At 63.9% G+C, this 57,413-nt stretch carries 50 protein-coding genes and 1 pseudogene (2 of these 51 running past the window's edge); 25 read left to right on the plus strand and 26 right to left on the minus strand.

The window, feature by feature from the left end; translation table 11 throughout:
- Together AC56QQ_RS00515 and AC56QQ_RS00520 are read right to left on the minus strand one after the other, a co-directional pair.
- Nucleotides 1-490 carry the 5' portion of a DMT family transporter gene (locus AC56QQ_RS00515; protein ID WP_497129253.1) on the minus strand. Its footprint begins 395 nt before the window's first position, so only the first 490 of its 885 coding nucleotides appear in the window; its start codon is at nt 488-490; its stop codon lies beyond the left edge, outside the window.
- A gap of 198 nt (nt 491-688) precedes the next feature.
- A complete protein-coding gene (locus AC56QQ_RS00520; RefSeq protein ID WP_497125129.1) occupies nt 689-1,096 on the minus strand; it encodes a DUF2000 family protein in 408 nt (135 codons plus the stop codon).
- 51 nt (nt 1,097-1,147) lie between these two features.
- Between AC56QQ_RS00520 and AC56QQ_RS00525 the strand changes: the two genes are divergently transcribed.
- Nucleotides 1,148-2,020 (plus strand): AraC family transcriptional regulator, encoded by an 873-nt coding sequence (locus AC56QQ_RS00525; RefSeq protein ID WP_497125131.1) that lies wholly within the window; start codon nt 1,148-1,150, stop codon nt 2,018-2,020.
- A gap of 24 nt (nt 2,021-2,044) precedes the next feature.
- Here the strand turns inward: AC56QQ_RS00525 and AC56QQ_RS00530 are convergent, their stop codons facing one another.
- Together AC56QQ_RS00530 and AC56QQ_RS00535 are read right to left on the minus strand one after the other, a co-directional pair.
- The gene (locus AC56QQ_RS00530; RefSeq protein WP_032921461.1) at nt 2,045-2,515 is read right to left on the minus strand and encodes a MarR family winged helix-turn-helix transcriptional regulator; all 471 of its coding nucleotides are present in this window, start codon (nt 2,513-2,515) and stop codon (nt 2,045-2,047) included.
- Nucleotides 2,516-2,728: 213 nt separating this feature from the next.
- Entirely contained in the window at nt 2,729-3,460 is a 732-nt protein-coding gene (locus AC56QQ_RS00535; protein ID WP_497125132.1) for an intradiol ring-cleavage dioxygenase, read from the minus strand.
- A 210-nt stretch (nt 3,461-3,670) separates the two neighbouring features.
- On the opposite strand from AC56QQ_RS00535, the gene AC56QQ_RS00540 reads away from it, so the two are divergent.
- The 4 genes from AC56QQ_RS00540 to AC56QQ_RS00555 all read left to right on the plus strand — a co-directional run bounded on the left by AC56QQ_RS00540 (nt 3,671) and on the right by AC56QQ_RS00555 (nt 6,966).
- Entirely contained in the window at nt 3,671-4,720 is a 1,050-nt protein-coding gene (locus AC56QQ_RS00540; RefSeq protein WP_497125133.1) for a CobW family GTP-binding protein, read from the plus strand.
- A gap of 9 nt (nt 4,721-4,729) precedes the next feature.
- Complete coding sequence (imm45, locus tag AC56QQ_RS00545) at nt 4,730-5,104, plus strand: Imm45 family immunity protein (protein WP_489859031.1); 375 nt, start codon at nt 4,730-4,732, stop codon at nt 5,102-5,104.
- Nucleotides 5,082-6,056, plus strand: a complete 975-nt coding sequence (locus AC56QQ_RS00550) for a WD40 repeat domain-containing protein (RefSeq protein WP_497125134.1) — start codon at nt 5,082-5,084, stop codon at nt 6,054-6,056. The genes imm45 and AC56QQ_RS00550 overlap by 23 nt, the downstream gene beginning before the upstream one ends.
- 100 nt (nt 6,057-6,156) lie before the next feature.
- The gene (locus AC56QQ_RS00555; RefSeq protein WP_497125135.1) at nt 6,157-6,966 is read left to right on the plus strand and encodes a hypothetical protein; all 810 of its coding nucleotides are present in this window, start codon (nt 6,157-6,159) and stop codon (nt 6,964-6,966) included.
- A 25-nt stretch (nt 6,967-6,991) separates the two neighbouring features.
- Here the strand turns inward: AC56QQ_RS00555 and AC56QQ_RS00560 are convergent, their stop codons facing one another.
- The gene (locus AC56QQ_RS00560; protein WP_497129255.1) at nt 6,992-7,444 is read right to left on the minus strand and encodes a hypothetical protein; all 453 of its coding nucleotides are present in this window, start codon (nt 7,442-7,444) and stop codon (nt 6,992-6,994) included.
- 157 nt (nt 7,445-7,601) lie between these two features.
- On the opposite strand from AC56QQ_RS00560, the gene AC56QQ_RS00565 reads away from it, so the two are divergent.
- The 4 genes from AC56QQ_RS00565 to AC56QQ_RS00580 all read left to right on the plus strand — a co-directional run bounded on the left by AC56QQ_RS00565 (nt 7,602) and on the right by AC56QQ_RS00580 (nt 13,197).
- Nucleotides 7,602-8,984 carry an aspartate aminotransferase family protein gene (locus AC56QQ_RS00565; RefSeq protein ID WP_497125136.1) on the plus strand — a complete coding sequence of 461 codons (1,383 nt, stop codon included), beginning with the start codon at nt 7,602-7,604 and terminating at the stop codon, nt 8,982-8,984.
- A gap of 11 nt (nt 8,985-8,995) precedes the next feature.
- Nucleotides 8,996-10,402: a glutamine synthetase family protein gene (locus tag AC56QQ_RS00570; protein ID WP_497125137.1), complete on the plus strand. Its 1,407-nt coding sequence runs from the start codon at nt 8,996-8,998 to the stop codon at nt 10,400-10,402.
- An 87-nt stretch (nt 10,403-10,489) separates the two neighbouring features.
- A complete protein-coding gene (locus AC56QQ_RS00575; protein WP_497125138.1) occupies nt 10,490-11,725 on the plus strand; it encodes a putative DNA modification/repair radical SAM protein in 1,236 nt (411 codons plus the stop codon).
- Between the two features lie 2 nt (nt 11,726-11,727).
- Complete coding sequence (locus AC56QQ_RS00580; protein ID WP_497129257.1) at nt 11,728-13,197, plus strand: UdgX family uracil-DNA binding protein; 1,470 nt, start codon at nt 11,728-11,730, stop codon at nt 13,195-13,197.
- A gap of 13 nt (nt 13,198-13,210) precedes the next feature.
- Here the strand turns inward: AC56QQ_RS00580 and AC56QQ_RS00585 are convergent, their stop codons facing one another.
- From AC56QQ_RS00585 to AC56QQ_RS00610, 6 genes are all read right to left on the minus strand, one after another.
- Nucleotides 13,211-13,840 (minus strand): hypothetical protein, encoded by a 630-nt coding sequence (locus tag AC56QQ_RS00585; protein ID WP_497125139.1) that lies wholly within the window; start codon nt 13,838-13,840, stop codon nt 13,211-13,213.
- Complete coding sequence (locus AC56QQ_RS00590; RefSeq protein ID WP_489859024.1) at nt 13,837-14,451, minus strand: hypothetical protein; 615 nt, start codon at nt 14,449-14,451, stop codon at nt 13,837-13,839. The genes AC56QQ_RS00585 and AC56QQ_RS00590 overlap by 4 nt, the downstream gene beginning before the upstream one ends.
- Nucleotides 14,452-14,573: 122 nt before the next feature.
- On the minus strand, nt 14,574-15,839 hold the full coding sequence (locus tag AC56QQ_RS00595; RefSeq protein ID WP_497125141.1) for a glycerate kinase type-2 family protein: 1,266 nt from the start codon (nt 15,837-15,839) through the stop codon (nt 14,574-14,576).
- Nucleotides 15,836-16,339: a heme-degrading domain-containing protein gene (locus AC56QQ_RS00600; RefSeq protein ID WP_497125142.1), complete on the minus strand. Its 504-nt coding sequence runs from the start codon at nt 16,337-16,339 to the stop codon at nt 15,836-15,838. The genes AC56QQ_RS00595 and AC56QQ_RS00600 overlap by 4 nt, the downstream gene beginning before the upstream one ends.
- A 78-nt stretch (nt 16,340-16,417) precedes the next feature.
- A complete protein-coding gene (gene guaD / locus AC56QQ_RS00605) occupies nt 16,418-17,731 on the minus strand; it encodes a guanine deaminase (RefSeq protein WP_497125143.1) in 1,314 nt (437 codons plus the stop codon).
- Nucleotides 17,732-17,733: 2 nt separating this feature from the next.
- Nucleotides 17,734-18,951 carry a urate hydroxylase PuuD gene (locus AC56QQ_RS00610; protein ID WP_497125144.1) on the minus strand — a complete coding sequence of 406 codons (1,218 nt, stop codon included), beginning with the start codon at nt 18,949-18,951 and terminating at the stop codon, nt 17,734-17,736.
- A gap of 136 nt (nt 18,952-19,087) precedes the next feature.
- On the opposite strand from AC56QQ_RS00610, the gene AC56QQ_RS00615 reads away from it, so the two are divergent.
- The 3 genes from AC56QQ_RS00615 (at nt 19,088) to AC56QQ_RS00625 (ending at nt 22,410) form a co-directional block, all read left to right on the plus strand.
- Complete coding sequence (locus AC56QQ_RS00615; RefSeq protein ID WP_497125145.1) at nt 19,088-20,008, plus strand: LysR family transcriptional regulator; 921 nt, start codon at nt 19,088-19,090, stop codon at nt 20,006-20,008.
- A gap of 120 nt (nt 20,009-20,128) precedes the next feature.
- Nucleotides 20,129-21,142, plus strand: coding sequence for an LLM class flavin-dependent oxidoreductase (locus AC56QQ_RS00620; protein WP_497125147.1), 1,014 nt, complete (start codon nt 20,129-20,131; stop codon nt 21,140-21,142).
- Nucleotides 21,139-22,410, plus strand: coding sequence for an LLM class flavin-dependent oxidoreductase (locus tag AC56QQ_RS00625; protein WP_497125148.1), 1,272 nt, complete (start codon nt 21,139-21,141; stop codon nt 22,408-22,410). The genes AC56QQ_RS00620 and AC56QQ_RS00625 overlap by 4 nt, the downstream gene beginning before the upstream one ends.
- A 12-nt stretch (nt 22,411-22,422) precedes the next feature.
- Here the strand turns inward: AC56QQ_RS00625 and AC56QQ_RS00630 are convergent, their stop codons facing one another.
- The 9 genes from AC56QQ_RS00630 to uraH form a co-directional block, all read right to left on the minus strand.
- Nucleotides 22,423-23,610, minus strand: a complete 1,188-nt coding sequence (locus tag AC56QQ_RS00630) for a class I SAM-dependent methyltransferase (RefSeq protein ID WP_497125149.1) — start codon at nt 23,608-23,610, stop codon at nt 22,423-22,425.
- Complete coding sequence (locus AC56QQ_RS00635) at nt 23,607-24,248, minus strand: DUF3726 domain-containing protein (protein ID WP_497125150.1); 642 nt, start codon at nt 24,246-24,248, stop codon at nt 23,607-23,609. The genes AC56QQ_RS00630 and AC56QQ_RS00635 overlap by 4 nt, the downstream gene beginning before the upstream one ends.
- Complete coding sequence (locus tag AC56QQ_RS00640) at nt 24,245-25,903, minus strand: hypothetical protein (protein WP_497125151.1); 1,659 nt, start codon at nt 25,901-25,903, stop codon at nt 24,245-24,247. Before AC56QQ_RS00640 ends, AC56QQ_RS00635 begins: the two co-directional genes overlap by 4 nt.
- Nucleotides 25,900-26,916, minus strand: coding sequence for a membrane dipeptidase (locus AC56QQ_RS00645; RefSeq protein WP_497125152.1), 1,017 nt, complete (start codon nt 26,914-26,916; stop codon nt 25,900-25,902). The genes AC56QQ_RS00640 and AC56QQ_RS00645 overlap by 4 nt, the downstream gene beginning before the upstream one ends.
- 111 nt (nt 26,917-27,027) lie before the next feature.
- Nucleotides 27,028-27,861 (minus strand): PhzF family phenazine biosynthesis protein, encoded by an 834-nt coding sequence (locus AC56QQ_RS00650; RefSeq protein ID WP_497125153.1) that lies wholly within the window; start codon nt 27,859-27,861, stop codon nt 27,028-27,030.
- Between the two features lie 99 nt (nt 27,862-27,960).
- Entirely contained in the window at nt 27,961-28,857 is an 897-nt protein-coding gene (gene xdhC / locus AC56QQ_RS00655) for a xanthine dehydrogenase accessory protein XdhC (RefSeq protein ID WP_497129259.1), read from the minus strand.
- Between the two features lie 61 nt (nt 28,858-28,918).
- Nucleotides 28,919-31,264, minus strand: a complete 2,346-nt coding sequence (gene xdhB / locus AC56QQ_RS00660; protein ID WP_497125154.1) for a xanthine dehydrogenase molybdopterin binding subunit — start codon at nt 31,262-31,264, stop codon at nt 28,919-28,921.
- Nucleotides 31,264-32,745, minus strand: coding sequence for a xanthine dehydrogenase small subunit (gene xdhA / locus AC56QQ_RS00665; RefSeq protein WP_497125155.1), 1,482 nt, complete (start codon nt 32,743-32,745; stop codon nt 31,264-31,266). The genes xdhB and xdhA overlap by 1 nt, the downstream gene beginning before the upstream one ends.
- Nucleotides 32,746-32,748: 3 nt before the next feature.
- Nucleotides 32,749-33,123 (minus strand): hydroxyisourate hydrolase, encoded by a 375-nt coding sequence (uraH, locus tag AC56QQ_RS00670; protein ID WP_489859010.1) that lies wholly within the window; start codon nt 33,121-33,123, stop codon nt 32,749-32,751.
- A gap of 194 nt (nt 33,124-33,317) precedes the next feature.
- Between uraH and puuE the strand changes: the two genes are divergently transcribed.
- The 11 genes and pseudogenes from puuE (at nt 33,318) to AC56QQ_RS00725 (ending at nt 46,758) form a co-directional block, all read left to right on the plus strand.
- The gene (puuE, locus tag AC56QQ_RS00675; protein WP_497125157.1) at nt 33,318-34,736 is read left to right on the plus strand and encodes an allantoinase PuuE; all 1,419 of its coding nucleotides are present in this window, start codon (nt 33,318-33,320) and stop codon (nt 34,734-34,736) included.
- Nucleotides 34,737-34,746: 10 nt separating this feature from the next.
- Nucleotides 34,747-35,610 (plus strand): bifunctional allantoicase/(S)-ureidoglycine aminohydrolase, encoded by an 864-nt coding sequence (locus AC56QQ_RS00680; protein ID WP_497125158.1) that lies wholly within the window; start codon nt 34,747-34,749, stop codon nt 35,608-35,610.
- Complete coding sequence (locus AC56QQ_RS00685) at nt 35,607-36,098, plus strand: ureidoglycolate lyase (RefSeq protein WP_489859007.1); 492 nt, start codon at nt 35,607-35,609, stop codon at nt 36,096-36,098. The genes AC56QQ_RS00680 and AC56QQ_RS00685 overlap by 4 nt, the downstream gene beginning before the upstream one ends.
- A 64-nt stretch (nt 36,099-36,162) precedes the next feature.
- Entirely contained in the window at nt 36,163-36,756 is a 594-nt protein-coding gene (locus tag AC56QQ_RS00690) for a nucleoside deaminase (RefSeq protein WP_497125159.1), read from the plus strand.
- 84 nt (nt 36,757-36,840) lie between these two features.
- Nucleotides 36,841-38,826 carry a CocE/NonD family hydrolase gene (locus AC56QQ_RS00695; protein WP_497125160.1) on the plus strand — a complete coding sequence of 662 codons (1,986 nt, stop codon included), beginning with the start codon at nt 36,841-36,843 and terminating at the stop codon, nt 38,824-38,826.
- Nucleotides 38,827-38,991: 165 nt separating this feature from the next.
- Nucleotides 38,992-40,578, plus strand: coding sequence for an ABC transporter substrate-binding protein (locus AC56QQ_RS00700; protein ID WP_497125161.1), 1,587 nt, complete (start codon nt 38,992-38,994; stop codon nt 40,576-40,578).
- Nucleotides 40,579-40,594: 16 nt separating this feature from the next.
- Entirely contained in the window at nt 40,595-41,554 is a 960-nt protein-coding gene (locus AC56QQ_RS00705; protein WP_489859003.1) for an ABC transporter permease, read from the plus strand.
- A 10-nt stretch (nt 41,555-41,564) separates the two neighbouring features.
- Entirely contained in the window at nt 41,565-42,389 is an 825-nt protein-coding gene (locus AC56QQ_RS00710) for an ABC transporter permease (RefSeq protein ID WP_497125163.1), read from the plus strand.
- The gene (locus AC56QQ_RS00715; RefSeq protein ID WP_489859001.1) at nt 42,389-44,044 is read left to right on the plus strand and encodes an ABC transporter ATP-binding protein; all 1,656 of its coding nucleotides are present in this window, start codon (nt 42,389-42,391) and stop codon (nt 44,042-44,044) included. The genes AC56QQ_RS00710 and AC56QQ_RS00715 overlap by 1 nt, the downstream gene beginning before the upstream one ends.
- Nucleotides 44,045-44,246: 202 nt before the next feature.
- A pseudogene (locus AC56QQ_RS00720) lies at nt 44,247-45,835 on the plus strand (ABC transporter substrate-binding protein).
- A gap of 83 nt (nt 45,836-45,918) precedes the next feature.
- Nucleotides 45,919-46,758 carry an alkaline phosphatase family protein gene (locus AC56QQ_RS00725; protein WP_497125164.1) on the plus strand — a complete coding sequence of 280 codons (840 nt, stop codon included), beginning with the start codon at nt 45,919-45,921 and terminating at the stop codon, nt 46,756-46,758.
- Between the two features lie 93 nt (nt 46,759-46,851).
- On the opposite strand, the gene AC56QQ_RS00730 is transcribed toward AC56QQ_RS00725, so the two are convergent.
- From AC56QQ_RS00730 to AC56QQ_RS00750, 5 genes are all read right to left on the minus strand, one after another.
- Nucleotides 46,852-47,697: a fumarylacetoacetate hydrolase family protein gene (locus AC56QQ_RS00730; RefSeq protein WP_497125166.1), complete on the minus strand. Its 846-nt coding sequence runs from the start codon at nt 47,695-47,697 to the stop codon at nt 46,852-46,854.
- Nucleotides 47,698-47,723: 26 nt separating this feature from the next.
- Nucleotides 47,724-48,455, minus strand: a complete 732-nt coding sequence (locus AC56QQ_RS00735; protein WP_489858997.1) for an SDR family oxidoreductase — start codon at nt 48,453-48,455, stop codon at nt 47,724-47,726.
- 191 nt (nt 48,456-48,646) lie between these two features.
- Entirely contained in the window at nt 48,647-51,019 is a 2,373-nt protein-coding gene (locus tag AC56QQ_RS00740) for an aldehyde dehydrogenase family protein (protein ID WP_497125168.1), read from the minus strand.
- 67 nt (nt 51,020-51,086) lie between these two features.
- Nucleotides 51,087-52,142, minus strand: a complete 1,056-nt coding sequence (deoC, locus tag AC56QQ_RS00745) for a deoxyribose-phosphate aldolase (RefSeq protein ID WP_497125169.1) — start codon at nt 52,140-52,142, stop codon at nt 51,087-51,089.
- A gap of 153 nt (nt 52,143-52,295) precedes the next feature.
- Nucleotides 52,296-53,123 carry a ferredoxin--NADP reductase gene (locus AC56QQ_RS00750; RefSeq protein WP_497125170.1) on the minus strand — a complete coding sequence of 276 codons (828 nt, stop codon included), beginning with the start codon at nt 53,121-53,123 and terminating at the stop codon, nt 52,296-52,298.
- 220 nt (nt 53,124-53,343) lie between these two features.
- On the opposite strand from AC56QQ_RS00750, the gene AC56QQ_RS00755 reads away from it, so the two are divergent.
- The gene (locus AC56QQ_RS00755; protein WP_497125171.1) at nt 53,344-55,428 is read left to right on the plus strand and encodes a hydantoinase/oxoprolinase family protein; all 2,085 of its coding nucleotides are present in this window, start codon (nt 53,344-53,346) and stop codon (nt 55,426-55,428) included.
- 1 nt (nt 55,429) lies between these two features.
- Nucleotides 55,430-57,133: a hydantoinase B/oxoprolinase family protein gene (locus tag AC56QQ_RS00760; protein ID WP_497125173.1), complete on the plus strand. Its 1,704-nt coding sequence runs from the start codon at nt 55,430-55,432 to the stop codon at nt 57,131-57,133.
- Nucleotides 57,134-57,230: 97 nt separating this feature from the next.
- Here the strand turns inward: AC56QQ_RS00760 and AC56QQ_RS00765 are convergent, their stop codons facing one another.
- Nucleotides 57,231-57,413 carry the 3' end of a methionine ABC transporter permease gene (locus AC56QQ_RS00765; protein WP_497125175.1) on the minus strand. Its footprint extends 474 nt past the window's final position, so only the last 183 of its 657 coding nucleotides appear in the window; its start codon lies off the right edge, out of view; the stop codon is at nt 57,231-57,233.

A 57,413-nucleotide genomic window follows, 5' to 3' on the forward strand; every position in this document is an offset into this window, starting at 1 on the left:
CGGTCGCCGACATGCGGCGCGTCATGATGACGTAGAAGCAGTTCGACAGCATCGAACCGAGCGCGAAGAGGTGCCCGACACCGAAAACACCTACGCCTGGCCGGGTGATGATGAGAACCCCGGCGAAGGCAGCCAGGATCGCCAGCCAACGCCGCCAGCCGGCCCATTCGCCCAGCAGTGGACCGGCAAGTGCCGTGATCACCATCGGCCCGAAGAAATAGATCGACGTCGTCTCCGCCAGTTGCAGGGACCGCAGAGCCAGGACGTTGAAGATGGTCGAGCCGAACAGGAACAGGCCGCGCAGGACATGTGCCGGCAGGCTGCCCGGGCGAAACCGCGCCGGCTCGCGCCAGCCGCGCAGGAGCGCGCCAACCAGCACCACATGCACGGCAAAGCGCACCCAGGCGACGATCAGCACCGACACGCCGGCAAGGACGAGATATTTGCTGCTGGTGTCGAGGAAGGTGAAGCAGACATAGGTGGAAAGCATGCACAGGATCGCCACCGGCGGCGTCGCGCTTTCGACATATCTTTGGGGAGCACTCACTTGCAGGCCGGGGAAAAGCTGGGCTGGAGCCCACCTTTGCGGGAATTGTCGCTTGCCGGCAAGCCAATTGTCGCCCGCTGCCACGCCAAAGCCGGCTGGTACAACAATAGAGGCCGGCAGGCTTAGTCCAAGCTTTCCACGCTAGGCATGCATGCGGGCGCCCTTGGTGATCTTGTCGACCACCTTCTTCTCTGTGCGGAGCGCAATGCCGACCACCTTGGCGTCTTCAGGCGCGAATTCGGCAAAGACGGCGCGGTTGGCCGCGTCAAAGCCGGTCGAGAACATCTCCTCGACATAGAGCGATGTCGTCACACCGCGCTCCAGCGTGCGCCGGTGGATCGTGCCCAGCGTCGCCTGGTCGGCCGACAGCACGATGACCGGCTGGATCGACAGCGGATTGTAGTGGTTGCCGACGCGGTCGCGATAGGGCTCGCCGATGATGTCCGGAAACTGGGCGATGATGCCGCTGGTCAGGAAAGCGGTGACGTTGAGTTTCTGCCAGACCGGCAGATCCTCCCTGAGCACGATTGCAAACTTGGTATCGAACATGTGACATTGACCATTCGAGGTTGCGCCCCGATTTCGAGGCTGAAGGAGACGATGTCGCACGATGTAGGCAGCCAGGCCTTCGAGGGTCTTGGACGTTTGTGCGTTGATGCGGCGGAAAACTGCATCATCTCCGCCCCCGATCCTGCCGGCATGGAGAGGATCGAGGCACGGTTCCATGGCAGCGCCTTCGAGTTGCATCGCCACGACACCTATGCGATCGGGGTGACGTTGCATGGCGTGCAGACATTTCGCTATCTCGGCGCAATACGCCACAGCCTGCCTGGCCAGATCATCGTGCTGCATCCTGACGAGCTACACGATGGCGGCGCCGGCACCGAGGACGGCCTGCGCTACAGGATGCTCTACCTGGAGCCGTCGCTGATGCTCGACTGCCTTAGTGGTGCATCACTGCCGTTCGTCCGGGACGGCGTGGTGACGGACGGCGCCTTCTGCACAACACTGCTTTCGGCGCTGGGGCCGCTGGAACAGGAACTCGATGAGTTGTTCGTTGCCGACTTCCTCGCCCAACTGATGCAAAGCCTGACCCGGCACGCCGGCCAGCCGGCCAAGCCGATCGCGAGGACGGCGTGGCGGGCGGCGACGCTTGCGCGTGACTATCTCGCGGAAAACTTCGCCCGTCCCGTGCATTCCGGCGAATTGGAGGCGATCACCGGGCTCGACCGCTATGCCTTGTCACGGCATTTCCGCGCCGCCTTCTCGACCAGCCCGCATCGCTTCCTGGTGATGCGCCGGCTTCAGCGCGCGCGGCGGATGATCGCCACCGGCGAACCATTGGCGCAGATCGCCATCGAGGCCGGCTTCAGCGACCAGAGCCACTTTATCAGGCAATTCAAGAAGGCGTTCGGCATGACGCCGGGACGCTGGTCGTCGCTGATCCATGGATCCGCCGCGGTGGCGGCCTGATCGTTGCGCCGGGATATCAGCCGATCATTCGTCCGACTCGGCGTCGTCGTCGATCAACACCAGTTCCTCGTTCGAGAGGTTGGCCTCGATGCGGGCAAGCAGCTTGAACAGTGCCTTTTGGTCCTTTTTGTCGAGGCCCTTCAGCGCCTGCTTTTCGGTCTTCTTCACCGATTTCTCGATGGCGTGGATAATGTCGCGGCCGGTGTCGGTGAGGAAGATATGCGCCTGGCGAGCATCGGCCGACGAGGCGCGCTTTTCCAGGAAACCCTGGGCCTGCAGCCGGTTGATGGTCTTGGTGATGGTCGGCGGGCGCACGCCGAGACGGCCAGCGAGATTGCCCGGCGTCTGGCCGTCTTCACGGTCGAGCGCCAGCATGATCTGATCCTGGCCGGCATAAAAACCGTGCGCCAGAAGCCGCGCCGCCAGCGCGGTTCTTGCCAGCCTTGCCGCCGAATGCAGCCGGCTCATTGTCGCAGTCTTGTCCGCCTTGGCCATGGTCATCCCTCTTCGGCCGTACCGGTGCGGGCAGCATAGAAGCTGCCGGCCGGTTGGCAATCGACGATAAAAAGAATCCGGCGTCCCAAACAGCTTTGCCGGCAAGCATTGCGGTGTCCGCCGTGGCTAATGCCAGATGATTATTTCAGTTAGATGACAAACGAGTTTCGTGGCCGGAGTTTTCGCCGCAGGCGAAGTTCCGGAGCGGACCGCTCATCCGGGCTTCACCGCAATGATCATCAGCGCCTGATAGGCATCCGCCACTTCGCGCAGCGCCGCCTGCGACCGCGGTCCGGCCTGCCTGGCGATGCCGTCGCTGGCGTTCGACGTATCACGCTTGCCGGGCCGGTCATTGTAGGGCGCGACGGTGGCGAAGATCTGCTCGCTGAGACTGTCGGGGAAAAACAACTGGCCGGTCATCACCGAACTGTCATCCGGGAAGACCTTGAAGTGGATGTGGGTGGTGCGGCCCCGATACCAGCCGGGATAGATGGTGGCGAAGGAAACGATGCCGCTGGCGTCGGTCCTTTGCCAGCCACGCAGGAAGGCCTGGCCCGACGTGTCGGCATCCCTGCCGTCGCCTTGTCCCGGGTAGCCCGAATAGGCGCCTTGCGCGTCGCAATGCCAGATGTCGACACGGGCGCCGGCAAGCGGGCGGCAGGCCGCGTCGACGACCTGCAGCCTGACGGTGAGGGCGATGCCCTTCTTGCCCTCGGTAACATCGGCACGTTCGAGCTTCGGATCGAAATAGAACGGTCCCTCGGTCACCTCAGGCGTAATGGTGCAGACGCCGGCGCCGGTTTCGAACAGGGCCAATCCGGCATAGGGCGAAGACTGGGCGGCCACTGCGGCGGCCGGCAGGAAGGCACCACCGCCGGCGGTCACCGCGATGAGGCCTAGCGCCTTGCGCCGGCTCAGCAGGAAAGAGGATGGCTTACCGGACATATCGTGCCTCTCGAATTGGCTGCGCATTGCCTCCCGTGTCCTGATCCAGGTTGTGACAGCCGCTGTCGCCAATGAAAATCAGGCAATGGCGGCAAGCCTGTTTGGCCCATCGGTTTGCCTCGTGCAAAAGAGCGGCACACATCCTATATGGAGCCGACAATCCCTTTTCGACGGCCGGATTTTTCGAGGCCCAAATTCTTCGAGGCAGCCATGAGCGACGCACAGACGCAGATTCCCGTAACCGTTCTCACCGGCTATCTCGGCGCCGGCAAGACGACCCTGCTCAACCGCATCCTGTCGGAAAACCACGGCAAGCGCTACGCCGTCATCGTCAATGAATTCGGCGAAATCGGCATCGACAATGACCTGATCGTGGAATCCGACGAGGAAATCTACGAGATGAACAATGGCTGCGTCTGCTGCACGGTGCGCGGCGACCTGATCCGTGTGGTCGAGGGCCTGATGCGCCGGCCGGGCCGCTTCGACGCCATCGTGGTGGAAACGACCGGTCTCGCCGATCCGGTGCCGGTGGCGCAGACCTTCTTCATGGACGACGACGTGCGCTCCAAGACCAGGCTCGACGCGGTGGTGGCGCTGGTCGACGCCAAGCATCTGCCGCTGCGGCTCAAGGATTCCAAGGAAGCCGAGGACCAGATCGCCTTCGCCGACGTCGTCGTGCTCAACAAGACCGACCTCGTCACCCCCGAAGAGCTCGCCAAGGTCGAAGCGACGATCCGCGCCATCAACCCGGCGGCGAAGATCCACCGCACTACCCGAGCCGGCGTCGCCCTGTCGGAAGTGCTAGACCGCGGCGCCTTCGACCTGTCCAGGGCGCTGGAAAACGATCCGCATTTCCTCGAAGCGCATGACGATCATCATGATCATGATCATGATCACGACCACCATCACCATCATGACGGGCATGACCATCACGATCACGCGCATCCTTCCGACATCCATGACGTGACCGTGCAGTCGGTATCGCTGCGCGGCGGCGAGATGGACCCGAAGAAATTCTTCCCGTGGATCGAGAAGATCACCCAGATGGAAGGCCCGAACATCCTGCGGCTGAAGGGTATCATCGCGCTCAAGGGCGACGACGAGCGCTATGTCATCCAAGGCGTGCACATGATCATCGAGGGCGACCACCAGCGTGCCTGGAAGGACGGCGAGAAACATGAGAGCCGGCTGGTATTCATCGGCCGCGAACTCGACGCCGAGCGGCTGAAGAAGAGTTTCGACGCCTGCCAGGTTGGCTGACCGCAACCAATGCCGCGTTTGCTCGATCTCGCCGATGATTTTCTGATCATCGGAGACGTTATCCGGCTTTGCGACAATTACGATCTCGGGCCGGGCTCCGGCCCAGTCGATCTGCTGATCTTCGATCCCCGCGAAGACGATACCGGGCTCGGTCTGATGGTGGCATCCGGTTACAAGGCAGGTCTGGTCTTCGCGGTGCTGCCCGAGGAAAGCCGGTTCGAGAAAAAACCTGGACTTTCGAAAGCCTGGCTGATCGAAAACTGGGACAAATGGTTCGTCTTCACCTATCAAGGCGGCCCGGTTCCGATCGAGGGAACCGTCATCCTGCGCTGGAACGAACGAATGACTGTTGAAACTCGCCATGCCGACCGTCGCCCCGCTTGATCTCGAAGGGCATTGCGTCGCCGCTGTCTTCCTCGGCGACGTGCCGCATTTCGCGCTGGCCGACGGTGCCGTCCATCGGCTCGACCATGGCCACAAGACAATTCAGGCCAATGACGGGCTGCTCGCCGCCTTCCATGACGCGGCCAGTGACCGGCTGATCACCGGCGGCGAGGACGGCAAGGTGTTTGCCGTTACTGCAGGCGGCAATGCCGCCGAGTTGGCAAGCGCCGGCAAGAAATGGGTCACCAGCGTCGCCGCCGGGCCGCAGGGCGCCATCGCCTATGCGACGGGCAAGACGGCCTTCGTGCGCTTCGCCGACGGCAAGACCCGGGAATTCGTCCATCCGCGCTCGGTCGAGGGGCTGGCCTTCTCGCCCAAGGGCATGCGCTTCGGCGTTGCCCGCTACAATGGCGCGACGCTGCATTTCCCCGCCGCCGAGGGCAAGCCGGTCGAACTCGAATGGGCGGGCGCCCACACCGGCATCACCTTCTCGCCCGACGGCGCCTTCCTCGTCACCACGATGCAGGAAAACGCCTTGCATGGCTGGAAGCTCGCCGACGGCAAGCACATGCGCATGACCGGCTATCCCGGCAAGGTCAAGAGCCTGTCGTGGAGCGTGAAAGGCAAGTGGCTGGCGAGTTCCGGTGCACCGGCGGCGATCGTCTGGCCGTTCTCAGGCAAGGACGGGCCAATGGGCAAGGCGCCGCTGGAACTTGGCACGCGCGGCAATGCCATGGTGACCGCGGTCGCCTGCCACCCGAGCCAGGATGTCGTCGCCGTCGGCTATGACGACGGCATGGTGATGGCGGTGCGTTTTGCCGACGCCAAGGAAGTGCTGTTGCGGCGACCGGGCAAGGGCGCCATCACCTCGATGATGTGGGACAAGGAAGAACGCCGCGTCGCCTTCGGCAGTGCCGCCGGCGACTGCGGCGTCATCGACATTTCAGCCTGAAACCCCGCGCCATCGGGGTCAAACGCGACACCATGCTTGCGCGCTGCCCGTCTTGAGCGCATCCTTTTTCCGTTGGACAAGCTTCCGATGGGAGGAGACCTTGCCAAGCACGATTACGCTTCATGCCTGGGCGACGCCGGCATTCGTCGGCGGCTCGCCGGTCGACCATACCTGGGTCACCACCTACGACAACCAGCAGCACCACTACGCCAATGCGGCCGCTGTCGCCGCCGCCGGCAAGGACTATTGGTTCTGTTGGGGCAGCTATCATCCAACCGGTGGAACGCCCGGCAATCCGACGGGAACTCTCGGTAAGCAGTCCGGGCATCTGGCGCTGGCACGATGCCTGGTCCAGTCGAATGCGGATTCGGCGACAGTTCCCGCCGCCCAGGGAACCATACTGATCTACGGCATCGATGGCGTCTGCCACCAGCTTGCCAATCAGGTGCTCTACGCGACCACCGGGACGCGGCTGACGGTGAAGAAAGCGCGTGGTTATGGGGCGAGCAGCTTCCTATATGGAACCTATGGGCTGCGGCACGCGGCATGGGCCAGCAAGATCCAGCATTGCCTGGGAACGAGTGCGCTGGTGGCCGGTGGGGCAGGCGGAGTGACCAAGATGCAAGGATTGCCCGACGATTTCGAGGAGCACGCACGATCGGTGCTCGGCGACGAGGAACCAGAACTGCTGGCCAAGCTTCTGTCGCTGAAGGGCGAGGTGCAGAATTTCACAGCGCAGCGAATTCCGGGCTTTGCGCCGCCAAGCGCGGAAACGATCAATGCGCGCAACCAGCATTTGATCGATCAGGCAGCCTTGCTGCTTGGCCCCAAGCACTTCGAACGCGTGTTCGGCTTTCCGCCCGGCGAAAAGATCAATCTCGTCGATCCGTCGGTGACCTCCCGGAAATAATGCGGCGCTGCCGCATCCGATCGATCTATTCGGCGCCGCAGGATACTGTCCCGCTCAGATTTGCCGGTTTGCCGTCGCCGTCCTTGTCAGCCGTGCTGTCGTAGACGGCAAGCTTGTACTGTCCGTCATAGACGCCTTCGTCGCTGGCCTTGGTCAGGATCGTGAGTTCGACGGAACTGTAGGTGTTTGCGACCTGATGCTCGCGGTAGATGTTCAGCCGCAGTTCCTTGTTGTCGAGCCAGTACTGGGTAAGGTTGGAATTCTCGAACACCGTCCTGCGCAATTCATCGCCGGCGGGCCTTGCCTTGATTTCGAGGTCGCCGCGAAAATTGAAGGTCGGGCCGCCCATACCCGTGGTGACGCCGGCATCGACCTGGAATTTCACCGCCGCATCGTCGACGGAACACCAGATGCCGCCGGTGGCGAAGGCCGTGCCGGCCGACAGGAACAGCCCCAAACCGCAGATGATCGACCGCATTTTCCCCCACGCCGCCCATTGCCCGTCCGCATTGACGCCGACTTCGCCAACCGGGTCAAGCGCCGCCGCTGGCGGCTGAGCCAATGCAGGGCGCACGCGCGGCCAATTGCGGTCGCGGACACGGATTGGCTAAGAGTGACGGACGAGAGGGGTTTCCATGCACAGCAGCGACACTTCAAGCACATCCATCGGCGGCATCGGCCGCGACCGCATTGCCGAGTTGCGCGAGACCGAAGGGGAGGCCTTCCGCAAGGCGCGGCCGCGATCGCAAGCGAAGGTCGGCAACGGCCTGCCGGGTTTCTTCGGCGGCGTACCGATGCACTGGATGAACGACTGGCCGACGCCGTTTCCCATCCTGGTCGACAGCGCCAAAGGCGCAACCATCACCGACATCGACGGTATCAGGCTTGATGATTTCTGCCTTGGCGACACCGGCTCGATGTTCGGCCACTCGCCGCCACCGGTGGCGCGCGCCATCCGCCGCCAGGCCGGACGTGGGCTGACCTATATGCTGCCTTCGGAAGACGCGCTCGCCATCGGACCGCTGCTGCAGCAGCGCTTCGGCCTGCCGTTCTGGCAGATCGCGACGACGGCGACCGATGCCAACCGCTTTGCGCTGCGCGTTGCCCGCGCCGTCACCGGTCGCGAAAAGATCCTCGTCTTCAACGGCTGCTATCACGGCTCGGTCGACGAGACGATGGTGCGGCTGATCGATGGCAAGCCGGTCAACCGGCCGGGACTGGCGGGCGAGTTCCGCGACCTGACCCGGACGGCGAAGGTGATCGAGTTCAACGATGTTGCCGCGCTGGAAACCGCCCTGAGGGACAAGGACGTGGCTTGCGTCATCGCCGAGCCCGTGTTGACCAATTCCTGCATGGTGCTGGCCGATCCGGGCTTCCATGATGCGCTGCGAAGACTGACGCGCGCGGCCGGCACGCTGCTGTTGATCGATGAGACGCATACGATCTCGACCGGCCCCGGCGGCTATACCAGAAAATATGGGCTGGAGCCGGACCTGTTCGTGCTGGGCAAGCCGATCGCCGGCGGTGTGCCGGCGAGCGTCTGGGGCATGAGCGATGACGTCGCCTCGCGTTATGCCGCCTACAACAGGAGCAAGGAACCCGGCTATTCCGGCATGGGCACGACCCTGTCAGCCAACCCGCTGCAGTTCGCGGCGATGCGCGCCACGCTCGAAGAGGTGATGACCGTTGAGAATTATAACCGCATGGATCATCTGGCGCGGCGGCTCGATGCCGGACTGACCGGGGTGATCGACCGCCACCGCCTGCCCTGGCATGTTGCCCGCGTCGGCGCCCGCGTCGAGTTCATCTGCGCGCCTGGGCCCTTGCGGAATGGTGCCGAGGCGGAGGTGGCGCATGCGCCGGAACTGGAGGCGGCCATCCATGTCGCGCTGGTCAATCGCGGCGTGCTGATCGCCCCCTTCCACAACATGATGCTGATCTCGCCGGCGACCACCGGCGCCCAGGTCAACCGGCTGATCACCGCCTTCGGCGCGGTTGCGGCAAAGCTTGCGGCGTGAGACAAACGGCCATGGACAATCCCAATGCCATCGTGAGCTCACCTTCGGGGTCCTCGCCCACCGAGGCGCAAGCCTTTCTCGACACTCATCCCGAGATCGAAGCCTTCGATATCGTGCTGACCGATGCCAATGGCGTCGGCCGCGGCAAGATCGTGCGCCGGCACGAGTTGAAAAGCATCTTCGAGGGCGGCCGCCACATGCCGATCTCCATTCTCGGCCTCGACATCACCGGCGAGGATGTGCACGAGACCGGGCTGATCTGGACGACCGGCGACGGCGATCTCAGGGCATGGCCGATCCCCGGCACGCTGGTCCCGCTCTACGGCACAAACCCGCCGCGCGGCCAGTTGCTGATGGCGATGTACATGCTCGACGGCCGGCCGATGTCGTCGGATCCGCGGCTGGCGCTGGCCCGGCAGGTCGACATATTGGCATCCAAGGGCCTCTATCCGGCCGGCGCCTTCGAGCTCGAATTCTTCCTGTTGGCGAATGAGCGCGATGCCGATGGCAAGGTGCAGCCGGCGCGCGCCGTGCTCGACGGTCGCGTCTCGGGCAAGACCGAGGTCTATTCCGTCGATCATCTGCACGGCATGGAACCGCTGTTTTCCGACATCTATGCCGCGGCCAAGGCACAAGGCATCCCCGCCGAGACCGTCATTTCTGAGTATGCGCCTGGCCAGTACGAATTGACGCTGCACTACCGCAAGGATGTGATGCGGGCGGCCGACGATCTCGTCATGCTGAAGCGGCTGGTGCGGGCGCAGGCGCGCCGCCATGGCGTCACCGCTTGTTTCATGGCCAAGCCGATCGAGAAATATGCCGGCTCGGGCATGCATTTCCACGTCTCGTTGCAGGACAGAGCCGGCCGAAACGTCTTTGCCGAATCCGGCGGCGAGAGCTGGTCGTTGCCGCTGCTACAGGGGCTCGGCGGCCTGATCCAGACGATGGCCGAATCGATGCTGGTGTTTGCCCCGCACGCCAATTCGTGGCGGCGTTTCGTCTCGCAATCCTATGCGCCGGTGGCGCCGACCTGGGGCGTCAACAACCGCTCGGTGGCGCTGCGCGTGCCCGCCGGCGATGCCAAGAACCGGCGCATCGAACACCGGCCGTCGGGCGTCGACGCCAACCCGTATCTGATCGCGGCGACCGTGCTCGCCGGCATTATCAAAGGTCTCGACGAAGGTCTCGATCCCGGCCCGGAAACAACCGGCAATGGCTATGAGGCAGCGGTCACGCGCACGACGATGCCGGTCGACTGGCGCGCCGCGATCGAAGCGGCCAGGGGTTCGGCGTTCCTGAAAGAGGCGCTCGGCGAGGACCTGCACCGCACCTTCGTGGCGATCAAGCAGTCCGAATATCTGCGCGTGGCGCGCACGGTCAGCGAACTGGATTACCATCTCTATCTGCACGAAGTCTGATGGCTGAATGATCCGGTGGCGATCACTTTTTCGCCGCCGCCATCAAATGAGGTAGCGCGCCGGTCGCCTGGAACATATCATGAACACATGTCCGCACTCACTGTTCACGAAAAGCTGGCGATTCTCTCCGATGCCGCCAAATATGATGCATCGTGCGCGTCATCGGGTTCGGCCAAGCGCGATTCGCTGAAGTCCGGCGGCATCGGCTCGACCGAAGGCATGGGCATCTGCCATTCCTACGCGCCGGATGGCCGCTGCATTTCGCTCCTGAAAATCCTGCTCACCAATTTCTGCATCTACGATTGCAGCTATTGCATCAACCGCTCGTCGTCCAATGTACGGCGCGCCCGCTTTGCCGTCGACGAAGTGGTGAAGCTGACCATGGATTTCTATCGGCGCAATTATATCGAAGGGCTGTTCCTGTCCTCGGGCGTCATCCGCTCGCCCGATGAAACCATGGGCGAGATGGTCGAGGTGGCGCGGCGGCTGCGGCTGGACGAGAAGTTCGGCGGCTACATTCATCTGAAAACCATTCCGGAAAGTTCGCAGGAACTGGTCGAGAAGGCAGGCCTCTATGCCGACAGGCTGTCGATCAATGTCGAGCTGCCGACCGACGAAGGCGTGAAGAGGCTGGCGCCGGAAAAGAAGCCGGAAACGATCCGCCTCTCGATGGCCAGGCTGCGCCGGAAGATGGAAGAAAAAGCCGAGCCGACGCTGCGGACCAAAAAACGCGAACGGTTTGCGCCGGGCGGGCAATCGACGCAGATGATCGTCGGTGCCGACAAGACATCCGACGACGGCATCCTGCACACCAGCGCGCGGCTCTATGGCAGCTACCATCTGCGACGCGTCTACTATTCCGCCTTCAGCCCGATCCCGGATTCGTCGTCGTCCCTGCCATTGCAGAAGCCGCCGCTGCTGCGCGAACACCGGCTCTATCAGGCCGACTGGCTGATGCGGTTCTACGGCTTTTCGCAGCCGGAAATCCTGGCCGGCAGCAGCGACGGCATGCTCGACCTCGCCATCGACCCAAAGCTGGCCTGGGCGCTGCGCAACCGGGGACAGTTCCCGGTCGACATCAACCGCGCCGACCGAGAAGTGCTGCTGCGCGTGCCGGGCCTCGGCACCAAGGTGGTGGCGAAAATCCTGGAGACCCGCCGCCATCGGCGCATGCGGCTCGAAGATCTTGGGCGGCTTTGCCAGTCGATCGCCAAATTGCGGCCGTTCATCATCGCCGAAGGGTGGTCTCCGGGCGCGCTCACCGACAAGGCGGGTCTGCGCGGCACGATCGTACGGTCTTGCGAACAACTGTCGCTGTTTTGACCATGCAGCCGGCTGGGTTCGATCTTGCCAGATACAATGTACGGCTCGACAGCGAGACCGATTTCGCCGGCTGGCGCGACGCGGCACGCCGGCTGGCGCTGAACGAAGTCAGTCCCGAGGATATCAGCTGGCATGTGACGGCCGATTCCGACCAGCCGCCGAGCGATTTGCCGGCTGTGCCAGGGGGCAAGCAGCTTGTGGTGCCGCGCGAGTTCATCGGGCATGCGGAGACAGCCTTCTGCCATTCCGACCCCACCCGGTTCGCCTTTCTCTACCGGTTGCTGTGGCGGCTGCGCACCGAGCCGAAGCTGCTGGCGATTGCGTCGGATCCCGACACCAGGCGCCTCGAAACCATGGAAAAGGCGGTACGGCGTGACTGTCATAAGATGCATGCCTTCGTGCGCTTCCGGAAGATCGGTGACGGCGACGAGGAGCGCTATGTTGCCTGGTTCGAACCCGACCATTTCATCGTCGAGCGCAACGCGGATTTCTTCGTCAGGCGTTTCACCGGCATGCGCTGGACGATCCTGACACCGCACGCCTCCGCCGATTGGGATGGCGAAAGGCTGGCGATCGGACCGGGCGCCGCCAGGGGTGATGCCCCGGCGCAGGACGACACCGAGGCGCTGTGGCGGACCTATTTCGAGAACATCTTCAATCCGGCGCGGCTGAAGGTGAAGGCCATGCAGAAGGAGATGCCGAAGAAATATTGGCGGAACCTTCCCGAGGCCTCGCTCATTCCAGAGCTGATAGCAGGAGCGGATAAGGCCGCCATAGCCATGATTGCCAGAATGCCAACGACGCCAGCGCCGCATCACGCCAAGGTGCAGGCACGGCATTGGCCGAAGCGCGAGCCAACGGAGGCGCCGGGAGAGGATGATGCGAGCACCATTCCCGAGTTGCGGGAGGCGGCGAAGGGTTGCCGCCGCTGTCCGCTTTGGCGCGACGCGACTCAGACCGTGTTCGGCGAAGGACCCGTTGACGCCCGGGTGGTCTTCGTCGGCGAACAACCGGGCGATCAGGAGGATCTTGCCGGCAAACCTTTCGTCGGTCCAGCGGGCAAGGTGTTCGACGCCATACTGGATGACGCGGGCGTCGACCGCCAGAAAGTCTACGTCACCAATGCGGTCAAGCACTTCAAGTTCGAGCCGCGCGGCAAGCGCCGCATCCATTCCAAGCCGAATGCCGGCGAGGTTCAGGCCTGCCGCTGGTGGATCGACAGGGAATTCGCGCTGATCAAGCCGGATCTCGCCGTGGCGCTCGGCGCGACGGCCGCACTGTCTCTGCTGGGCAAGGCGATCCCGGTGACAAAGATGCGTGGCCAGGTGATCGAGCGCGAGGACGGCTTGCGCGTGTTCGTCACCATCCATCCCTCCTTCATCCTGCGCATCCATGAGCCCGCGGACAAGGACGCCGAACGGGAGCGGTTCCTGCACGACATGAAGCAGGTGAAGCGGCTGATGGTCGCGTGACTCCAGAGCCTTTTCAGGTTTCGTTGGAGCCTGTTAAAATTTCCATGCGATGGGCCGCTCCGCGAATTCGGGCGCCGGTTTCAATCGAGGACGACTGGCAAAACGCAAGGAAGCTGTCGATCAGGGCCCCGCAGTCGCGCTTTCCTATGCCGGCATATTCGAACTCGATTGCGTTGTATCCGGGAAACGTCCGTAGAAGTCTGCTTGCCGGCAGCGCGGCTGTCTCGCGAATATCGATAGATGCACGCGCAAAAGAACCGTAGTGCCGCCCGCCGAGGCGGGCGCCCAGCCTGTAGGTCCAGTCGTCTCGTTCCTTTCTGACATCGAGTACGGGCTTTTCCGCAGCCACCGTCAGTTCGGGCGTGTCCGGAGCGATCAGATATCGATTGGCGCCGCAGGGGGCGATAATGACCGCCTTCTGCCCATGGCCGGCCAATTCCACGCGCCTGCGCATGAGGACGGGGGTCTTGTCCTCATGCTGCAGTTGAAAATACGCGTCGACAATTTCGTATCGCCGATAATGGTAGCGCTGGAGGCGCTGCTCGAGAAACGCATGGATCGCGGCGGTTGCCGGCTCGGGAAACAGGAACGAGACCTCTATGTTCCGGGCAATGATACAAGCTTCCGGTCTGAAGGAGATCATTTACGGGTCAACAGGATCGTTCCCTTCGACGAGTAGCCGGCACCCTGTTTCGAATTCGCATCCGTGTAGTACCATCCCTCGGCCCTGCCGCGATTCAGGAAGGTCAGAACCGCCGTTCCGTAGTGATCGTTCTTGCCGTCCTTCATGCACCGGTAGAGATACTTGATGCGGCTCTTGCCCGCGCTGTCCTGATCATATGCCATCAGCACAGCGTTGCTGGTGAAGTTACCGCCGGACACCGATTCCATGTCGACCTTGTTGAGCGTCTGGCGGATGTTCATGGTCATCGGGATCGGTTGCGGCAGTTGTTCGGCCGTTATCGTGCCTTCCCAGACGCCGTCGATGATCGGAAGATCGAAAAGATTCAAGCGCGAAAAAAGACGCCAAATATAGGAGCTATACAGAAAATAGATAAGGCCAAAAACCGCGAAATATCCGATTGGGTCTATCGTCTGCGCTATCAGCTCGTAATTTCCTGTCAAATACTTCGAGTATACCTGGGTATCAGTGAAATTTCTGACCACAAGGAATGCAGGTACACTCAGTATTGCGATGCAGACCACTTCCTTGACATTGGTCGCGTCGCGTCTTTCATTAATGAAGGGAACCATGCCTCAGGTCCATTCCAGGGCGAGAAGCTCACCCAAGCCTCTTTGATCCTGCCCCAGAGGACGGCGTAATTCAAGGGGCCAACAAAGGCGGCGAGTTGGTGCCATCCGCATCCGCGGTTTAGCTATCGGATCAGTATCGCCCTGAGGTCATTGACATTCGTCCCGGTCGGGCCGGGGACGAAAAGATCACTGATGGCGTCGAACGCTGTCCACGCATTGTTGCCGGCCAGCATCGCCTTGGCATCGACACCCGCTGCGCGCATGCGCGAAACAGTCGAGCCATCGGCGAAGGCGCCGGCATTGTCTTCCGAACCGTCGATGCCGTCCGTGTCGGCGGCCAGCGCGTGGATGCCTTGTATGCCGTTGATGCCGATGGCGAAGGCGAGCAGGAACTCCGAGTTGCGGCCGCCCTTGCCCTTGGCACGCAAGGTCACGGTTGTTTCGCCGCCGGACAGGATCAGCACCGGCTTTGGGAATGGCCTATTGCGCGTCACCACTTCGCGCGCGATTGCCGCATGCACGCCGCCGACCTCGCGCGCCTCGCCCTCGATGGCATCCGAGAGGATGACAGCTTCAATGCCTTGCCGTTTCGCTTCCATTGCCGCCGCTTCCAGCGACACACCGGCCGAAGCAATCAGGTGCACCTCGTTGCGTGAAAAGCGCTGATCATCCGGACTTGGCGCATCAGCGGCCGGCGAACTGATATGTGCCATCACCGCGGCCGGGAGCTTCATGCCGTAGGTGGCGATCGCGGCGAGCGCGTCCTCGCGGCTGCCGATATCGGGAACGGTCGGGCCGGAGGCGACCAGCGCGGGGTTGTCGCCTGGGATGTCGGATACGACCAATGACACCACCTTGGCCGGCCAGGCGGCCGCGGCGAGCCGGCCGCCCTTGATGGTGGAAACATGCTTGCGGATGGTGTTCATCGCCGCAATCGGCGCGCCGGAGGCGAGCAGCGCCTCGTTGACCGCGATCTCGTCGGCCAGCGTCAGGCTGCCGGCGGGCGACGGCAAGAGCGCCGAGCCGCCGCCGGAAATCAGCGCCACGACCAGATCATCCGCTGTCAGCCCCTGGACTTTTTCGAGCAGGCGTCGCGAGGCCTCAAGCCCGGCGGCATCCGGCACCGGATGCGCCGCTTCGATGATCTCGATGCGCTCGCAAGTCGCGCCATAGCCATAGCGGGTGACGACCAGCCCTTCGATCGGCCCGTCCCAGACCTTCTCGAAAGCCGCCGCCATCTGCGCCGAGCCCTTGCCCGCGCCGATGACGATGGTGCGCCCCTTGGGCTTCGCCGGCAAATGATCGCGGATGGTCCGCTCAGGATCGGCAGCAGCGACGGCAGCGTTGAAAATGGATGTGAGGAAGGCCTTGGGCTCGATATCGGTCATTTTGCTTCCGGCGGCAACGCAAGCTCCTGGCGATCGATGCCCAGATGGGCGCAAAGCGCATCGACCACCACGCCATGATCCTCGCGCTCCGGCAGGCCCGACACCGCGATCACGCCAATGACACCGGCGCCCTTGACCGTGACCGGAAAGCCGCCGCCGGCCAGTACAAAGTCCGATATGTCGAGGCCTTCACCGACCTTGAAGGTGCGGTCAGGGCGCTGCTGCTCAAGCGCCATGCGGTAGGTGCTTCTCAGGAACCGCCTGACGACATTGATCTTGCGCCGCGCCCAGTCCGGGTTGGAGGCGTTCGAGCCCGGCATCGCGGCATAGAACAGCGGCCGGTCGAAGGTCCTGATGTCGACGATAACCGGCAGGTTCCCGGCGAGCGCGCGGTCGCGGATGGCCGAACCGATCTTGAAGGCAACCGCCTCATCGAAGGCTGGAAAGACAAGAACCTCTTCCTGTCTCTTGATCAGAGCGATGTCGTCAGCAACGGCCATGTCGTTCCCCTGTCAACTTCGCCGCACGCTTTGGCCGATGGTTGCCGCCGGGTCAAGCGAGGAACACGTCGCAGTGTTCTAAATCGCCATGTCGGCCTTGGCCGGTCGCCCGGCCACATAGACCTCGCGCACAGCGCGGTCGTCGCCGAGCGTCTGCAAAAGAAACAGTTCCTGCGCCAACGTCTCGACCGTTTCCATCCTGAGCCGCATCGCCGGTGTTGCCCTGGCATCCAGCACGACGATATCGGCATCAGTGCCTTCGTCCAGCGTGCCGATCTTTTCCGCCACCGACAGCGCCTCGGCATTGCCGCGCGTCATCTGCCAGAAGGACTGGAACGGGTTGAGCTTCTCGCCGTTCTGCGCGATCACCTTGTAGCCCTCGTCCATGGTGCGCAGCATGGAATAGTTGGTGCCGCCGCCGACATCGGTGGCGGCGGCGATCCTGATCGGCTTGTCGCGGCGGCGAAAGCGCTGATAGTCGAACAGGCCGGAGCCGAGGAACAGGTTGGAGGTCGGGCAGAACACCGCCACCGAGCCGCTGCGCGAAAGCGCATCCGCCTCACGCTCGGACAGATGGATGCAATGGCCGAACAGGCTCTTCTTCCCCAACAGCCCGTAGTGTTCGTAAACGTCGGTGTAGTCGCGCGACCACGGATAGAGCTCCTGCGTGAAGGCGATTTCGGCATGGTTTTCCGACAGATGCGTCTGCATGTGCAGGTCGGGATGTTCGCGGCACAGCGCGCCGGCCATCTCCATCTGTTGCGGCGATGAGGTGATCGCGAAGCGAGGGGTAATGGCATAAAGCTGCCGTCCCTTGCCGTGCCATTGCGCGATCAGCGCCTTGCTATCCTCATAGCCGGACTGCGGCGTGTCGAGCACGCCGTCGGGCGCATTGCGGTCCATCATCACCTTGCCGGCGATGTTGAGCATGTTGCGATCATGCGACTCGGCGAAGAAGGCTTCGGCCGACGCCTTGTGCACCGAGCAGTAGGCGGCAACCGTCGTGGTGCCGTGGCGCACCATCTCGTCGAGGAACAGCCGCGCGATGCGGCGACCATGCTGCGCGTTGGCGAACTTCGTCTCTTCCGGGAAGGTGTAGGTGTTCAGCCAGTCGAGCAGCTCCGCGCCGTAGGAGGCGATGACCTGCATTTGCGGGAAATGCACATGAGCGTCGATGAAGCCCGGCAGCAGCAGATGCGGCCGGTGGTCGATTCGTTTCGCCGCTTCGCCAGCCTGTTTTTCGACTTGCGTATAGGCGCCGGCGGCGATGATCCTGCCATCTCGGATCAGCAGGCCGCCATCCTCCTCGTAGCGCCAGGCGGAATGGTCATCGATGGTCTCGGGCCAGCGTACAAAGGACAGGGTGCGGCCGCGCAGAAGTGTCGAGATCATGCTTACTTTCCCGCGCCTTCGAACCAGGCCACCAAGAGCGCCCGCTCCTTGTCGGTGATCTGCGAGACGTTGGCGGGCGGCATGGCGTGGCTGCGGCCGGCCTGCAGATAGATTTCGCGGGCGTGGTTGGCGATAGCGGCGTCGGTGTCGAGCACCACGCCTTTGGGGGCATGGTAGATGCCTTCATAGACCGGCTCCGCCGCGTGGCACATGGAGCAGCGGCCGAGCACGGTGTCGCGCACGGCCGGGAAATGCGCAGAGGCAACGTAGATCTGCGCCGCCGCCGATTGCCTAGGTTCGCCCGTCAGCACCTTTGGCGCGGTCGACAGCCAGATGATGATGATGAACAGGACAAGGGCGCCCAGCCAGGTCCAATGCGGGTTGCCGGCACGCTTGTGCACGGTGTTGAAATAGTGCCGGATCAGCACGCCGATGATGAACACCAGCGAGGCGATGACCCAGTTGAACTCAGTGCCGAACGCCAAGGGATAGTGGTTCGACAGCATCAGGAACAGAACGGGCAGCGTCAGATAGTTGTTGTGGAGCGAGCGCTGCTTGGCGATCTTGCCGTATTTCGGGTCGGGTTTGCGGCCGGCGATCAGGTCGGCGACGACGATCTTCTGGTTGGGGATGATGACCATGAAGACATTGGCCGACATGATCGTGGCGGTGATGGCGCCCAGATGCAGGAACGCGGCGCGGCCGGTGAACAGGTGGGTCAGCCCCCAGGCGATGAACACCAGCACGCAGTAGAGCACCAGCATCAGGCCGGTGTCGCTCTTGCCCAACGGCGAGCGGCACAGGAGATCATAGACCACCCAGCCGACACCGATCGTTGCCATCGACAGCAGGATGCCAACCGGTACCGACATCGCAAGTACATTGGGATCGATCAGGAACAGATCGGCCCCGGCATAGTAGACGACGCAGAGCATGGCAAAGCCGGACAGCCAGGTGGCGTAGGATTCCCATTTGAACCAGGTCAGGTGCTCGGGCATCTCGGCCGGCGCCACCAGATATTTCTGGATGTGGTAGAAACCGCCGCCATGCACCTGCCATTCCTCGCCAAAGGCGCCGACGGGCATGCCCGGGCGCTGGCGCAGACCGAGATCGAGCGCGACGAAATAGAAGGACGAGCCAATCCAGGCGATACCGGTGATGACGTGCAGCCAGCGCACGGCGAAGCTCAGCCATTCCCAGAAAATCGCGAAATCCATCATTGAAGTCGTCCCTGCCGATCACGCGACTTTACGGGCTGGAGCGCAAACGGAAAGAGGCGAGGTGCACGATGACTTTCAAAAAAAATGGAAAATACTAGGCTGTTCCCACGCAGCCACATGAGAGCCAGGAAACCGCATGGCCTATCTCGACAACATCGCCGTCTTCGTTCGTGTCGTCGAACTCGGCAATCTGTCGGCGGCCGGGCGCGACATGCGCATTTCGCCTGCGGTCGCCTCCAACCGCATCAAGGAATTGGAGAAGCATCTTGGTGTCAGGCTGTTCAACCGCACGACACGGCAGTTGATGCCGACCGAGCACGGCACGGTTTTCTACTCGGGCGCCAAGCAGGTGCTTGAGGCGATCACCGAGGCGGAAGCGGCGGTCTCGGCGCTGTCCGGCCAGCCGCGCGGCACCATACGCGTTACCGCACCCTTGGGCCTCGGCCGGCGGCTGGTGGCCTCGGGCATTCCGGATTTCCATGACAAATACCCTGACATCGAGGTGCGGCTCAGGCTCTCGGACCACAATGTCGACATCATGAAGGAAGGTATCGACGTCGCCTTCCGGCTCGGCATCATCGAGGACTCCAGCCTCAGGATGCGCGGCATCATGGAATGTGAACGCGTGCTGGTGGCGGCACCGAAATATCTGGAGGCGCGCGGCGAGCCGACGGAACCGCAGGAACTGATCGGCAAGAAGCACGACTGCCTGATGCTGCGCTATTCCGGCGCGCGCGAATATGTGTGGACGCTGCAGACCCCCACCGGCCCGCAGAAATTCGAGGTGCATGGTCCGTATGATACGGACGACGGCGATGTGCTGACCGGCTGGGCGCTGTCCGGACGCGGCATCATCAACAAGCCGCGCTTCGAGGTGGAGCCATTCATCCGCGACCAGCGGCTGAAAGTCATCCTGGGCAGCACGCCGCCGACGCCGGTGCAATTTGCCGCCGTCTATCCGCACAAGAAGCTGCAGGACCCGAAAGTGCGGCTGCTGCTCGACTTCATGGCCGAGCGCTGCCAGCGGCTGATCAACGATCTGCTTGCTGGCAAATAGGGACTGGCCGAAAGTGATAGCTGGCCGGCAAGTGACCGGCAGTTGGCCCAGTGCCGGCGGTTGCCATCCCGGGAAGCGGCGAACATAGTTCCGATCGATTTCGTGTTGCAGGGACCATCGATGGACAACGGCGCCACAATGCATCTTGCCGTTTCGCCGCTTCCGGGAACCGCCGATCCATCACCCGAGCCGGAATTCGATCGTCTGGCGCGGTTCGTACAAAAGGCAGAAGCCGCCGGGCTGGACATGGTGCTGCTTGCCGATGCCGCGCCGGCTTCCGGCGGTGAAACGGCGAACCGGCAGATGCCCTTCGAAGCGACGACCTTACTGGCCGCGCTGGCGACGGTAACAAGCAGGATCGGCCTCGTCGCAATGGCCTCGACGGTCGCCCACCAGCCCTACAATCTGGCGCGCCGTTTCGCCTCGCTCGACATTATCAGCCGCGGCCGCGCCGGCTGGCATGCGACAATGGTGCAGGCGCCACGCGAAGCGGCCAATTTCAGCCGGACTGAGGGGTTTTCATCAGACGATTTCCGCCGCCGCACGGAGGAGTATATCGGCATCGTTCAAGGCTTGTGGAACGGCTGGGACGCGGACGCGCTGCTGTTCGACAAGAGCGGCGGCCGCTTCCATGATCCTGAAAAGATGCATCTGCTCGACCACAAGGGCGAGTTCTTTTCCGTGCGTGGCCCGTTGAACGTCGCGCGATCGCCGCAAGACATGCCGGTGCTGGTGCTGTCCGATCTGTCGATATCAGACATGGATATTGCCGCCCGCGCCGCCGATGTGCTCCTGCTGGACGAACGGTCGGCGGAAGACACCAAGGCACGCCATGACGATCTGAAGCGCCGCGTCGCCGCCCGTGGGCGGGACCCGGATGCCGTGAAGGTGCTGATGAATGTCTCGCCCGTCGCCGATGGTAAGCCGGCCGCCCTCGCCGACAAATTGGAAGAACAGTTCCGCTCGACACGCTGCGACGGTTTCAACATCCTCATGCCACCACAGCTTTCAGCGCTCGACGATTTCGTCGATCTGGTTTTGCCGGAGTTGCGGCGGCGTGGCCTCTTTCGAGCGGGCTATCGCGGAGCGACGCTGCGCTCGCATCTCGGACTTGGCGGCGGAGGTGACCGATGACCGCCGCGTCCCGCCAGATGAAGCTCGGCGCCTTCCTTTGGGCGACGGGTCATCACATCGCAGCCTGGCGTCACCCGAAGGCACATGTGACGGCCGGCATCGACATCGACCATTACATCCAGCTGGCGCGCGCGGCGGAAGCGGCGAAGTTCGACATGATCTTCTGCGAGGATGCCGCCGGCCTGCGCGAGGCCAATGTCGGCCTCGCCAGCCAGACCTCACGCTCAATCGGTTTCGAGCCCATCAGTCTGCTGTCGGCGCTGGCGGTGCAGACCAGCCGCATCGGTCTCGTCTCCACCGCCTCGACAAGCTACAACGAGCCTTACGGGCTGGCGCGGACCTTCCTGTCGCTCGACCATCTGAGCGGCGGCCGTGCCGGCTGGAACCTGGTTACCTCGGCCAGCCCGATCGAGGCCGCCAATTTCGGCTCGACCGGCCTCAAGCCCCATGCCGACCGATACGTGCGGGCGCGTGAATTCGCCGAGGTGGTGACCGGTCTTTGGCACGGCAAGCTCGACGGGGCCTCCGGATCCGGTCACGATGGCCAGAGTTTTTCGGTTCGGGATCCGCTCGACCTACCGCGTTCGCCGCAGGGCGCGCCGGTCATGGTTCAGGCCGGCGCCTCGGATGTGGGCCGCGACCTTGCCGCCCGCACCGCCGACGTGGTGTTCACGGCGGCGCAGACTTTCGAGGAAGCGAAGGCCTTCTATGACGATCTCAAGGGGCGTCTGTCAGCCTATGGGCGTGAGCCGGACGACATCAAGATCATGCCGGGCGTAGCGCCCGTGGTGGCGGAAACGGAAGCGGAAGCCCGGGAAAAATACGAGGAATTGCAGGAACTGATTCCCGACGATGTCGGCGTTGCGCTGCTGTCCAGCTATCTCAGCATCGCCGATCTGTGGCGCTATCCGATCGACGGGCCGCTGCCGGAGTTGCCGCCCAGCGAAGGCATGCAGAGCCGGCAAGCGCTGGTCATCGAGCAGTCGCGCCGCGACAACCTTTCCATTCGTCAGCTTGCCCGCCATTTCGCCGGCGCGCGGGGCCATTGGCGCATCGTCGGAACAGCGGCCCAGGTCGCCGACGCGTTGCAGGCGCGATTCGAGGGAGGTGCCGCCGACGGCTTCAACGTCATGCCTTCTTACTTCCCGGGCGAACTCGATGCCTTTGCCACGCTGGTCGTGCCGGAACTGCAGCGACGCGGCCTGTTCCGCAAGGACTATGAAGGCCGAACACTGCGCGAGCATCTCGGATTGAAGCGACCGATGTAGCGCAACGAGCGCTCACGACGCCTTGCTGATGACCATGACGCAGTGGACGTAATCCATGGCGTGCCCCTGCGGGGCGCGCGCCACCTCGGCCTGATAGGCGCCATAGAAATCATCGACGATGCCGGCCCGCTCGTCCGCCGGCCGCGACGGATCCAGGGCGCCGGCAAACACCGTTTCCGACCATGAGCGCAAGGTCGGCACATAGGCTTCTGCGAAGCGCGCCGCGTCTCCATGGCGGCGAAAATCGGCTGCGTAGGGGCAAGCCGTCACGGTGGTGGAGACATGGTCGAGCCGCAAGCCGGCCCGAGAGACAGCCGAGTTCGCGTCGGCGAAGGGTGCCGCGAATTCGGCCTTGCTCTTGTAGAATTGCTGGAAGGTGGCGTTGCGGTATTCGGCGGCATTGATCCGGCCAGATGCGTGCAGCTCGCGCCAGTGCCTGGCGAAGGTGTCGAACATGTTGACGCCGCCAGTGTTGCCGAGATAGCGGCCTTCCTCGTCGACGCAGAAATTGGCGAGCACCAGCCTGCCACCGGGCCGCAATTCGCGGGCGCGGTGGAGCAGGATGGTTTCCCAATCGGCCATGGCCTGTGCGCGGAACTGCGCCCGCTCCCGCGGCGTCGCGCCGACCGCCTGCACATGATCGGCGATCATTGTCGGCCGGCTGCTCAGCCAGTGCATGGCGGTGGCCGAAAAGCCGAGGGACAGCGTGCCGCTGGCAAGAACCTGACGATAGAAACTGGTGCCGCTGCCGAAGATGTAGACATCAGGCATGCCCGCCAGCGGCGCATCGGTCGACGCCCCGAGCAGGCCCTGGGTCAGCCGGAAGAGAGCGGCGAAATCATTGTGCGGCAGGTCGGTATAGGTGATCGCAATCTCGCGATCCGGTTCCCTGGCGCGGACGAGGCCAACGATGCGGCGCATCAGGTCAAGCGATGTGCCGCCGTCGGCGGCGCCGAAATCGGCCACTGTAAACGGCACTCCTCCGGTGAGCGGCTGCATGGCGGCGATGACCTCGGCGACGAGATCGCCGGCACGGTCGATCACCGCCTTGGCCCCGACCGTGTTGGACGAGTAATAGCCCGCCCCGCGCATCGAGATCACCGGCATCGCGGCCTTGACGTTCATGCCCTTGCCCTTTCCGGTCCGGCCGAACTGGCCATCATTACGGCGCGCGCGCCGCTTATCGTCAAGCCTTGTCATTCGTCATCGGTCCTGCTGCCGCCGGCGCCGGTGGCTCGGGAATTGTCCGAAGCCGGCACGTAGGTTCTCGCCGCTACGGCGCCGAGTGCTTCGAAAACCGTGGGATCGATGCCGGCACGTCGGCGCCGGTCCGGCTCCCGCATGTCGTCCGGGTCCCTGCTTATCGTGAGGTCGGCATCCGGCGCCATCCAACCGGCGTCGCCGGCTTCTGCGGCGATGGCGCCGCCAGCGACATCCGCGCTCGCGCCCTTCCACGACACGCGCACCCGTACATCCCAGAGCGCGGCGAAGCCGACCAGCCACAGGGGATGGGCCACCCGGTCGATCCGCAGCGGATCGCCCGTGAGCATGCCGGGCCTGTCCGCGATCAGCGCCCCGGTACGGATTGGGCAAAGGCAAGAACCGTCGGTGGGCGCCGAAATCGCCGATCCTGCCCCTGCCGGGAATGACAGAGTGGGCGCGGCCAGGGACGGACTATCCCGCGCCAGTGCCAGCAGGGACGGTGCCCAGGGCAGCCCGCCGGCGGCAAGCGCCCTGGCGCATTTGCCGATGTCGTCACAAGATCCCCAATTGAAACCGGCGCCGCGCGCGGCCTTCGCCGCCAGCATCTCGACCTCGTTCAGCGACAGCTCGATCACGATGTCGCCCTGGCTGTCTTCCGCGCGGCAATGTCCTCGGGAAAGGGGGCGCCCGCAAACAACGAGATGCGCAGCCATCGGTCCGAACGCGGATCGAAGCGGCTGGCGCCGAAGAAGGCGAGCTTCGAACGCAGCAGGTCGATCGGCCGCATCGTCGCATCGGTCAGATTCCCGCGGATTTCCGTGTAGGGATTGCCGGCGGCCAGTTGCACCCGGCGCACGACGTGGCGCCATTGCGGCTGCCCCAGCAGCAGGTTCGCGACCGGGCTCTCCGACGGCTCGGCCTCCAGCACTGCGGCCAGACGGCGGATGTCGCGCGCCACCGCCAGCGGCTGCTCGCGTTCGGCACCCGGCTCGCTGTGCCGCTCGCCAAGGCGTGGCTCGAGCTTCTCCTCGGAAACATACCAGAAGCGAGCGTCCGCTTCGGCCACGCCGAAGTCGTAGGCCAGAGCCCAGCCATAGTGCGTTTCAATCAGCCCGCGCAGCGCGCCGCAACTCATGGCGCCATCGATCCGGTAGACCGCCCCCTCGTCACAAGCCATGGTGTCGGCGAGTTCGTCGACCAGCGCGCCGTGCGGCTCCAGCATCAGGGCGACCATCGCTTCCTGCCCTTCGAGCGAAAGGTTCTGCTCGGCGAAGCGATAGAGCGCGTCCCACGGTTGGGCTGCGCCAGCCAGAATCCCGACCGCCCGATTGCCAATTGTCTCGCAGTCGGCCGCCAATTGCAGAAGGGCGGCGCCCTGCTCCGCATCTTCGGTCTTCCAGCGGCGGATGTTGTCCTGCATCGCGGCCAGGGCTGCGAGAAACCCTTCAATGCTGGCGCGGTCGGCCGCCGCCAGCGAGCGGACGCGCGCCAGCGCCGTCTCGCGCGCCAGCATCCAGCGGTGCAGCAGGAAGGGATGGCGCACCAGAAACGGCGCCATGCCGAGGCCGGTGGAATTGCCGACACCGAGTTGGCGGCGCAATTCAGGATCGAGCATCGCAGCGCGGCCGGGCGCGCGCCGTCGGGCCATGTGTTCGGCCAGCGCGATGGTGAACGAGCGGATCAGCCAGACGGTCAACATTTCGGCGCGGAACGGTCCGGCAAATTCCGGTCTTTGCGAAATGCGGTCGCGGTCGGCAATGCCGAACTTGCCATTGCCGTAGACCGCCGTGGTGCGCATCAGATAGCCGACATTTTCGATCTGGACGGCGTCGGGCTGACGGCCTTCAGCCAGCCTTTCGACGACATGGGCGAACAGCCTGACGCTCTTGTTGGCGCGCGACAGGATCAGGTCGCGTTCGCTGAACCGTCCCGATTCCTGGAGCGGCACATTGGCGGCGAGCCGCGTGATCTCGGCCGCGTCGGGCACGCCGTCATAGAGCACGTAGCTGGTGTCCCACGCCTCGGCGATAACCCGGTCGGTGCGCATGGCATCGGCCAGCGGCGTCGAAAAGGCGATCAACGCATAGGTTCGCATCGGCATGTCGACCCGGAGCACCGCATGGCCGAAACCGTCGTCATCGAGTTCCCACGCAGAAGGCGCGACTTTCCACGCTTCCCGTTCGGCTTGCCGCATCATTGCCCGTAGGAAGCTCAGCCGCGTCGGATGCGAGGCCCCCATGCGGTCCAGCCGCATGACGACGTCCGGCGGCCGCAGAGCGATGGTGTTCACGGTGAGGCGCCTGAGGATTTTTCGCCGCGAAAGACCCGTTGCATCAGCCTTACCCAATTCCCGCCCATGATGCCGTCGGCTTCGGTTGGCGAGAACCCTGGCCGCAGCAGGCCTGCACGAATCCCCGGAAAGTCCCGATTGGAGGCAAACCATGCCGGTTGGGCCGGCAGCACCGCCGGCCCGTTCGGATTGTCGGCGGGCGCAAGCGTCCAGCGTCCGTTGCGCATCCAGCCGATCACTGAATCGTCATGGCCCTGACAAAGGTCGGAACCGATGCCGATCCGATCCACGCCGATCTGTCCGGCAAGTCTAGCTGCCATCGCGCAGAAGGCCTCGAGCGTGCATGCGCTGCCGCCAGCCAGATGATGCGGATAAAGCGACAGGCCCAGCATGCCGTCATTGGCGGCGAGCGCGTCGATCACCCTGTCGGAAACGTTTCGGCCCGTATCGCGCCACCAGCGCGGATTGGCGTGCGTGACCGCGACCGGCGCCTCGGAAGCCTCGATGGCATCGAGTGTGGTGGCTTCGCCGGCATGCGACATGTCGATGACCATGCCGAGGCGGTTCATTTCCCGCACCACTTCCCGGCCCATGCGGGTCAGGCCGCCATCGTGGCTTTCCTGCCAGCCGGTCCCGAGCAGCGACTGGTTGTTGTAGGTCAACTGCATGAAGCGCAGGCCAAGATCGTAGAGAATGGACACAAGCCCGAGATCGGCCTCGATCGGCGACGGATTCTGCACGCCGAACAGGATCGCCGTGCGTCCGCTTTGCCTCGCCGTAGCGATGTCGGCAAGGCTCGACGCCTTGACGATCAGATCGGCATTGTCGGCAAAGCGCCGATCCCAGGCTACGATGCGGTCGACCGTCTCGCGGAAGTTCTCGTGGTAGGCGATCGTCGCATGGACCACGTCGACACCGCCCTCGCGCATCTCCTCGAAAATCGCGCGCGACCAGTTGCAGTACTGCAGGCCGTCCATGACCAGCGGAGCCTGGGGATCGAAGCCGTCTGCCAAATGCGGACACTCACCGTGGCTAGGGCTGCGTTGACAAAAGCAGCCTCCCCAGAAGACCGGATCATTGGCCAGGTTGCAATCCGATTGTTCTGAGCCAGGGGCGAAATCGGCTCAGGGATGCATCATCCGGGCGGTTCCCGAAACCCTGATCGAGCTGCCCGGCGTCGGCGGAATGTCGGCACGCAGGCGCGAGCGCATGCCCATATCCTCACCCTGCACGATATCGATCGCACCGCCATGCGGCCAGCCAATGTCGCGCAGATAGCCGGCGAAGGCGGCGGTCGACGCGCCCGTTGCCGGGTCCTCATAGACGCCACCGGAGGCGAACGGATTGCGCGTGTGGAACAGCCGAGGCGTTTCGGCATAGGCCAGCAGGATCGTCACCAGCCCTTCGCGCCGCATCAGGGCCTGGCCGGTTTTCAGATCGTAGCGCATGGCGGCCAGCGCCTCGCGAGACTTGAGCACCAGCACAAGATGGTCCGCACCGCCATGGATCAAGGCCGGTGGAATGGCCGGGTCGAGATCGCCTGAAGTGTAGCCGAACAGCGCCAGCGCCTCGGCAATCAGCTCGAACGAGGCCGGCTTGCTGCGTGTCGGCGGAGACTGCAGGGCGGCGGCGACGTTCGCGCCATCACGGAACCCTTCGACGGTGATGCTCGCCTGGTTGAGGGTCAGCGGGAAAATCCCATCGCCAAACTGCCGGACCAGCGCCGCACCAAGGGCGATGGTGGCGTGGCCGCAGAAGGGAACTTCCGATTCCGGCGAGAAATAGCGGACCCGCCAGCCATTGCCGTCGGGCGCGGCAAAGGCGGTTTCCGAGAACCCGACTTCGGCCGCCATGCGCTGCATCGCGGCTGCATCGGGCAAGACATCGCCTATCAGGACTCCGGCGGGATTGCCGCCATTGTCACCATCCGAAAAGGCCGCGATTTTCAGGACGTCCATCTGCTTCCACCTCGTACTGCCAAAGCGCGCAGGAAACACCTTCCCAGGTGATTTGAGAACCGAAGAAATCGATGAGCAGCTGTGACCTGACCGATAAGGTTAGCCGGCCGTCACCTTGTCACACGGCGCCTGAAGGTCGGCATCTGACGCGGCTGTGTGAGCAACCAGCGCCGTCATGATCTCGGCGGCCGCGAGCGCCGCGATGACTTGCGGACGCTTGTCCTTGACGGCGTCGCCGCCGATCGGCAAGACGAGGCGGGCGAACTCCGCTTCGCTGCCATCGGCCGATTTCAGGAACCAGTTCCTAAACGTCGCCTTCTTGGTCTTCGAGCCGATCATGCCGACATAGGCGGTGTCGTTGCGTTTCAGCGCCTCGGCGACAATCAGGAAATCCAGCGCGTGATCATGGGTGAGGATGGCGAATGCGGAACCGGCCGGAGCGTTTCGCAGCTCGGCCTCGGGCATCGGCGTCAACCGCGTCTCGATGGTTTCCGGCATGCCTTCCAGTGCCTCGGCCCGCGTCTCGATGACGACGCCATGCACCGGAAGAAGTGCAATGGTCGAGGCCAGCGCCTGACCGACATGACCCCCGCCGAAGACGTAGACATGCGGGAGATGTGCCTCTTCGACCTCCGCCGCAGCAATGAGTTCGGCGGCGAGCGCGGCGTCGACGCGCCGGATCAACACTTCGACGCGCCCGCCGCAGCATTGGCCGATCTCGGGGCCGAGCGGCACGTCGAGCGTCGCGCAGACCTCCCCAACCTCGATGCGGCTATCCCGCCCTCTTGTGGAGGAGAAAAGCATCTGCCGTGCCTTGTCGATGGCCATGTATTCGAGTTGGCCGCCGCCGATGGTGCCAAAGATCGCCGCTTGCGAGACGAGCATGAAGGCGCCCTTCTCGCGCGGTGTCGAGCCTCTGGTGCCCGCCACTTCGACCAAAGCGATGCGGCCTTGGCCAGCAAGGAAGTCTTTCAGGCTTTGCACTTTCGAATTCATCATTCGCATTCCCGTAGGGAAACATAGGCTTTTTCGGTCTGAATTGCACGTTCTGCCAGCCTCAGGCCTTGGCCTCGCCCTTCAGCCGCTCGATCGCCATCAGCACGCGTTCGGGTGTCGCGGGGGCATCGAGGCGCGGACAGATCTTGTGGTCGGCGACGCTTGCCACCGCGTCCGACAGCGCATGCAGCACCGACATGCCGAGCGGGAACGGCGGCTCGCCGACCGCCTTGGAGCGGTGGATGGTCGGTTCGCTTGCCTCCGGCCAGTCGGCCAAGGTGACGTTGAAGATCTTCGGCCGGTCGGAGGCGAGCGGGATCTTGTAGGTCGACGGCGCATGGGTGCGCAGCCGGCCCTTGGCGTCCCACCACAATTCCTCCGTCGTCAGCCAGCCCATCCCCTGGATGAAGCCGCCTTCGACCTGGCCGAGGTCGATGGCGCGGTTCAGCGAGCGGCCGGTCTCGTGCAGGATATCGGTGCGCTCGACCATGTACTCGCCGGTCAGCGTGTGGACCGAGACTTCCGAGCACGAAGCGCCATAGGCGAAATAGTAGAAGGGACGGCCCTCGCCCTTGTCGCGGTTCCAGTGGATTTTCGGCGTCTTGTAGAAGCCCGCCGCAGAGAGCTGGATGCGGGCCATGTAGGCCTGCTTGACGAGGTCGGCGAAAGCGATCTCCTGGTTGCCGATGCGCACCCGGTTGGGCAGGAACAGCACCTGATCACGCGGCACCTGGTATTTTTCAGCGGCGAAATCGGTCAGCCGATCCTTGATCTGGCGAGCGCCGTTCTGCGCCGCCATGCCGTTGAGGTCGGTGCCGGACGAGGCCGCCGTGGCCGAGGTGTTCGGCACCTTGCCGGTGGTGGTCGCGGTGATCTTCACCTGGTCCAGGTCGATCTGGAATTCCTCCGCCACCACCTGCGCCACCTTGACGTAGAGGCCTTGCCCCATCTCGGTGCCGCCATGGTTCAGATGCACCGAACCGTCGTTGTAGACATGCACCAACGCCCCAGCCTGGTTGTAGTGGGTGGCCGTGAACGAGATGCCGAACTTGACCGGCGTCAGCGCCAGGCCGCGCTTGATGAAACGGCTGTTGGCATTGAAGGCCGATATCTCGCGCCGCCGCCGCGCATAGCTGGCGGTTTCCTCCAGCTCGGCGACGATGCGCTGGATGATGTTGTCCTCGACCGTCTGATGGTAGGGCGTGATATTGCGGTCCGAGGTGCCGTAAAAGTTCTTCTTGCGGATTTCGAGCGGGTCCTTGCCGACGGCAAAGGCCACTTCGTCGATGACGCGTTCGGCGCCGACCATGCCTTGCGGACCGCCAAAGCCACGGAAGGCGGTGTTCGACACGGTGTTGGTGTAGAGCGGCGCCGACTGGGCATGCACCGCCGGCCAGAAATAGGTGTTGTCGCAATGGAACAGCGCGCGATCCGTGACCGGGCCTGACAGATCCGCCGAGAAACCGCAGCGCGCCGCGAACATGAAATCGACGCCCAGAATGCCGCCTTCATCGTCGAAACCGACCTCGTAATCGATGAGGAAATCATGCCGCTTGCCGGTGGCGATCATGTCGTCGTCGCGGTCGGGTCGGATTTTCACGGCGCGATGGTGCTTCTTGGCAGCGATGGCTGCGAGCGCGGCAAACTGATTGCCTTGCGTTTCCTTGCCGCCGAAACCGCCGCCCATGCGGCGGATTTCCACCGTGATGGCGTTGCTCGGTACGCCGAGCGCATGGCTCACCATGTGCTGGATTTCGCTTGGATGCTGGGTCGAGGAATAGATGGTGACGTCCTGGTCCTCGCCGGGAACGGCCATGGCGATATGGCCCTCGAGGTAGAAATGCTCCTGGCCACCGACGCGCATTTTTCCTTTCAGCCGGCGCGGCGCCTGCCGGATCGCTGTCGCGGCATCGCCGCGCTTCAGCGTGAGTGGGGGCGTGACGAGCTTGTCCTTCTTCGGATCGAGCGCGCCGATGTCGGTGACGAAAGGCAATTCCTTGTACTCGACCTTGGCCAGCCTGGTGGCGCGGCGCGCCTGCTCGCGCGTTTCGGCAATGACGCAGAAGATCGGCTGGCCAAAGAACTCGACCTTGCCGTCGGCGAGCACCGGCTCGTCGTGGCGGCCGGTCGGCGAAATGTCATTCTCGCCCGGCACGTCCTTTGCCGTCAGCACGTCGACAACACCGGAGGCTGCACGCACCGCGGACAGGTCCATGCGGGTGATGGTGGCATGCGCGGCAGAAGAAAGACCGAGGCAGCCATGCAGCGTGCCGGCGGGTTCCGGCATGTCGTCGATATAGACGGCGGTGCCGCTGACATGCTTGTGCGCGGAATCGTGGCGCTGATCGGTGGCAACGCCGCCGGCGATCTTTTCAGCCTTCAGATTGGGGGTGGCGTGCTTGTTCATCATGCCGCCTCGTGCCTTGAAACCTGGATCGGCGCCCTGGTTCCGCTGGTTTCGGCGAAGAAACGCAGCAAAAGGTTGCGCGCCGCCAGCGCCCGGTATTCGGCCGAAGCCCGCATGTCGGTCAGCGGCGTGAAATCCGTGGCATACTGCGCCATCGCCGCCTCGACCGTCTGTTCGGTCCAGGGCTTGCCGAGCAGCGCCTTTTCGACAGAAGAGGCCCGCTTCGGCGTCGCCGCCATGCCGCCATAGGCGATGCGGACGTCCGCGACCGTGCCGTCCTTGGCCAGTGTCAGGGAGAAAGCGCCGAGTGCTGCCGTTATGTCCTCGTCGCGGCGTTTGGTGATCTTGTAGACGGCAAATTTCGTTGCCTTGGCCGGCACGGGTACGTGCACGGCCTCGACGAACTCGCCCGGCTGCCGGTCCTGCTTGCCATAGGCGATGAAGAAGGTCTCCAGCGGGATCGTGCGCCGTCTCTTGCCCTTGCGCAGCGTCAGGCGCGCGCCGAGCGCGATCAATGGCGGCGGCGTGTCGCCGATGGGGGACCCGTTGGCGATGTTGCCGCCGATGGTGCCCATGTTGCGCACCTGCTCGCCGCCGATACGGTCGAACAGCGGCCCCAGCGCCGGGATGCGCCTGGCCAGTGTCGAGAACGCGTCGGTGTAGGTGACGCCGGCGCCGATCGTGATGACGCCCTTGTCTTCCGAGATGGTGCAGAGCCCGTCGAGATCGCCGATGAAGATCACCGGCGAAATATCGCGCATGTGCTTGGTCACCCACAGGCCAACATCCGTCGAGCCGGCAACGATGGTGGCGCCGGGTTCCTTGTCGAGCACGGCGGCGAAATCGTCGATGTTGGCTGGCACGACGAGGCGCGCCTTGCCGGTGCCGATCTCGACCCGCACGCCGTCATGCATCGCCTCGAGCCTTGCCGTGATCGCCTTGCGCTCCACCGCCAACGGATCCTTCGCGGCCTTGCCGTAGCTGGAGATGGCATGCGCCGCGCGCATGATCGCCTCGTAGCCCGTGCAACGGCAGAGATTGCCCTGCAAGGCCTTTTCGATGGCCGCGTTCGACGGGTCGGGCGATTTCATCCACAGGCCATAGAGCGACATGACGAAGCCTGGCGTGCAGAAGCCGCATTGCGAGCCATGGCAATCGACCATCGCCTGCTGTACCGGATGCAGCTTGCCAGCCTCGCCGCGCAGGTGTTCGACGGTCACGACATGGGTACCGTCCAGCGAGCCGAGGAAGCGTATGCAGGCATTGACGCTTTCATAGACCAGCCCGTTGGCCGAAAGCTTGCCGACCAGGACAGTGCAGGCGCCGCAATCGCCTTCGGCGCAGCCTTCCTTGGTGCCGCGCAGCGACCGGTTGAGCCGCAGCCAGTCGAGCAAGGTCTCGTCGGGCGCCACCTTTGCGAGCGTGACGTCCTCGCCATTGAGGATGAAGCGGATTTCGTTGCGGATATTGACCTTGGCCACGCCTCAGCTCCCCCTGTAAGTCGAATAGCCGTAGGGCGAGACGAGCAGCGGCACATGGTAGTGCACCGGCTCGGCCATGCCGAAGCGGATCGGCACGCTGTCGAGGAAGGCCGGCTCCGGCAGCTTTGCTCCCTGCCGCCGCAGATAATCGCCGGCGGCGAAAACCAGTTCGTATTCACCGGTGCGGAATTCCGCGCCCGCCAGCAGCGGCGCGTCGCAACGGCCATCGGCATTGGTGACAACAGTCTTGAGATGTGTCCGCGCATCGCCATCGAGGTGAAAAAGCGCGATCGACAGCCCCGCCGCCGGCTTGCCGGTCGCCGTGTCGAGGACATGGGTCGTCAGACGCCCGCCATCGGCTTTCGACGTTTCTGCCATTGGCCGCCTCCCATTTCCAGTATGAACGAATTGGCCCGGTACAATCGAACATAGTGATGAATTGTGCGCCAATTAAAGGCCATGCATAAGTCCCGGTCGAGCGGAGCACGACAAAAACACTTTCAAAAATTTTCGGGGGAATGCGCGGGCAACCCTTTCGACTATCCTCACCACAATATCCGGCAGGAGTGACAATGCGTTACGAACGGGACATGCGCGGCTACGGAGCCAATCCGCCGGATCCGAAATGGCCTGGTGGTGCGCATGTCGCCGTACAGTTCGTCGTCAACTACGAGGAGGGCGGCGAGAACTGCGTGCTGCATGGCGACAAGGCATCGGAAGCCTTCCTGTCGGAAATCGTCGGCGCCGCACCCTGGGTGGGCCAGCGCCACTGGAACATGGAATCGATCTACGAGTACGGCGCCCGCGCCGGCTTCTGGCGGCTCCATCGCCTGTTCACCGAAGCCAAGGTGCCCGTCACCTGCTACGGCGTCGCCACCGCGCTCGCCCGGTCGCCCGACCAGGTCACGGCGATGCAGGAAGCCGGCTGGGAGATCGCTTCGCATGGGTTGAAATGGATCGACTACCGCGACCACAGCGCCGAGGACGAGCGCCGCGATCTCGAGGCGGCGATCAAGCTGCATTACGAGGTGACGGGGGCACGCCCGACCGGCTGGTACACAGGCCGCACCTCGGTCAACACGGTGCGGCTGGCGGCGGAAGAGGGCGGCTTCGACTATGTGTCGGACACCTATGACGACGAGCTGCCCTACTGGTTCGAGCACAAGGGCGGCACACAGCTCATCATTCCCTATACGCTCGACGCCAACGACATGCGCTTCGCGACGCCGCAAGGGTTCAATTCGGGCGACCAGTTCTTCGCCTATCTGAAGGACAATTTCGACACGCTCTATGCCGAGGGCAAGGAAGGCCGGCCGCGCATGATGAACATCGGCCTGCATTGCCGCCTCGTCGGGCGGCCGGGCCGGGTGGCGGCGCTGAAACGCTTCGTCGGCTATGTGAAATCGCACGACAAGGTCTGGCTGGCGCGGCGCATCGATATCGCCAAGCACTGGCAAGAGGTCAATCCTTACCAGCCGGCGGCACTGCGTCCGTCGAAGATGGAATTCGAAACCTTCGTTCACACCTTCGGCGGCGTGTTCGAGCATTCGCCATGGATCGCCGAACGCGCCTATGAGCTGGAACTCGGCCCGGCGCACGACACCTCGGGCGGCCTGCACAATGCGCTTTGCCGCATCTTCCGCGCCGCCAGCGAGATTGAGCGGCTCGGCGTGCTCAACGCCCATCCCGACCTTGCCGGCAAACTGGCGAAAGCCAGGCGGCTGACGGCGGAATCGACCAGGGAGCAGGCCTCGGCGGGCCTCGACGCGCTAACCGACAAGGAGCGCGAACTGTTCTCTAAGCTCAATGCCGCCTACGTCACCACCTTCGGCTTCCCTTTCATCATCGCGGTGAAGGGCAAGACCAAGGAGGAGATCCTGGCGGAGTTCGAAACGCGCATCGGCAACGGCCGCGGCGTCGAATTCGAGACCGCCTGCAAACAGGTCGAGCGCATAGCGCTGCTCCGCCTCAAGGACATGCTTCCACAATAGGTTTGAACCCATGGATACGATCAGGATGCCCGACCGAACCTATTACGCGCCGCATGGCGGCCATTCCGGCCAGAACGAGTTGCTGACCGGCCGCGCCGTCTTCACCGAGGCCTATGCCGTCATCCCCCGGGGTGTAATGCAGGACATCGTCACCAGCGCCTTGCCGTTCTGGGACAAGACCCGCGTCTGGATATTGTCGCGACCGCTGTCCGGCTTTGCCGAGACGTTCTCGCAATACATCGTCGAGGTCGCGCCCGGCGGCGGCAGCGAGCGGCCGGAACCCGATGAAGGCGCCGAGGGCGCCCTGTTCGTGGTCGAGGGCGAACTGACGGTTCTGCTCGCCGGCAAGAAGCATAGTTTAAGGCCCGGCGGCTTTGCCTTCCTGCCGCCGGCAAGCGGCTGGACGGTTCGCAACGCGGGCAAGGCCGATGTCCGCTTCCACTGGGTTCGCAAGGCCTACGATGCCGTCGACGGCCTCGATACGCCCGAAGCCTTCTTCACCAATGAACAGGACATCGCGCCGAGCCCGATGCCCGGCACCGAAGGCCGCTGGGCAACGACGCGTTTCGTCGATCCTGCCGATTTGCGCCACGACATGCACATGACCATCGTCACGCTCGAGCCGGGCGCCGTCATTCCCTTCGCCGAGACCCATGTCATGGAGCACGGCCTCTATGTGCTGGAAGGCAAGGCGGTCTACCGCCTCAACCAGGACTGGGTCGAGGTCGAGGCCGGCGACTATATGTGGCTGCGCGCCTTCTGCCCGCAGGCCTGCTATGCCGGCGGCCCGGGGAAATTCCGCTACCTGCTCTACAAGGACGTCAACCGGCACGCCAAGCTCGGCGGGGCGGGCCTCGGGGATCGCGCGCGGTGACCCGCATTGTCGCACGGCCGCTGACCCGCGAGAGTTTTGCCGGGTTCGGCGACGTCATCGACATGAGCGGCGGCAACCACTACCCGATCAATGGCGGCAAGGCCGAGCGCTACCACGATCTCGCCACCGCGGAAGCGGCAGGGCCTAACGCCCGCGTGCTGATCTCGATGGTGCGCGGCACGCCTTACGAATTGCCGCTGAAGCTGAGCATGGTCGAGCGCCACCCCCTTGGCAGCCAGGCCTTCATCCCGCTGTCGCCGCGTCCGTTCCTGGTCGTGGTCTGCCATGACGGCGACGAGGGGCCGGGCGAGCCGCACGCGTTCATCACCGCGCCCGGACAAGGCATCAACTATTCCCGCAATCTCTGGCATGGCGTGCTGACGCCGATCGGCGAGACGCAGGATTTCCTGATCGTCGACCGTGGCGGCGACGGCTCCAATCTCGAAGAATTTCATTTCTCCCACGCCTACGAAATCCATCTCCCATAATTTTTGTGCATGTCGTTGCCCCAAAAGGGGGCACTTTTGGCGACATGCAGCAGGAGACCCGATAATGACCGACATTTCGCTGATCGACCGGCTGCTCGACGTCATCGAGCACGACATCGTGCCGAAGACGGAAGAAGGCGTTGCCCATGGCAACAAGCTGTTCGGCGCGGCGATTTTGCGCAAGGACGATCGCTCGCTGGTGCTGGCCGAGACCAACAACGAGATGGAGAACCCGCTCTGGCATGGCGAGGTGCACTGCCTGAAGCGTTTCTACGAAATGCCCAAGGCCGAGCGCGTCGATACCGGGGACGCCATTTTCCTCGCCACCCACGAACCCTGCTCGCTGTGCCTGTCGGCGATCACCTGGACCGGCTTCGACAATTTCTACTATTTGTTCAGCCACGAGGATTCGCGCGACAGCTTTGCCATCCCGCACGACCTGAAGATCCTAAAGGAGGTCTTCACCCTCGACCCCGGCGGCTACAATGCCGAGAATGCCTATTGGAAGAGCTTTTCGATCCGGAGGCTGGTGCGGTCGCTGCCCGAGGCCGAACGCCAGCGGCTGGAAAGGCGCATCGGCAGGATTTCGACCCTCTACGACGACCTGTCCAGCGCTTATCAGGCGAGCAAGGCCGAAAACGACATTCCGCTGAATTGACGCGGATTGACCAGCCGAATTCGTTGGCTGGCCCACGACGCGACCCCACCGGCTCCATCATCTGGCGATCGTTGGAGTCCCGCCATGAAAACCGTCACCGAATTTCCCCGCAAGGTCGTCGAATTTCCGGACATGGCGATCGTCATGCCGGATGGCTGCCGGCTGTCGGCGCGGGTGTGGATGCCAGAGGATGCGGGCGATGATCCGGTGCCGGCGATCCTCGAGCATCTGCCCTACCGCAAGCGCGACGGCACCATTTTTCGCGATCAGCTGACGCATCCCTATCTTGCCGGCCACGGCTATGCCTCGATCCGCGTCGACATGCGCGGCAATGGCGATTCCGAAGGGTTGATGGACGACGAATATTCCGAGCAGGAATTGCAGGACGCTTGCGACGTCATCGCCTGGGCGGCAAGCCAACCCTGGTGCAACGGCAATGTCGGCATGATGGGCATTTCCTGGGGCGGCTTCAACTGCCTGCAGGTGGCGGCCAAGGAGCCGCCGGCGCTGAAGGCGGTGATCAGCCTGTGCTCGACCGTCGACCGCTACGCCGACGACATCCACTACAAGGGCGGCTGCCTGCTGATCGAGAATTTCGGCTGGGCCTCGACGATGCTTTCCTATTCGTCGCGGCCGCCGGACCCGCTCTTGGCCGGCGACGTCAGGTGGCGCGATCTGTGGCTGACAAGGCTGGAGAACGAGCCTTTCCTGGCGCCGCTATGGCTGAAGCATCAGCACCGCGACGCCTACTGGAAACGCGGCTCGATCTGCGAGGATTTTTCCGCCGTTCATGCGGCGGTGCTGTCGATCGGCGGCTGGCATGACGGCTACCGCAACACCGTCTCGCATCTCGCCACCAACATCGAAGCCCCGGTCAAGGGCATCATTGGCCCCTGGATCCACAAATACCCACACTATGCGGCACCCAAGCCCGCCATCGGTTTCCTGCAGGAAGCGCTGCGCTGGTGGGACCGCTGGCTGAAGGGTGCCGACACCGGTGTCGAAGCCGACCCGGCATACCGCGCCTATGTGATGGATAGCGTGCGCCCGGCGCGCTGGCATCCAGAGCGGCCGGGCCGCTGGGTGGCGGAACAGGAGTGGCCATCGCCCAACATCAAGACACAACAGATTGCGCTGATCGCCGAAGGCGGCAAGCCAGCCATCGTCGCCTCGCCACAGAGCTGCGGCCTGGCCGGTGGCGAGTATTTTCCGTTCACCTTCGGCCCGGAACTGCCGGGCGACCAGCGTCCCGACGATGCGCTGTCGGTATGTTTCGACCAGCCGCCGCTCACCGAGGCGATCGACATCGTCGGCGCGCCTGAAGTCGAGGTGCGGCTATCCTCCGACCGCCGGCAGGCCAACATCGCAATCCGGCTGTGCGATGTGCATCCGGACGGTGCCTCGGAACTGATTTCCTACGGCGTGCTCAACCTGACACACCGCAACTCGCACGAATTCCCTGAAGCGCTGGTGCCCGGCCAAACCGTGTCGGCGCGCGTGGTGCTCGATCAGTGCGCCTACCGGGTGCCAGCCGGCCACCGCCTGCGTATTGCCGTGTCGAACGCCTATTGGCCGATGATCTGGCCATCGCCGGAACCGGTTCAGCTCACCATGTCGGCCGCGACGCTGTCCTTGCCATTGCGCCCGTTGGCGACAGGCGACGAAGTGACGTTCGCCGAACCGGAAGGCGCCACCCCCTGGGCAACGGAAATGATCCGCGCCACCAGTTCCGAGCGCCATGTCGATCGCGACGAGACGACTGGAATTGTCAAGCTTTCCGTAGTGGACGATTTCGGCGAAGTGCGCGATCTCGCCCATGGGCTGGCCAATGGCAGCATTGCCCGCGAGACCTGGACGATCCATCCCGACGATCCGCTGTCGGCCTCGGGAAAGACGCACTGGACGCAAACCCTGTCGCGAAATGGATGGTCGGTGCGCACGGAGACATCGGCGGAAATGCGATCAGATGCGCAAAACTTCATCGTCAGCGCCAGAATCGAGGCGTATGAGGGTGAAATGCTCGTCTTCCAGCGCAATTTCGAGGAAAAGGTGCCGCGCGCACTCCTTTGAGCCTCGATCGAGGCTTGAATGCATTGGTCCAAATGCGACGCACGATTTACGCCACGGCATGTCGCATTCCGTCTTGCTTACCGCTTTCCCTTGCGGTCATTATTCTCCTCATAAGAAACAAGAAAATCGGCCGCAGAGTCGAACCAACAGAGTGAGGAACTCAACATGTCAAACGAACTGGAATTCCTGAGCCGGCGTGTCGCGTCGGGCAAACTGAGCCGTCGTGATTTTCTCGGCCGGGCGGCGGCGCTCGGCGTGACTGCGCCCTTCGCCAACTCGCTGCTTTCAAGTGCGGCGCGCGCGGCTGGCCCGGTCAAGGGCGGCACGCTCAAGGCCGGCCTGGTCGGTGGTGAATCCACCAACAGTCTCGACCCGGCGCTGTTCATGACGCAAGTGCCGTTCGCCTTCGGCAAGATGTGGGGTGAAATGATCGTCGAGCTGTCGCCGGAGGGCAAGCTCGAGAACCGCATCGCCGAGGAAATCGGCTCATCCGACGACGCCAAGGTGTGGACGCTGAAGATCCGCGACGGCGTCGAATTCCACAATGGCAAGACGGTGACCGCCGAGGACGTGGCCGCCACGCTCGAGCGCCATTCGGACGAAAAGTCGAAGTCCGGCGCGCTCGGCTACATGAAGGGCATCGAGACCATCAAGGCCAGCGGCAAGGAAGTGGTGCTGACGCTGAAGGAACCGAATGCCGATCTTCCCTACCTGCTCAGCGACTATCACCTGATCGTCCAGCCCAATGGCGGCAAGGACAAGGCCGATGCCGGCATTTCGGCTGGCCCCTACAAGGTCACCACCAACGAGCCCGGCGTGCGCCATGGCGGCGAACGCTTCGCCAACTACTGGCAGGGCGACAAGATGGGCCATGCCGACCAGATCGAGATCATCGTCATCAACGACGCAACCGCGCGCACGGCGGCCCTGCAGGGCGGCCAGGTCAACATGATCAATCGCGTCGAGCCGAAGATCGTCGACCTGATCAAGCGTCTGCCCGGCGTCACCATCCGCAATCATTCCGGTCCCGGCCACTACGTCTTCATCATGCATTGCAACACGTCGCCGTTCGACAACAACGATCTGCGCATGGCGCTGAAGCTGGCGATCGACCGCGAGGAGATGCTGGACAAGATCCTGCGTGGCTATGGCTCGCTCGGCAACGACTTCCCGATCAACGCTGCCTACCCGCTGTTCACCGAGATCGAGCAGCGCAAGTACGATCCCGACAAGGCCAAATTCCACTACAAGAAGTCGGGCCATGACGGCTCGGTCCTGCTGCGCACCTCGGATGTCGCCTTCCCCGGCGCCGTCGACGCCGCGCAGCTCTTCCAGCAGAGTGCGGCAAAGGCCGGCATCAAGCTCGAGATCAAGCGCGAGCCGGGCGACGGCTACTGGTCGGAAGTCTGGAACAAGCAGCCCTTCTGCGCCTCCTACTGGGGCGGACGCTCGACGCAGGACCAGATGTATTCGACCGCCTATCTGTCGACGGCCGACTGGAACGACACGCGCTTCAAGCGTCCCGATTTCGACAAGATGGTGCTGGCGGCGCGCGCCGAGCTCGACGAGGCCAAGCGCAAGGCGATGTACCACGACATGGCCGTCATGGTGCGCGATGAGGGTGGTCTGATCCTGCCGATGTTCAACCAGTTCATCGACGCGACCGGCGCCAAGGTCGATGGTTGGGTCGATGATCCGCATCAGGAATTGATGAACGGTTACGCCCTGGCGAAGTGCTGGCTCCAGGCTTGAGCCCGGCTTTGCGGATATGTCATCACCCATTCTGAAGCTAATTGCCCAGCGCATCGCGCTGGGCATTCTCCTGCTGCTGGCCGTTTCGGTCCTGATTTTCGCCGGCACCCAGATCCTGCCCGGCGACGTCGCGCAAGCCATTCTCGGACAATCGGCGACGCCGGAGTCGCTCGCCAATCTGCGCGAGCAGCTCGGGCTCAACGACCCGGCCTATATCAGGTATTTCCGCTGGCTCGGCGGCGTGGTGACCGGCGACCTCGGCACGGCGATGTCGAGTGGGCAGGATATCGCCACATCGATCAAGGGACGGTTGTGGAACACGCTGTTCCTCGCCTTCTGGGCGGCGATCGTCGCGGTGCCGCTGGCGATCATCCTGGGCCTGATCGCGGTGCGCTACCGCAATGGCTGGGTCGACAAGCTGATCTCCGGACTGGCGCTCGCGTCGACCTCCTTCCCCGAATTCTTCATTGGCTACGTGCTCGTCTATTTCTTTGCCGTGAAATGGCAGATCTTTCCGGGCATCTCGACCGTCTATGACGGCATGCCGTTCGGCGAGCGTATGCAGGCGATCGCCTTGCCGGCGACGGCACTGACGCTGGTGGTGCTGGCCCACATGATGCGCATGACGCGCGCGGCGATCCTCAACGTCATGCAGTCGGCCTATGTCGAGACGGCGGAACTGAAGGGCCTGTCGGCCTTCAACGTCATCCGCAAGCATGCCTTCCCCAACGCGATTGCGCCGATCATCAATGTCGTCATGCTCAACCTCGCCTATCTCATCGTCGGCGTTGTCGTGGTCGAGGTGATCTTCGTCTATCCCGGCATGGGGCAATATCTCGTCGACCACGTCACCAAGCGCGACGTGCCGGTGGTGCAGGCGGTCGGACTGATCTTCGCCGCCGTCTATATCGGGCTGAACATCATTGCGGACATAGCGGCGATCGTCGCCAACCCGCGCCTTCGGCATCCAAAGTAAGGGGGCGGGTATGCTCGATATCAAACGCATTCCCATCCCGGCGCTGATCGGCATAATACTGACAGCCTTGTTCGTCCTGGCGGCGGTTTTCGCGCCCTTCATCGCACCGCACGGCAATGGCGAGATCGTCGGCGACGTCTGGGAACCGATGTCGGCCGCGCACTGGCTCGGCACCGACAATCTCGGCCGTGACCTGCTGTCGCGCATGATCTACGGCGCCCGCATCACCCTGTTCATCGCCGTGCTGGCCACCGCGCTGTCGTTCTCGCTGGGCGCCATCCTCGGTTTTTCGGCAGCGGTTTTCGGTGGCTGGTACGACACGCTGCTGTCGCGTCTTGTCGATCTCCTGATGTCGATCCCGACGCTGATCATGGGCCTCGTCGTGCTTTCGGTGCTGCCGACCAACCTGGTGACGCTGATCCTGGTCATGGGCATTCTCGACTCGACCCGCGTCTATCGCCTGTCGCGAGCGGTGGCCGTCGACATCAACGTCATGGACTATGTCGAGGCCGCCAAATTGCGCGGCGAAGGCAGCGCCTGGATCATCTTCCGCGAGATCCTGCCCAACGCGCTGTCGCCGCTGGTTTCGGAACTCGGCCTGCGCTTCATCTATGCAGTGCTGTTCCTGTCGACGCTGTCCTTCCTCGGCCTTGGCGTACAGCCGCCGGATGCCGACTGGGGCGGCATGGTCAAGGAAAACAAGGACGGCATCGTTTTCGGCATCGGGGCCGCACTGATCCCGGCGGCGGCGATCGCCATGCTGGCGATTTCGGTCAACCTTGTCGCCGACTGGGTGCTCAACCGTACGACAAGCCTGAAGGGAGGACGCGGGTGATGGCCGACAGCAAAGCGAAGCCTGGCCTGCTGCTTGACATCCGCAATCTGCGCATCGAGGCCACGGTGTATCCGCCCGGCGAGCCGCCGAAGACGATCACCCTCGTCCACGACGTCTCGCTGACGCTGGAGAAGGGCAAGGTGCTGGGGCTGATCGGTGAATCCGGCGCCGGCAAGTCGACCATCGGCCTGTCGTCGATGGGCTATGGCCGCGGCGGCGTGCGCATCACCGGCGGCGAGGTTATCCTCAACGGCCGTGACATCCTCAAGGGTGGCAAGGACGGCTTCCGCAAGCTGCGCGGCCGCGAGGTCTGCTATGTCGCGCAATCGGCGGCGGCTGCCTTCAACCCGGCGCACAAGCTGATGGACCAGGTGGTGGAGGCCACGCTTCTGCATGGTACGGCGACTCGCGCGGAAGCCGAAAAGCGCGCCGTCGCGCTGTTCAAGAAGCTCAGCCTGCCGAACCCGGAAACCATCGGCGAACGCTTTCCGCACCAGGTCTCGGGCGGCCAGCTGCAGCGCGTGATGACGGCGATGGCGCTGTGCTCCGAGCCGGACCTGATCGTCTTCGACGAGCCGACGACGGCGCTCGACGTGACGACGCAGATAGATGTGCTGGCGGCGATCAAGGACGCCATCCGCGACACCCATGTCGCGGCGCTCTACATCACCCATGACCTTGCCGTCGTCGCCCAGGTCTCCGACGAGATCATGGTGCTGCGCCATGGCCGGCTGGTCGAATGGGGCGGCACCCGCCAGATCATCAAGGAGCCGCGCCAGGAATACACCAACGCCCTGGTGTCGGTGCATGAGATCGAACATGCCGAACAGAAGCCAGGCACGACGCCATTCCTGTCGGTGAAGAACGTCACCGCCGCTTATGGCGGCGGCCACGTCAAGGTGCTGAAGAACGTCTCGGTCGACATCTATCCAGGCCAGACGCTGGCCGTTGTCGGCGAATCCGGTTCGGGCAAGTCGACGCTGGCGCGCGCCATCACAGGGCTTTTGCCGCCCGAACAGGGCACGGTGACCTTCGACGGGCGCCCGCTGGCCAACCGGCTGGCAGACCGGCCTAAGGAGGACCTGCGCCAGCTGCAGATGATCTACCAGATGGCCGATGTGGCAATGAACCCGCGCCAGACCGTCGGCACCATCATCGGCCGGCCGCTGGAGTTCTATTTCGGCATGCGCGGCAAGCAGCGCGACGCCCGCGTCGCCGAGTTGCTCGACAAGATCGAGATGGGCAAGGGTTTCATCGACCGCTATCCGGCCGAGCTTTCGGGCGGACAGAAGCAGCGCGTCTGCATCGCCCGTTCGCTCGCCGCCAAGCCAAAGCTGATCATCTGCGACGAGGTGACATCGGCGCTCGATCCGCTGGTCGCCAACGGTATTCTCAAGCTGCTGCTCGACCTGCAGAAGGAGGAGAACGTCGCCTATCTGTTCATCACCCATGACCTCGCCACGGTGAAGTCGATCGCCGATTCGATCGCAGTGATGTATCGCGGCGAGGTGGTACGCTATGGGCCGAAGAGCAAGGTGCTGACGCCGCCCTTCGACGCCTATACCGACCTTCTCTTGTCATCGGTCCCGGAGATGGAGATCGGTTGGCTGGAAAAGGCGATCAAGGGACGACGCATGGCCAGTGCGGGGAACTAGAACAATTCCAGGAAAAGTGTGGAACGGTTTTCCCGGGAAAAGCGCGTAGCGCTTTCCCCAGGGAATTGCGCCGAAACAAAGGGATGGATCTGATCCGCCGGCCAGGGAAGACGGCTGCCGTCATCCGCATGCAACACTCCAGCGCCACACGTCCTTCTGGGCGGGCGCTGCTCGTGTGAAACTGTTTCAAGGGGGTAGGAAAATGAAGACTGAACTCGACCATCTCGCTGAGCTCGCCGGCCAGGGGCGGATATCGCGCCGCGACTTCCTCGGCCGCACCGCGGCACTGGGCGTATCGGCGGCGCTGGCAACGACACTGGCTGGAAAAGCCTTCGCGCAGGCGCCGGCCAAGGGCGGCATCCTCAAGGCCGGCCTGCAAGGCGGCGAATCGACCAACAGCCTCGATCCGGCGCTCAACCTCAGCCAGGTCACCTACAGTTTCGGCAAGCAATGGGGCGAATACCTGGTCCGGCTGATGCCGGACAACAGCCTGACAAACATGATCGCCGAGGAGATCGGCGCCGCCAAGGACGCCAAGACCTGGACGATCAAGGTGCGCGACGGCATCGAATTCCACAATGGCAAGACCGTTGCCGCCGAAGACATCGCGGCCACCATCGAACGGCATGCCGACGAGAAATCGAAGTCGGGCGCCCTCGGCATCCTCAAGAACATCAAGGGCGTCAAGGCGAGCGGCAAGGAAGTCATCGTCACGCTTGGCGACGCCGATGCCGACTTCCCCTATCTGATGGCCGATTACCACTTGGTCATCCAGCCGAATGGCGGCAAGGACAATCCGAATGCCGGCATCAGCGCCGGCCCCTACAAGGTCGCCGTCAACCAGCCGGGCGTGCGCCATGGCGGCGAGCGCTTCGCCAATTACTGGCAAGGCGACAAGATGGGCCATGCCGACCAGATCGAGATCGTCGTCATCAACGACGCGACCGCAAGGCTGGCCGCCCTGCAGGGCGGCCGGTGCACATGATCAACCGCGTCGAGCCCAAGGTGGTCGATCTGGTCAAGCGCATTCCGGGCGTCACCATCGAGAACGTGTCGGGCAAGGGCTACTACCCGTTCAACATGTTCTGCGACACCGCCCCCTTCGACAGCAACGACCTGCGGATGGCGTTGAAACTCGCCATGGACCGCGACGAGATGCTGGAAAAGATCCTGCGCGGCTATGGCTCGGTCGGTAACGACTTCCCGATCAACGAAGCCTATCCGCTGTTTTCCAGCGACATCGAACAGCGCAAATTCGATCCGGAAAAGGCGGCAGCGCTCTACAAGAAATCCGGCCATAGCGGCTCGATCCTGCTGCGCACCTCGGATGTCGCCTTCCTCGGCGCCGTCGATGCCGCCCAGCTCTACCAGCAGTCCTGCGCCAAGGCCGGCATCAAGATCGAGATCAAGCGCGAGCCGGGCGACGGCTACTGGTCGGAGGTCTGGAACAAGCAGCCCTTCTCGCTCTCCTACTGGGGTGGGCGCGCCACGCAGGACCAGATGTATTCCACCGGCTACGTTTCGACCGCCGACTGGAACGACACGCGCTTCAAGCGGCCGGAATTCGACAAGATGCTGTTTGCGGCGCGCGGCGAGCTCGACCAGGCCAAGCGCAAGGCGATCTACCACGACATGGCGGTGATGATGCGCGATGAAGGCGGGCTGATCGTGCCCTTCTTCAACCAGTTCATCGACGCCGCCGCCACCAACAAGATTGGCGGCTTCGCCAAGAGCCCGATCGGCGAAATGATGGATGGTTATGCGTTGGCTGAGTGCTGGCTGAACGCCTGACATCAGGACTATCCTGAAAAACGCCGCGTGTCCGCATGACACGCGGCGCGTTCGTTTCAACCGACAACCGCATGGAGCAGCCCATGGCGCTCAAATCCAGGCTCTTGCTGATCATCCTCGATGGCGTGCCTTACAGGAACTGGCGCCGGCTGATGGGCAATCTCGAAGGCTGGGTGCAATCGGGCGAGGCGCGGGTCTGGAAGATGCGATCGGTGCTGCCGTCGACCTCCGCTTGCTGCTACGCCTCGATCCACACCGGCGTGTCGCCACAGGTGCACGGCATCCTGTCCAACGAGAACCGCTTCCGCGTCGGGCAGCCCGATATCTTCTCCGAGGTCAGCAAGGCCGGCGGCAAGACCGGGGCCGTCACCCATTCCTACTGGTCGGAATTCTTCCGGGCCTATCCGTTCGATCTGGTCGAGGACATGGAATTCGACGAGCCGGGCGGGCCGATCACGCATGGCCGGTTCCACACCATGACGGGCTACAACGCCCGCAACCAGATGACGCCGAGCGACGTCGACCTGTTCGCGACGCTGACCATGCTGACCAGCCGCCACGGCATCGACTATGGCATCCTGCATACCTGCACGCTGGACTCGATGGGCCACCGCTTCGGCCACGACTGCCACGAGATGGACCATGCCGTCTATGCGATGGACGGCATGCTGGCGGCTTTCCTGCCGCGCTGGATCGAAGCCGGCTACGAGGTCATGGTCACCGCCGACCACGGCCAGACCGATCGCGGCCACCATGGCGGCCATGACGACGAGATGCAGGATTTCGCGTTGTATTATTTCGGCCCGGGCCAAGGCCCACAGGCCGACACGCTGCTCGACCAGTTGCAGCTGGCGCCGACTATCTTGAGCCGCCTCGGGGTGCCCGTGCCGGCGACAATGAAGGCGAAGCCGTTCCTGGGGTGAGCGGGTGGCCGTGACGTTGGCGTCCCCCTCTCCCCGTTCTTCACGGGGAGAGGGTTAGGGTGAGGGGCGGCGCAAACTTGTGAAGCTATGCGCCTACACGTCAGCCTTGAACGTCTGCTTCTGCTGACCGAGCCCTTCGATACCCAACTCGACCACGTCGCCGGCTTTCAAGAACACCGGCGGCTTCATGCCGAGACCGACGCCGGGCGGTGTGCCGGTGGAGATGATATCGCCGGGGTGCAGCGACATGAACTGGCTGAGGTAGGAAACCAGGTAAGCCACGCCATAGACCATGGTCTTGGTCGAGCCGTTCTGCATCGTCTTGCCATTGACCGTCAGCCACATCTTGATGTTCTGCGGATCGGCCACCTCGTCCTTGGTCACCAGCCACGGGCCGATCGGGCCGAACGTGTCGCAGCTCTTGCCCTTGGTCCACTGGCCCTGCCGCTCGGCCTGGAAGGCGCGCTCGGAGACGTCATGCGAAACACAGTAGCCGGCGACATAGTCGAGCGCGTCGGCTTCGCTGACATATTTGGCGGTCTTGCCGATGACCACGCCAAGTTCGACTTCCCAGTCGGTCTTCACCGAGCCGCGCGGAATGAGCACGTCGTCATCCGGGCCGACAATGGCCGAGCTTGCCTTCATGAAGATGATCGGCTCCGGTGGCACGGTGGCGCCGGTCTCGGCGGCATGGTCGGAATAGTTGAGGCCGATGCAGATGAACTTGCCCGTGCCGGCAACGCAGGCGCCGATGCGGGGCTTGCCGGAAACCACCGGCAGCGACTTCGGATCGAGCCTGGATAGCATCTCCAGCGAGGCCGGATGAAGAGTTGTGCCGGCAATGTCGGCGACATGGGCGGAGAGATCGCGGATCGTTCCATCCGCATCGAGCAGGCCGGGACGTTCGCTCCCCACCTCGCCATAGCGCAGCAGTTTCATCGAGTGCTCTCCTCAGTCAGATTGGTTCAGATCGACCAGCCGCCGTCGATATTATAGGCCTGTCCGGACGTATAGGTGGCGCCGGCCAGATAGACGGCCAGATCGGCGATTTCCTCCGGCGTGCCGAGCCGGCCCATCGGCTGGCGCGCGATAAAGGCGGCGCGGGCGGCCTCGTAATCCCCCTGGGCATGCATGCGGTCCTGCAGCGACGGGCTCTCGACCGTGCCGGGGCAGATGGCGTTGCAGCGTATGCCCTTGCCGACATAGTCGGCGGCGATCGCCTTGGTCAGGCCGATGACCGCGGCCTTGGTGACGCCATAGGCAAACCGGTTGGGCACGCCCTTGCCGGCGCCGGCAACCGACGACATGTTGATGATCGATCCGTCACCGCGTTCCAGCATGCCCGGCAGCACCGCCCGTATGGTGCGGATCATGGCGCGGACATTGAGGTTGAAGGCAAAATCGAGATCGGCGTCCTTCATCTCGAGGATCGAGCCCGAATGGACAAAACCGGCGCAGTTGAACAGCACATCGACGGCCCCGATCTCGGCAAAGGCAGCGTTGACCGCCTCATCGTTGAGCACATCGAGCCTGCGGGTCTTGATGCCGGACGTCTTGGCGAGCTCCGCCAGCAGCGATTCGTTGATGTCGGTGGCGTAGACGACGGCACCTGCCTTGGCGAAGGCCAGCGCGCTCGCCTTGCCGATGCCTTGCGCCGCTGCCGTGACGACAACGATTTTGCCTGCCAGATCCGCCATGCTGTTCTCCTCGCCCGCTTTGGATCGATCGGGTTTATCGGCAGTTGGCCAAGGCGTCACGTGCCAGTCGGACGCCATTGTGCGGCCTGTGCCACTGCCAGCCCACAGATAAAGATGTTTTTTCTCGTTAAAGAACACGCATCCGGGCGTCAAGCCCGAACACGATCACCATTGCGACAGCCTTGGAAATGTCAGTCTCCGTAAGGCACCCAGACGTTCTTCACTTCGACGGCGCGGCGCAGGAAGGCGTCGCCAGCAGCCTCGTCGGACGCCCAGTCGAGGCCGCGGCCATTGCCGCTCCAGACGCGCTTGAGGTTGCCGATGGACTCGGCTTCCGCCTTGGCGCAGGTATCGGCATCGGCGAATACCCAGAGCCCATCGACATCGTCATGCTTGGCCAGCACGGCGGCAAGCTCGGCGCTGCGGCCGGTGACGATGTTGATGGCGCCGGCCGGGACGTCGGAATATTCGATCACCTGGTAGAGGTCGGTGGCGAGCAGCGGGTAGCGTTCCGAAGGCACGGCGACCACGGTGTTGCCCATCGCCAGCGCCGGTGCGACCAGCGAGATCAGGCCGAGCAGGGGCGACGCGTCGGGCGCGACGATGCCGACGACGCCGACAGGCTCGTGCAGCGCCAGCGTGACGGTGCGGGCCGGCGGCTGGTGCACGCGCCCCTCGAATTTGTCGGCAAGACCGGCATAGAGGAACAGTCGTTCGATAGTTTGATCAACTTCTTCCCGCGCGGCCTTGGCGCTGGCGCCGGTCAGCTCGGTGAGGCGGGCGGCAAACTCGCTTGCGCGGCCAGAAAGATTTTCGGCCAGGTAGTAGAGCACCCGGGAACGGTTGTAGGCCGTGGCCTCCGGCCAGCCCTTGCAGGCGCGGGCGGCCGAAACGGCGTCGCGGATATCCTTGCGGCTGCCGAGGCCCACTTCGCCAGCCAGTTTGCCCTTGGCGGTGGCGACGGCAATCGAGTAATTGCCGTCCGGCCGCACCTGCTTGCCGCCGATGAACAGCTTGGCCGTGCGGTCTATAGCGTCGCCGTCCGGCTGCTCGACGGGTTGCGCCGAGAGCGTCGCCGGTTTGATGACCGGACCGAGCGGCAGCTTAGCCGAGAGATATTCGAACATGCCTTCGCGCCCGCCCTCGCGGCCGAAGCCGCTCTCGCGGTAACCGCCGAAGCCGCAGGCGGCATCGAACATGTTGGTGCCGTTGACCCAGACGACGCCGGCCTTCAATTGCGGCGCGACGTGCAAGGCAAGGTTGACGTTCTCGCTCCACACCGAGGCGGCCAGCCCGTATCGCGTGTTGTTGGCGAGCTCGATCGCTTCCTCGGTGTTGCGGAAGGTCATGGTGGCCAGAACCGGGCCGAACACTTCTTCCTGCGCAAGGATATTAGCCGGCGAAACACCGGTGGCGAGAGTCGGCAGGTGATAGTAGCCGGAAGAGGGCAGCGCCGCATCCGGTTGCCAGCAGACGGCGCCTTGTCTGGCGCCTTCGGCGACCAGGCCTTTGACCCGCTCGAGCTGTGTGGCATCGACCAGCGGGCCGATATCGGTGTTCTTGTCGAGCGGACTGCCGACGCGCAGCCGGCTCATCCGCGTCTTGACCTTGGCGATCAAGGCCTCGGCGATGCCTTCCTGCACCAGCAGCCGCGAGCCGGCGCAGCAGACCTGGCCCTGGTTGAACCAGATGCCATCGACCAGGCCCTCGACGGCGCTATCGAGATCGGCGTCCTCGAAGACGATGAAGGCCGATTTGCCACCGAGCTCGAGCGACAGCTTCTTGCCGGAGCCCGCCGTGGCTTTCCTGATGATCTTGCCGATCTCGGAAGAACCGGTGAAGGCGACCTTCTGGATGCCGGGATGGTTGACGATTGCCGCGCCGGCTTCCGGGCCGCCCTGGACGATGTTGACGACGCCTTTCGGCACGCCGGCGCGCTCGCAGATCTCGGCAAACAGGATGGCAGTGAGCGGCGTGAACTCGGCCGGTTTCAGCACCACGGTGCAGCCGGCGGCGAGCGCCGGCGCGATCTTCCAGGCCAGCATCAGCAGCGGAAAATTCCACGGGATGATCTGGCCGACGACGCCGACGCCCTTGTGGCCGGGGAAATCCCTGTCCAGTGCCTGCGCCCAGCCGGCATGGTGGATAAAGTGGCGGATGGCGAGCGGCACGTCGATGTCGCGGCTCTCGCGGATCGGCTTGCCGTTGTCGATCGATTCCAGGACGGCGAACAGGCGCTGATGGCGCTGCATGGCGCGGCCGATGGCGTAAAGAACCTTGGCGCGTTGATAGCCGGAGGAGGCCGACCATTTCGGCAGCGCCTTGGCGGCGGCCGAAACCGCCGCATCGATATCGGCGGCACTGGCGTCGGACACCTTTGCCAGCAGCTTGCCGGAAGCGGGCTCGCTGGTCTCGAAGGTCTTGCCGCCGGAAGCGGCCTTCCAGTCGCCGCCGATGAACAGCGCCTTGCCGAAATCGCGCGCGGCGAGCCAGGCATCGGCCTCATTGCGAGCCTCCGGCGCCGGGCCGTAGTCCATGGCGTGGTAGCGGTCGAGAATGTTCATCAGGTGCCTCCTTCACCCTCCCCCTCGTGGGGAGGGTCGATCGGCAAAGCCGATCGGGGTGGAATGCTCAAGCCATCGCGTGGCGATGATTGGCCGAATAGTGACCGGTCAGGTGGTGCTCGAGCTGACGCTCGATGTCGGTCAGCAGGCTCGACGCGCCGAAGCGGAACAGGTCGGGTTCCAGCCACGGCCGGCCGAGCTCTTCCTTCATCAGCACCAGCCAGTCGAGCGAGGCTTTCGCCGTGGAAATGCCGCCGGCCGGCTTGAAGCCGATGAGATAGCCGGTCTCCTCGAAATAGGCGCGGATGGCGCGCACCATGGCCAGCCCAACGGGCAGCGTCGCGTTGACGCTTTCCTTGCCGGTCGAGGTCTTGATGAAGTCGGCGCCGGCCATCATCGCCACCATTGAGGCCAGCATGACATTGCGCAGCGTGGCGAGGTCGCCGGTGCCGAGAATGACCTTCAGATGCGCGTCGCCGCAGGCCGCTCGCATCGAGACGATCTCATTGTAAAGCTCCCGCCATTTGGCGCCGAACACCAGACCGCGCGGAATGACGACGTCGATCTCGTCGGCGCCGTCCTTCACCGAGGCCTCGATTTCCTGCAGGCGGGTCGACAGCGGCGCGAGGCCATGCGGAAAGGCGGTGGAAACAGCGGCGACATGAATGCCGGTGCCGCGCACGGCCTCGACGGCGGTGGCGACGAAGGGATGGTAGACGCAGACCGCGGCCGGGCGGATGATTTCACCTGCGATGCCGAGGCCCTCGACAATGTCGCGACGAAACGGGTTGATCGCCTTGGCGCAGAGCCGGCGCACGCGCTCTTCGGTGTCGTTGGAATTCAGTGTCGTCAAATCCATGCAGGCGACGGCGCGCAGCAGCCATGCCGCCTGGTTGTCGGCCTTGATCGAGCGCCGCTTGGTCAGGCTGGCGACACGCCGTTCGAGCGCCGAGCGGTTGACGTTGCGCATCGATTCCATGAAGCCGAGGTCGAGCTTCATGCCGGGATTGCGCGCGATGCGATGATCCAGCGGTATTGGGGTATTGGCGGCGGCACGCGCCGGCAGCGGCGTCACCTTGGATGCGCTGGCACCGAGCTCGGCTTCGCGGATTGTGCTGCTCATCTCCTGCCCCTTTGTTCAGCGATCATGCCGAGGATAGCCCGCGAAGTCGTCCTTCACGAGTCCTTCGGGCACCAATAGCGGAAAAAGGTCGCCAAAGCAGCTAGTTTTTGACCGCATGGTCAAAAGCCGTTCCTGGAACGAAGCGACCGGGTCTCAGCCGACGAAGGCGCGCTCCACGACAAAGCTCGCCGGATGGCTGAGCGAGCCCTCCTCGAAGCCAAGGCTTTCGGCCAGTTCCTTGACGTCCTTGAGCATGTGCATCGAGCCGCAGATCATGATCCGGTCGGTTTCCGGATTGAGCCTGTCGATGCCGAGATCGCTGTAGAACTTGCCGGAGCCGATCAGCGCGGTGATGCGGCCCATGCATGCCGACTCTTCGCGGGTCGTCGAATTGTAGAGGGTGACGCGGCCGCCGGTCAGTTCGCCGATCAGCGGGTCGCTTTCGAGCGCCGCGACCAGCTCCTGGCCGTAGGTGAGTTCGGCAACGTCGCGGCAGGTGTGGGTCAGGACGACCTGCTCGAACTTCTCGTAGGTGTCGGGGTCGCGCAGCAGGCTGGCGAAAGGCGCGATGCCGGTGCCGGTCGAGATCATGAACAGGCGCTTTGCGGGCGTCAGGGCGTCCAGCACCAGCGTGCCCGTCGACTTCTGGCGCATGATGACGGTATCGCCGACCTGGATCTTCTGCAGTTCCGAGGTCAGCGGGCCGTCCGGCACCTTGATCGAGAAGAATTCCAGCTCGTCGTCCCAGGCTGGGCTCGCCACCGAATAGGCACGGTACACCGGCTTCTCGGCATTGGGCAGGCCGATCATGACGAACTCGCCGGACCGGAAACGCAGCGATTGCGGACGGGTGATGCGGAACGAGAACAGCCGGTCGGTATAATGCTTCACCGAGACGACGGTTTCGGCATAGACATTGGCCGGAATCGGGAATTGCAACGGACGGGCGCCAGCGATGTTGAGCGCGGATGTGGTGTTCATCAAATCCAACCTTCTGGCCCAACTCGCGGACGCGGGCACCAAACCTTTTCCTGCGCGCCCGAACCGTTCAGGTTCCAGCGTGCCGCTCGCACACTCCGAAGCGTAAGCTCTTGTGTCCGGAATTTATTAGTATACAAACGATATTTGCGTCAAGATACCGCCGCGAAACACCTTTCCAAACTGTGCCATATCCGTAGTCCGGGCATTTCGGGTTTCGACAATGAAAGAGAATTTTTCGGTGCAGCCGCCGGATTCCCTGGGCAGCGTCGTCGCCGGCATCGATGTCGGCGGAACCTTCACCGACCTGCTTCTGATCGATGGCCGCGACGGTGGCCGGGTGCATATCGCCAAGACCCCGACCACGGTCGACAACCAGGCGTTCGGCGTCGTTTCGGCGCTCGGCGCCACCGGATTTCCGATCGACGGCATCGACCTCATCGTGCATGGCACGACCACCACCACCAACGCGGTGCTGGAACGCCGGCTGGCGAAAACCGGCATGATCACCACGCGCGGTTTTCGCGACGTGATCGAGCTTGGCCGGCGCACACGGCCGCAGGCCTATGGCATGACCGGCAGCTTCGTGCCGATCATTCCGCGCAATCTCAGGCTGGAAGTGTCGGAGCGCGTCGAGGCATCGGGGACCGTACGCACGCCGCTCGACGAGGCCGAAATGCGCGAGGCGGTGAAGATGCTGATCGCGGCCGGCTGCGAATCCCTCGTCATCCATTTCCTGCATTCCTACGCCAACCCTGCGCATGAGCGGCGGGCCGCCGAGATCGCCGCCGAACTCTGGCCGAACGGTTACATCACGGCGGGCCATGCGCTGCTGTCTGAAGCGCGCGAATTCGAGCGCGGCGTCACCGCCTCGGTCAACGCCTCGGTGCAGCCGATTCTCGAGCGCTATGTGGAGCGGCTGCGCAAGGAGCTGGGCGCAAAAGGCTATGCCCGCGACTTCCTGATCATGAACGGCAATGGCGGCATGATCTCGGCCCGCTTCGTCACGCGTGAGTCGGCCAAGACGGTCATGTCGGGTCCGGCCTCCGGCGTCATCGCCGCCGCCTATACGGGAAAGCGCGCCGGCTTCGAAAACCTCGTCACCTACGACATGGGCGGCACCTCGACCGACGTGGCGCTGATCCGCAATGCCGAGCCGGCGGTGTCGAACGAGATCGAGATCGAATATGCGATGCCGATCCATGTGCCGATGGTGGCGGTGCACACGGTCGGCGCCGGCGGCGGCTCGATCGCCCGCGTCGACGCGGCCGGCCTGATCCAGATCGGCCCGGAAAGTGCCGGCGCCAATCCCGGCCCGATCTGCTACGGGCGCGGCGGTCTCGAGCCGACCATCACCGACGCCAACCTTGTGCTCGGCCGGCTGGCGCCGAAGAAGCTGCTGGCGGTCGAAAATCCGGTCACTGTCGAGCGCGTCACCGGCATCTTCGAAGACAGGATAGGCAAGGCGACCGGCCTGTCCGGCGTCGAGGCGGCGGGGGCGGTGCTGCGGCTGGGCAACATGAAGATGGCCGGCGCCATCCGCATGGTCTCGGTGTCGCGCGGCCATGATCCGCGCGATTTCGCGCTGTTCGCCTTCGGCGGCGCCGGGCCGCTGCATGCCACCGCTTTGGCGCGGGAACTCGGCCTGCCGAAGGTTCTGGTGCCGGCGCGGCCCGGCATCACCAACGCGCTCGGCTGCGTCGTCGCCGATTTGCGCCATGACTTCGTCAACACGGTCAACCAGCCCGTAGCTGTGCTCGATGAAGCCCAGCTTCACGCTGTATTGGAACGGCACCGAAACGAAGGTGAAGAGCTGATTGGCAAGGAAGCGGTGAAGCCGGAGACGATCCGCGTCACCCATTCCGCCGACATGCAGTTTGTCGGCCAGACGCACATCATCAACGTGCCGCTGCCGTCGTCGTCGGTGACCCGGCACGAGCTGCAGCTTCTGTTCGAAAAAGCCTATTTCGCCCGCTTCAAGGTCGAACTGCCGGAAATCCGCGCCAATCTGGTCAATCTCAACACTTCGGTCACCGGTGTCAGGCCGGCGATCGACCTGTCGCGGCTGATCGACCCGGCCGGGCGCGCAAAGACGCTCGACGAGGCACGACGCGAGATCCGTCCGGTCTGGTATGGCGGACGCTGGCACGATACGCCGGTCTACGACCGCGAAAAGCTGCCGCTCGACGCCGTCATCGAAGGCCCTGCGATCCTCGAACAGATGGACGCCACCACCGTGCTCGAACCCGGCGACCGCGCAAGATCGGACGCCGACGGCAACATCATCATCGACATTGGCGAGGCCTGATATGGCAAAGCTCGACGCCATCACCCTGTCAGTCCTCCAGGCGGCCCTGCAACAGGTCTGCGACGAGATGGACCTGACCTTTTCGCGTGCCGCCTTTTCGCCTGTGATCGCCGAAGCCAATGACCGCTCCGACGGCATCTATTCGGCCGTCGACGGCTCGCTCATCGCGCAAGGCAGCCAGGGCCTGCCGGTGTTTGTCGGGGTCATGCAGTATTCAACCAGGACGGTGATCGAGATGATCGCCGATGGCCGCTGCCTGCCACCGGAGCCGGGCGACATCTACATCGTCAACGACCCCTATCTCGGCGGCACCCATCTGATGGACGTGCGTTTCGCCATGCCGGTCTACAGGGACGGAAAGATCTTTTGCTGGCTGTCGAACACCGGCCATTGGCCCGACATTGGCGGCTCCGTTCCGGGTGGCTTCTCGGCTTCGGCGACGGCTGTCGAGCAGGAAGGCCTGCGGCTGCCGCCGGTGAAACTGTTCAAGAAGGGCGTGCTCGATCCCGAGATCTACGCCATCATCTGCTCCAACATCCGCGTCGCCGACCAGCGCATCGGCGACATCAGGGCCCAGGCCGCCGCGCTGCTGATCGGCCAGGACCGGCTTAACGGAATCCTGGATCGTTACGGTGACGAAACGGTTGTCGAGGCGATCGCCGAATTGCGCCGCCGCGCCGCCGAACAGATGCGCGCCAACATCGCGGCCATTCCCGACGGCACCTATCGCTCCAAGGCCTTTGTCGATTCCGACGGCGTGGTCAACGAGCCGCTGACCATAGCGCTCGCTGTCGAGAAACGGGGCGACACGCTGACCTTCGACTTCGCCGGCTCGTCAAAGCCCTGCGCCGGGCCGATGAACAGCGTGCTGGCGACGACCTTGTCCTCGGTCTATCTCGCCATGCGTCATATTTTCCCAGACGTGCCGATCAGCGCCGGCGCCTTCGAGCCGCTTGATGTCAAGCGGCCGGAAGGCACGTTCCTCGACGCCAAATATCCGCGCCCGGTTTCGGGTTGCGCCGCCGAAGTGTCGCAGCGCATCGCCGAGGCGGTGTTCGCGGCCATGGTGCAGGCGCTGCCGGACAAGGTGACGGCGGCTCCGGCCGGCTCCAGCGGCAATTTCGCGCTCGGCGGCAACGACCCGGCACGCGGCCGCGACTACGTCATGTACCAGATCTCCGGCGGCGGCTATGGCGGCAATGCCGGCCATGACGGGTTGACCAACGGCTGCTCGACCATCGGCATCTCCAAGTCACCGCCGGTCGAGATCATGGAACAGGCCTTTCCCGTGCTCTACCGTCACTATGCCTTGCGCGAGGGCTCCGGCGGTGCCGGCAAGCATCGCGGCGGTTTTGGCCTCGCCTATGAGGTCGAAATCCTGCGTGGCGACGCCCGCGCCTCCTTCGTCATGGATCACGGCCGTTTCGGCCCGCAAGGCGCACTCGGCGGCAAGGACGGCGCGGTCAACACGGTTACCGTCTTCCGCGACGGCGAGGCCCATGTGCCGCCGCATCTCTCCAAGGAGCAGGACATCGCCTTGAAGGCCGGCGACCGCGTGCGCGTCGGCACCCCGGGCGGTGGCGGCTATGGCGATCCGCTTGAGCGGGACCCGGAACTGGTCGCTCGGGATGTCAGACTTGGCTACTATACGGCCGAGCAAGCCGAGGACCTGTTCGGGGTCGCGCCGGCGGGCCTGGCGTCCTGATCTCGCGCATCGGACCGCACTGTTCGGCGCATTACATCAACACGATTCTTCGATCCTGAGGGTGTCAGGTCGAGAGCATAGTTAGCCGGCTTAAGTCTTACCCTCTCCGATCCAGCCTCGCCACCAGCCGGTCACCCGCCCACTGGATGCCGCAGACCAGGATGATCAGCACGATGACCACGGCGACCATGACGCTGGTCTCAAAACGCTGATAGCCGTAGCGGATGGCGAGGTCGCCGAGCCCGCCGGCGCCGATCGCGCCGGCCATGGCTGAAGCGCC

The organism is Mesorhizobium sp. RCAM 05099 (genome assembly GCF_059683685.1).

What these genes read in the sequence shown, in the direction of transcription:
- AC56QQ_RS00520 (WP_497125129.1), bottom strand. Translation starts at nt 1,096, where the DNA reads ATGTTCGATACCAAGTTTGCAATCGTGCTCAGGGAGGATCTGCCGGTC.
- AC56QQ_RS00525 (WP_497125131.1), top strand. Translation starts at nt 1,148, where the DNA reads ATGTCGCACGATGTAGGCAGCCAGGCCTTCGAGGGTCTTGGACGTTTG.
- AC56QQ_RS00530 (WP_032921461.1), bottom strand. Translation starts at nt 2,515, where the DNA reads ATGGCCAAGGCGGACAAGACTGCGACAATGAGCCGGCTGCATTCGGCG.
- AC56QQ_RS00535 (WP_497125132.1), bottom strand. Translation starts at nt 3,460, where the DNA reads ATGTCCGGTAAGCCATCCTCTTTCCTGCTGAGCCGGCGCAAGGCGCTA.
- AC56QQ_RS00540 (WP_497125133.1), top strand. Translation starts at nt 3,671, where the DNA reads ATGAGCGACGCACAGACGCAGATTCCCGTAACCGTTCTCACCGGCTAT.
- imm45 (WP_489859031.1), top strand. Translation starts at nt 4,730, where the DNA reads ATGCCGCGTTTGCTCGATCTCGCCGATGATTTTCTGATCATCGGAGAC.
- AC56QQ_RS00550 (WP_497125134.1), top strand. Translation starts at nt 5,082, where the DNA reads ATGCCGACCGTCGCCCCGCTTGATCTCGAAGGGCATTGCGTCGCCGCT.
- AC56QQ_RS00560 (WP_497129255.1), bottom strand. Translation starts at nt 7,444, where the DNA reads ATGCGGTCGATCATCTGCGGTTTGGGGCTGTTCCTGTCGGCCGGCACG.
- AC56QQ_RS00565 (WP_497125136.1), top strand. Translation starts at nt 7,602, where the DNA reads ATGCACAGCAGCGACACTTCAAGCACATCCATCGGCGGCATCGGCCGC.
- AC56QQ_RS00570 (WP_497125137.1), top strand. Translation starts at nt 8,996, where the DNA reads ATGGACAATCCCAATGCCATCGTGAGCTCACCTTCGGGGTCCTCGCCC.
- AC56QQ_RS00575 (WP_497125138.1), top strand. Translation starts at nt 10,490, where the DNA reads ATGTCCGCACTCACTGTTCACGAAAAGCTGGCGATTCTCTCCGATGCC.
- AC56QQ_RS00580 (WP_497129257.1), top strand. Translation starts at nt 11,728, where the DNA reads ATGCAGCCGGCTGGGTTCGATCTTGCCAGATACAATGTACGGCTCGAC.
- AC56QQ_RS00585 (WP_497125139.1), bottom strand. Translation starts at nt 13,840, where the DNA reads ATGATCTCCTTCAGACCGGAAGCTTGTATCATTGCCCGGAACATAGAG.
- AC56QQ_RS00590 (WP_489859024.1), bottom strand. Translation starts at nt 14,451, where the DNA reads ATGGTTCCCTTCATTAATGAAAGACGCGACGCGACCAATGTCAAGGAA.
- AC56QQ_RS00595 (WP_497125141.1), bottom strand. Translation starts at nt 15,839, where the DNA reads ATGACCGATATCGAGCCCAAGGCCTTCCTCACATCCATTTTCAACGCT.
- AC56QQ_RS00600 (WP_497125142.1), bottom strand. Translation starts at nt 16,339, where the DNA reads ATGGCCGTTGCTGACGACATCGCTCTGATCAAGAGACAGGAAGAGGTT.
- guaD (WP_497125143.1), bottom strand. Translation starts at nt 17,731, where the DNA reads ATGATCTCGACACTTCTGCGCGGCCGCACCCTGTCCTTTGTACGCTGG.
- AC56QQ_RS00610 (WP_497125144.1), bottom strand. Translation starts at nt 18,951, where the DNA reads ATGATGGATTTCGCGATTTTCTGGGAATGGCTGAGCTTCGCCGTGCGC.
- AC56QQ_RS00615 (WP_497125145.1), top strand. Translation starts at nt 19,088, where the DNA reads ATGGCCTATCTCGACAACATCGCCGTCTTCGTTCGTGTCGTCGAACTC.
- AC56QQ_RS00620 (WP_497125147.1), top strand. Translation starts at nt 20,129, where the DNA reads ATGGACAACGGCGCCACAATGCATCTTGCCGTTTCGCCGCTTCCGGGA.
- AC56QQ_RS00625 (WP_497125148.1), top strand. Translation starts at nt 21,139, where the DNA reads ATGACCGCCGCGTCCCGCCAGATGAAGCTCGGCGCCTTCCTTTGGGCG.
- AC56QQ_RS00630 (WP_497125149.1), bottom strand. Translation starts at nt 23,610, where the DNA reads ATGACAAGGCTTGACGATAAGCGGCGCGCGCGCCGTAATGATGGCCAG.
- AC56QQ_RS00650 (WP_497125153.1), bottom strand. Translation starts at nt 27,861, where the DNA reads ATGGACGTCCTGAAAATCGCGGCCTTTTCGGATGGTGACAATGGCGGC.
- xdhC (WP_497129259.1), bottom strand. Translation starts at nt 28,857, where the DNA reads ATGAATTCGAAAGTGCAAAGCCTGAAAGACTTCCTTGCTGGCCAAGGC.
- xdhB (WP_497125154.1), bottom strand. Translation starts at nt 31,264, where the DNA reads ATGAACAAGCACGCCACCCCCAATCTGAAGGCTGAAAAGATCGCCGGC.
- uraH (WP_489859010.1), bottom strand. Translation starts at nt 33,123, where the DNA reads ATGGCAGAAACGTCGAAAGCCGATGGCGGGCGTCTGACGACCCATGTC.
- puuE (WP_497125157.1), top strand. Translation starts at nt 33,318, where the DNA reads ATGCGTTACGAACGGGACATGCGCGGCTACGGAGCCAATCCGCCGGAT.
- AC56QQ_RS00680 (WP_497125158.1), top strand. Translation starts at nt 34,747, where the DNA reads ATGGATACGATCAGGATGCCCGACCGAACCTATTACGCGCCGCATGGC.
- AC56QQ_RS00690 (WP_497125159.1), top strand. Translation starts at nt 36,163, where the DNA reads ATGACCGACATTTCGCTGATCGACCGGCTGCTCGACGTCATCGAGCAC.
- AC56QQ_RS00695 (WP_497125160.1), top strand. Translation starts at nt 36,841, where the DNA reads ATGAAAACCGTCACCGAATTTCCCCGCAAGGTCGTCGAATTTCCGGAC.
- AC56QQ_RS00700 (WP_497125161.1), top strand. Translation starts at nt 38,992, where the DNA reads ATGTCAAACGAACTGGAATTCCTGAGCCGGCGTGTCGCGTCGGGCAAA.
- AC56QQ_RS00705 (WP_489859003.1), top strand. Translation starts at nt 40,595, where the DNA reads ATGTCATCACCCATTCTGAAGCTAATTGCCCAGCGCATCGCGCTGGGC.
- AC56QQ_RS00710 (WP_497125163.1), top strand. Translation starts at nt 41,565, where the DNA reads ATGCTCGATATCAAACGCATTCCCATCCCGGCGCTGATCGGCATAATA.
- AC56QQ_RS00715 (WP_489859001.1), top strand. Translation starts at nt 42,389, where the DNA reads ATGGCCGACAGCAAAGCGAAGCCTGGCCTGCTGCTTGACATCCGCAAT.
- AC56QQ_RS00725 (WP_497125164.1), top strand. Translation starts at nt 45,919, where the DNA reads ATGGCGCTCAAATCCAGGCTCTTGCTGATCATCCTCGATGGCGTGCCT.
- AC56QQ_RS00730 (WP_497125166.1), bottom strand. Translation starts at nt 47,697, where the DNA reads ATGAAACTGCTGCGCTATGGCGAGGTGGGGAGCGAACGTCCCGGCCTG.
- AC56QQ_RS00735 (WP_489858997.1), bottom strand. Translation starts at nt 48,455, where the DNA reads ATGGCGGATCTGGCAGGCAAAATCGTTGTCGTCACGGCAGCGGCGCAA.
- AC56QQ_RS00740 (WP_497125168.1), bottom strand. Translation starts at nt 51,019, where the DNA reads ATGAACATTCTCGACCGCTACCACGCCATGGACTACGGCCCGGCGCCG.
- deoC (WP_497125169.1), bottom strand. Translation starts at nt 52,142, where the DNA reads ATGAGCAGCACAATCCGCGAAGCCGAGCTCGGTGCCAGCGCATCCAAG.
- AC56QQ_RS00750 (WP_497125170.1), bottom strand. Translation starts at nt 53,123, where the DNA reads ATGAACACCACATCCGCGCTCAACATCGCTGGCGCCCGTCCGTTGCAA.
- AC56QQ_RS00755 (WP_497125171.1), top strand. Translation starts at nt 53,344, where the DNA reads ATGAAAGAGAATTTTTCGGTGCAGCCGCCGGATTCCCTGGGCAGCGTC.
- AC56QQ_RS00760 (WP_497125173.1), top strand. Translation starts at nt 55,430, where the DNA reads ATGGCAAAGCTCGACGCCATCACCCTGTCAGTCCTCCAGGCGGCCCTG.